At 59.4% G+C, this 57,671-nt stretch carries 49 protein-coding genes and 1 riboswitch (2 of these 50 cut by a window edge); of the genes, 23 read left to right on the plus strand and 26 right to left on the minus strand.

Annotated features, from left to right (window positions below; genetic code table 11):
* The 3 genes from ispH to ABLU50_RS07280 all read left to right on the plus strand — a co-directional run.
* Window positions 1–26: the 3' end of a 4-hydroxy-3-methylbut-2-enyl diphosphate reductase gene (ispH, locus tag ABLU50_RS07270; protein ID WP_002887979.1), read on the plus strand. Its footprint begins 925 nt before the window's first position; the window shows 26 of its 951 coding nt (coding positions 926–951); its start codon lies off the left edge, out of view; the stop codon is at window positions 24–26.
* 67 nt (window positions 27–93) lie between these two features.
* Complete coding sequence (gene rihC, locus ABLU50_RS07275; protein WP_004204242.1) at window positions 94–1,008, plus strand: ribonucleoside hydrolase RihC; 915 nt, start codon at window positions 94–96, stop codon at window positions 1,006–1,008.
* Between the two features lie 29 nt (window positions 1,009–1,037).
* A complete protein-coding gene (locus tag ABLU50_RS07280) occupies window positions 1,038–1,403 on the plus strand; it encodes a DUF805 domain-containing protein (RefSeq protein ID WP_087833125.1) in 366 nt (121 codons plus the stop codon).
* Here ABLU50_RS07280 and ABLU50_RS07285 read toward each other — a convergent pair.
* A complete protein-coding gene (locus tag ABLU50_RS07285) occupies window positions 1,351–2,280 on the minus strand; it encodes a LysR family transcriptional regulator (RefSeq protein ID WP_087833124.1) in 930 nt (309 codons plus the stop codon). The two genes, ABLU50_RS07280 and ABLU50_RS07285, sit on opposite strands and share 53 nt — an antisense overlap.
* A gap of 92 nt (window positions 2,281–2,372) precedes the next feature.
* On the opposite strand from ABLU50_RS07285, the gene ABLU50_RS07290 reads away from it, so the two are divergent.
* Window positions 2,373–3,002: a hypothetical protein gene (locus tag ABLU50_RS07290; protein ID WP_087833123.1), complete on the plus strand. Its 630-nt coding sequence runs from the start codon at window positions 2,373–2,375 to the stop codon at window positions 3,000–3,002.
* Between the two features lie 5 nt (window positions 3,003–3,007).
* On the opposite strand, the gene ABLU50_RS07295 is transcribed toward ABLU50_RS07290, so the two are convergent.
* The 6 genes from ABLU50_RS07295 to citS form a co-directional block, all read right to left on the minus strand.
* Entirely contained in the window at window positions 3,008–3,712 is a 705-nt protein-coding gene (locus tag ABLU50_RS07295; protein WP_080847995.1) for a response regulator, read from the minus strand.
* The gene (locus ABLU50_RS07300; protein ID WP_048322953.1) at window positions 3,705–5,333 is read right to left on the minus strand and encodes a sensor histidine kinase; all 1,629 of its coding nucleotides are present in this window, start codon (window positions 5,331–5,333) and stop codon (window positions 3,705–3,707) included. The genes ABLU50_RS07295 and ABLU50_RS07300 overlap by 8 nt, the downstream gene beginning before the upstream one ends.
* Window positions 5,334–5,498: 165 nt before the next feature.
* Window positions 5,499–6,800, minus strand: coding sequence for an oxaloacetate decarboxylase subunit beta (locus ABLU50_RS07305; RefSeq protein ID WP_004204249.1), 1,302 nt, complete (start codon window positions 6,798–6,800; stop codon window positions 5,499–5,501).
* Window positions 6,801–6,815: 15 nt separating this feature from the next.
* The gene (gene oadA, locus ABLU50_RS07310) at window positions 6,816–8,585 is read right to left on the minus strand and encodes a sodium-extruding oxaloacetate decarboxylase subunit alpha (protein WP_087833122.1); all 1,770 of its coding nucleotides are present in this window, start codon (window positions 8,583–8,585) and stop codon (window positions 6,816–6,818) included.
* 15 nt (window positions 8,586–8,600) lie between these two features.
* Window positions 8,601–8,849 carry an oxaloacetate decarboxylase subunit gamma gene (locus ABLU50_RS07315; RefSeq protein ID WP_004204254.1) on the minus strand — a complete coding sequence of 83 codons (249 nt, stop codon included), beginning with the start codon at window positions 8,847–8,849 and terminating at the stop codon, window positions 8,601–8,603.
* A gap of 157 nt (window positions 8,850–9,006) precedes the next feature.
* Window positions 9,007–10,347, minus strand: coding sequence for a citrate/sodium symporter CitS (gene citS, locus ABLU50_RS07320; RefSeq protein WP_004204255.1), 1,341 nt, complete (start codon window positions 10,345–10,347; stop codon window positions 9,007–9,009).
* A 256-nt stretch (window positions 10,348–10,603) separates the two neighbouring features.
* Here citS and citC point away from each other — a divergent pair, with 256 nt between their 5' ends.
* The 12 genes from citC (at window position 10,604) to folA (ending at window position 24,761) form a co-directional block, all read left to right on the plus strand.
* A complete protein-coding gene (gene citC / locus ABLU50_RS07325) occupies window positions 10,604–11,632 on the plus strand; it encodes a [citrate (pro-3S)-lyase] ligase (protein ID WP_062914361.1) in 1,029 nt (342 codons plus the stop codon).
* Window positions 11,633–11,662: 30 nt separating this feature from the next.
* The gene (gene citD, locus ABLU50_RS07330) at window positions 11,663–11,956 is read left to right on the plus strand and encodes a citrate lyase acyl carrier protein (protein WP_032426016.1); all 294 of its coding nucleotides are present in this window, start codon (window positions 11,663–11,665) and stop codon (window positions 11,954–11,956) included.
* Window positions 11,953–12,822, plus strand: coding sequence for a citrate (pro-3S)-lyase subunit beta (citE, locus tag ABLU50_RS07335; RefSeq protein WP_032455538.1), 870 nt, complete (start codon window positions 11,953–11,955; stop codon window positions 12,820–12,822). The genes citD and citE overlap by 4 nt, the downstream gene beginning before the upstream one ends.
* 10 nt (window positions 12,823–12,832) lie before the next feature.
* Window positions 12,833–14,359, plus strand: coding sequence for a citrate lyase subunit alpha (citF, locus tag ABLU50_RS07340; RefSeq protein ID WP_087833121.1), 1,527 nt, complete (start codon window positions 12,833–12,835; stop codon window positions 14,357–14,359).
* Window positions 14,360–14,377: 18 nt separating this feature from the next.
* Window positions 14,378–15,286: a triphosphoribosyl-dephospho-CoA synthase CitG gene (gene citG / locus ABLU50_RS07345; RefSeq protein WP_004204264.1), complete on the plus strand. Its 909-nt coding sequence runs from the start codon at window positions 14,378–14,380 to the stop codon at window positions 15,284–15,286.
* Between the two features lie 226 nt (window positions 15,287–15,512).
* A complete protein-coding gene (gene dapB, locus ABLU50_RS07350; RefSeq protein ID WP_087833120.1) occupies window positions 15,513–16,334 on the plus strand; it encodes a 4-hydroxy-tetrahydrodipicolinate reductase in 822 nt (273 codons plus the stop codon).
* A gap of 457 nt (window positions 16,335–16,791) precedes the next feature.
* A complete protein-coding gene (gene carA / locus ABLU50_RS07355; protein WP_004204266.1) occupies window positions 16,792–17,940 on the plus strand; it encodes a glutamine-hydrolyzing carbamoyl-phosphate synthase small subunit in 1,149 nt (382 codons plus the stop codon).
* 17 nt (window positions 17,941–17,957) lie between these two features.
* A complete protein-coding gene (gene carB, locus ABLU50_RS07360) occupies window positions 17,958–21,182 on the plus strand; it encodes a carbamoyl-phosphate synthase large subunit (RefSeq protein WP_004204267.1) in 3,225 nt (1,074 codons plus the stop codon).
* A 169-nt stretch (window positions 21,183–21,351) separates the two neighbouring features.
* The gene (locus ABLU50_RS07365) at window positions 21,352–21,585 is read left to right on the plus strand and encodes a YgdI/YgdR family lipoprotein (RefSeq protein WP_002888059.1); all 234 of its coding nucleotides are present in this window, start codon (window positions 21,352–21,354) and stop codon (window positions 21,583–21,585) included.
* A 131-nt stretch (window positions 21,586–21,716) separates the two neighbouring features.
* Window positions 21,717–22,250 carry a glutathione-regulated potassium-efflux system oxidoreductase KefF gene (kefF, locus tag ABLU50_RS07370; RefSeq protein WP_004204269.1) on the plus strand — a complete coding sequence of 178 codons (534 nt, stop codon included), beginning with the start codon at window positions 21,717–21,719 and terminating at the stop codon, window positions 22,248–22,250.
* On the plus strand, window positions 22,243–24,108 hold the full coding sequence (kefC, locus tag ABLU50_RS07375; RefSeq protein ID WP_004204270.1) for a glutathione-regulated potassium-efflux system protein KefC: 1,866 nt from the start codon (window positions 22,243–22,245) through the stop codon (window positions 24,106–24,108). Before kefF ends, kefC begins: the two co-directional genes overlap by 8 nt.
* A gap of 173 nt (window positions 24,109–24,281) precedes the next feature.
* A complete protein-coding gene (folA, locus tag ABLU50_RS07380; protein WP_004204271.1) occupies window positions 24,282–24,761 on the plus strand; it encodes a type 3 dihydrofolate reductase in 480 nt (159 codons plus the stop codon).
* Between the two features lie 278 nt (window positions 24,762–25,039).
* Here folA and apaH read toward each other — a convergent pair whose 3' ends face one another.
* The 6 genes from apaH to lptD are packed head-to-tail and all read right to left on the minus strand — an operon-like array spanning window position 25,040 to window position 31,775.
* A complete protein-coding gene (gene apaH / locus ABLU50_RS07385; protein ID WP_348864651.1) occupies window positions 25,040–25,888 on the minus strand; it encodes a bis(5'-nucleosyl)-tetraphosphatase (symmetrical) ApaH in 849 nt (282 codons plus the stop codon).
* Between the two features lie 4 nt (window positions 25,889–25,892).
* Window positions 25,893–26,270 carry a Co2+/Mg2+ efflux protein ApaG gene (apaG, locus tag ABLU50_RS07390; RefSeq protein WP_004204274.1) on the minus strand — a complete coding sequence of 126 codons (378 nt, stop codon included), beginning with the start codon at window positions 26,268–26,270 and terminating at the stop codon, window positions 25,893–25,895.
* 2 nt (window positions 26,271–26,272) lie between these two features.
* Window positions 26,273–27,094, minus strand: a complete 822-nt coding sequence (gene rsmA, locus ABLU50_RS07395) for a 16S rRNA (adenine(1518)-N(6)/adenine(1519)-N(6))-dimethyltransferase RsmA (protein WP_004204275.1) — start codon at window positions 27,092–27,094, stop codon at window positions 26,273–26,275.
* Entirely contained in the window at window positions 27,091–28,080 is a 990-nt protein-coding gene (gene pdxA / locus ABLU50_RS07400; protein WP_065802780.1) for a 4-hydroxythreonine-4-phosphate dehydrogenase PdxA, read from the minus strand. Before pdxA ends, rsmA begins: the two co-directional genes overlap by 4 nt.
* Window positions 28,081–28,085: 5 nt before the next feature.
* Window positions 28,086–29,372 carry a peptidylprolyl isomerase SurA gene (gene surA, locus ABLU50_RS07405; RefSeq protein WP_004204278.1) on the minus strand — a complete coding sequence of 429 codons (1,287 nt, stop codon included), beginning with the start codon at window positions 29,370–29,372 and terminating at the stop codon, window positions 28,086–28,088.
* 54 nt (window positions 29,373–29,426) lie between these two features.
* A complete protein-coding gene (gene lptD / locus ABLU50_RS07410; RefSeq protein ID WP_032455544.1) occupies window positions 29,427–31,775 on the minus strand; it encodes an LPS assembly protein LptD in 2,349 nt (782 codons plus the stop codon).
* Between the two features lie 243 nt (window positions 31,776–32,018).
* Between lptD and djlA the strand changes: the two genes are divergently transcribed.
* Window positions 32,019–32,846 carry a co-chaperone DjlA gene (gene djlA, locus ABLU50_RS07415; protein WP_087833119.1) on the plus strand — a complete coding sequence of 276 codons (828 nt, stop codon included), beginning with the start codon at window positions 32,019–32,021 and terminating at the stop codon, window positions 32,844–32,846.
* A 30-nt stretch (window positions 32,847–32,876) separates the two neighbouring features.
* Here djlA and ABLU50_RS07420 read toward each other — a convergent pair whose 3' ends face one another.
* Together ABLU50_RS07420 and ABLU50_RS07425 are read right to left on the minus strand one after the other, a co-directional pair.
* Window positions 32,877–33,575: a response regulator gene (locus ABLU50_RS07420; protein WP_004204282.1), complete on the minus strand. Its 699-nt coding sequence runs from the start codon at window positions 33,573–33,575 to the stop codon at window positions 32,877–32,879.
* Window positions 33,565–35,190, minus strand: coding sequence for a sensor histidine kinase (locus ABLU50_RS07425; RefSeq protein ID WP_017901206.1), 1,626 nt, complete (start codon window positions 35,188–35,190; stop codon window positions 33,565–33,567). The genes ABLU50_RS07420 and ABLU50_RS07425 overlap by 11 nt, the downstream gene beginning before the upstream one ends.
* A gap of 323 nt (window positions 35,191–35,513) precedes the next feature.
* Between ABLU50_RS07425 and ABLU50_RS07430 the strand changes: the two genes are divergently transcribed.
* Window positions 35,514–36,878: a 2-hydroxycarboxylate transporter family protein gene (locus ABLU50_RS07430; protein WP_087833118.1), complete on the plus strand. Its 1,365-nt coding sequence runs from the start codon at window positions 35,514–35,516 to the stop codon at window positions 36,876–36,878.
* Between the two features lie 179 nt (window positions 36,879–37,057).
* Complete coding sequence (gene citX / locus ABLU50_RS07435; protein WP_004204286.1) at window positions 37,058–37,597, plus strand: citrate lyase holo-[acyl-carrier protein] synthase; 540 nt, start codon at window positions 37,058–37,060, stop codon at window positions 37,595–37,597.
* A gap of 42 nt (window positions 37,598–37,639) precedes the next feature.
* Here the strand turns inward: citX and rluA are convergent, their stop codons facing one another.
* From rluA to araB, 6 genes are all read right to left on the minus strand, one after another.
* On the minus strand, window positions 37,640–38,299 hold the full coding sequence (rluA, locus tag ABLU50_RS07440; protein ID WP_080838587.1) for a bifunctional tRNA pseudouridine(32) synthase/23S rRNA pseudouridine(746) synthase RluA: 660 nt from the start codon (window positions 38,297–38,299) through the stop codon (window positions 37,640–37,642).
* A gap of 11 nt (window positions 38,300–38,310) precedes the next feature.
* Window positions 38,311–41,217: an RNA polymerase-associated protein RapA gene (gene rapA / locus ABLU50_RS07445; RefSeq protein WP_087833117.1), complete on the minus strand. Its 2,907-nt coding sequence runs from the start codon at window positions 41,215–41,217 to the stop codon at window positions 38,311–38,313.
* 187 nt (window positions 41,218–41,404) lie between these two features.
* Window positions 41,405–43,762, minus strand: a complete 2,358-nt coding sequence (gene polB, locus ABLU50_RS07450; protein WP_053810770.1) for a DNA polymerase II — start codon at window positions 43,760–43,762, stop codon at window positions 41,405–41,407.
* Window positions 43,763–43,938: 176 nt separating this feature from the next.
* Entirely contained in the window at window positions 43,939–44,634 is a 696-nt protein-coding gene (gene araD, locus ABLU50_RS07455) for an L-ribulose-5-phosphate 4-epimerase (protein WP_087833116.1), read from the minus strand.
* A 137-nt stretch (window positions 44,635–44,771) separates the two neighbouring features.
* Window positions 44,772–46,274: an L-arabinose isomerase gene (gene araA, locus ABLU50_RS07460; RefSeq protein WP_004204297.1), complete on the minus strand. Its 1,503-nt coding sequence runs from the start codon at window positions 46,272–46,274 to the stop codon at window positions 44,772–44,774.
* Between the two features lie 10 nt (window positions 46,275–46,284).
* The gene (gene araB / locus ABLU50_RS07465) at window positions 46,285–47,994 is read right to left on the minus strand and encodes a ribulokinase (protein ID WP_087833115.1); all 1,710 of its coding nucleotides are present in this window, start codon (window positions 47,992–47,994) and stop codon (window positions 46,285–46,287) included.
* 337 nt (window positions 47,995–48,331) lie between these two features.
* Between araB and araC the strand changes: the two genes are divergently transcribed.
* Both araC and ABLU50_RS07475 read left to right on the plus strand, forming a co-directional pair.
* Entirely contained in the window at window positions 48,332–49,177 is an 846-nt protein-coding gene (araC, locus tag ABLU50_RS07470; protein ID WP_004204301.1) for an arabinose operon transcriptional regulator AraC, read from the plus strand.
* A 128-nt stretch (window positions 49,178–49,305) separates the two neighbouring features.
* Window positions 49,306–50,073: a DedA family protein gene (locus tag ABLU50_RS07475; RefSeq protein ID WP_087833114.1), complete on the plus strand. Its 768-nt coding sequence runs from the start codon at window positions 49,306–49,308 to the stop codon at window positions 50,071–50,073.
* Here ABLU50_RS07475 and thiQ read toward each other — a convergent pair.
* From thiQ to sgrR, 4 genes are all read right to left on the minus strand, one after another.
* A complete protein-coding gene (thiQ, locus tag ABLU50_RS07480; RefSeq protein ID WP_004204303.1) occupies window positions 50,060–50,761 on the minus strand; it encodes a thiamine ABC transporter ATP-binding protein ThiQ in 702 nt (233 codons plus the stop codon). The genes ABLU50_RS07475 and thiQ overlap by 14 nt on opposite strands.
* Window positions 50,745–52,355, minus strand: a complete 1,611-nt coding sequence (gene thiP, locus ABLU50_RS07485; RefSeq protein ID WP_004204304.1) for a thiamine/thiamine pyrophosphate ABC transporter permease ThiP — start codon at window positions 52,353–52,355, stop codon at window positions 50,745–50,747. Before thiP ends, thiQ begins: the two co-directional genes overlap by 17 nt.
* On the minus strand, window positions 52,331–53,314 hold the full coding sequence (gene thiB, locus ABLU50_RS07490) for a thiamine ABC transporter substrate binding subunit (RefSeq protein WP_087833113.1): 984 nt from the start codon (window positions 53,312–53,314) through the stop codon (window positions 52,331–52,333). Before thiB ends, thiP begins: the two co-directional genes overlap by 25 nt.
* A 32-nt stretch (window positions 53,315–53,346) precedes the next feature.
* Window positions 53,347–53,566, minus strand: a riboswitch (TPP riboswitch).
* A 37-nt stretch (window positions 53,567–53,603) separates the two neighbouring features.
* Window positions 53,604–55,259, minus strand: a complete 1,656-nt coding sequence (gene sgrR / locus ABLU50_RS07495; RefSeq protein ID WP_049116636.1) for an HTH-type transcriptional regulator SgrR — start codon at window positions 55,257–55,259, stop codon at window positions 53,604–53,606.
* An 87-nt stretch (window positions 55,260–55,346) separates the two neighbouring features.
* On the opposite strand from sgrR, the gene sgrT reads away from it, so the two are divergent.
* Window positions 55,347–55,499 (plus strand): glucose uptake inhibitor SgrT, encoded by a 153-nt coding sequence (gene sgrT / locus ABLU50_RS07500; protein ID WP_004204309.1) that lies wholly within the window; start codon window positions 55,347–55,349, stop codon window positions 55,497–55,499.
* Between the two features lie 286 nt (window positions 55,500–55,785).
* Window positions 55,786–56,970 carry a sugar efflux transporter gene (locus ABLU50_RS07505; RefSeq protein WP_023319717.1) on the plus strand — a complete coding sequence of 395 codons (1,185 nt, stop codon included), beginning with the start codon at window positions 55,786–55,788 and terminating at the stop codon, window positions 56,968–56,970.
* Window positions 56,971–57,014: 44 nt separating this feature from the next.
* Here the strand turns inward: ABLU50_RS07505 and ABLU50_RS07510 are convergent, their stop codons facing one another.
* A protein-coding gene (locus ABLU50_RS07510) for an MFS transporter (RefSeq protein WP_004204313.1) crosses the window boundary here: on the minus strand, window positions 57,015–57,671 show its 3' portion. Its footprint extends 654 nt past the window's final position; only the last 657 of its 1,311 coding nucleotides appear in the window; its start codon lies off the right edge, out of view — the gene reads right to left on this strand; it ends in the stop codon at window positions 57,015–57,017.

The following is a 57,671-nucleotide window of genomic DNA, read 5'->3' on the forward strand; positions in this document are numbered from 1 at the left end:
GTGTGGATGTCCGTGAAGTAGAGTAAGTTCTTTCCGCCTGCAATATGAGAAGATGCCAGACTTAACGTCTGGCATTTTTTTTAGGGAGAAACCATGCGCTTACCGATCATTCTTGATACTGACCCGGGCATCGACGACGCTGCCGCCATTGCTGCGGCGCTGTTCGCTCCCGAGCTGGATCTGCAGCTGATGACCACCGTGGCAGGTAATGTCTCGGTGGAGAAGACGACCCGTAACGCGCTGCAGCTGCTGCACTTCTGGCATGCCGATGTGCCGCTGGCGCAGGGCGCTTCGATGCCGCTGGTGCGTCCTCTGCGAGATGCTGCCTCGGTGCATGGCGAATCCGGTATGGAAGGGTATGACTTTGTTGAGCACCAACGTCAACCGCTGGCGAAGCCGGCCTTCCAGGCGATCCGCGATGCATTGATGCACGCTGCCGAGCCGATCACTCTGGTGGCGATTGGCCCGCTGACTAATATTGCGCTGCTGCTGACCCAGTATCCGGAATGCGTATTCAACATTCGCCGGCTGGTGATCATGGGCGGCTCGGCGGGTCGCGGCAATTTTACGCCGAATGCCGAATTCAATATTGCCATCGACCCGGAAGCCGCCGCGAAAGTCTTCCACAGCGGGCTGGAGATTGTGATGTGCGGGCTGGACGTCACCAATCGGGCGCTGCTGACGGCAGATTATCTCGCGACCCTGCCGACGCTGAACCAGACCGGTAAAATGCTCCATGCGCTGTTTAGCCACTATCGCAGCGGCAGCATGAGCAGTGGTCTGCGAATGCACGATCTCTGCGCTATCGCATGGCTGGCCCGCCCGGAACTGTTCACTCTGCAGCCATGTTTTGTGGCGGTGGAGACGCAGGGCACCTGGACCGCCGGCACCACGGTGGTGGATATTGAAGGACGACTGGGTCAGCCGGCGAATGCCCAGGTGGCGCTGGATATCGACGTGGAAGGGTTTCAGCGCTGGGCGGCGGAGGTGATTGCCCTGGCGCCGTAATACCCACCCAATCTTCAAGGAGAGAAGCAATGACCTATGGACAGGCGTATTTGAGCGGCTGGAAAGAGACCTTTAATTTTAGCGGCCGGGCCAGCCGACAGCAGTTCTGGACGTTTTTTCTTATCAATCTACTGCTCGCCAGCGCGCCGCTGGCCGTCTGGTGCCTGGCGACCCGCGTAGACCCTCGCTACGGCATCCTCAGCTTTGTGGTCATACCATTTGCGGCGCTGTGGCTGCTGTTGATGGCGATCCCCCTGTTGGCAGTTGGCTGCCGGCGGATGCATGACATCGGCCGCTCCGGGATCTGGTTCGTGCTGGGGGTTATCATTCCGTGGTTTGCGGTTATTTCGCTGGCTCTGTGCTGCCTGCGTTCAGCGCAGGCACCGTCTCGCTGAGATAATCAATCATCGCCCGCATTCTGGCGGGCATATGCTTATCTCCCGCCCACAGCAGCCACAGATCGCCGGAGTAGCTGCTGATAAATTCCCACTCGGGCAGCACCTGCACAATGTCGCCATTCGCCAGCGCCTCGCGGGCGGTGAACAGCGGCAGGCTGCCGATCCCCAGATGCTGCTTAACCGCGTCGAGGCGCACGGCGGTATGGTTGGCGGCGTACCGCCCGTATGTTTGCACCGTTTCGATTTTCCCTTCCCGACGGAACTTCCAGCGCGCGTCGGCGGGCGTTTCGCCAAGGCTGATGCAGCTGTGCACCCGCAGTTCCTGCGGCGTGTGCGGCATACCGTGGCGCTGTAAATAGGTCTCAGTGGCGCAGATAACGTGCGTGACCGGCATCAGCGGTTTGCCATGCAGGCCGGGCGAGGGGGTATCGGTGATGCGTAGCGCCAGATCGATACCGTCATCGATAAAATCCAGAGGGCGATCTTCCAGCCGCAGGCAGACGTCAACCTGCGGGTAACGGTGAAAAAACGCCATCATCAGCGGATGGATCACAAAGCGGCCGATGGCTTTCGGTACGCTGAGCGTCAGCTTTCCCTGGGCGACCGTTTGGCGACTGCCGGCGGAATCCATCGCCTGTCGCGCCGCTTCCAGCATCTGCTGGGCATGCTGGTAAACCGTTTCCCCGGCATCGCTCAGACGCAGCTTGCGAGTGGTACGCTGCAGCAGTTTGCAGCCCATCTCTCGCTCCAGCCGCGACACGCTACGGCTAACCGCGGAAGGGGTAATGCCGCTCTGGCGGGCGACGGCGGAGAAGCTGCCCTGGTCGACGATCTGTACGAAGAGGGCAAGGTCGGGCAGGAGGTTCAGATTCATTTGTGCTCCTGGTGCAAGAGTGCATTGGCGAATGATGGGATTATCGCTGTCGGTATTAATAATATACTGGGCGAACAGAGAGGAGAATCACTATGACTGAACGGGTTTATTACACCAGCGATGCTACCGACGGGCGCGCCCAGATCATCGCCTGCACTGCAGAAGCGGATGGCCGTTACGCCATCGAACTGGATCGGACGCTGTTTCACCCGCAAGGGGGCGGTCAACCGGCGGATTGCGGCTGGATTGCCGGACAGGCCGTTGAGACGGTGGTTGTGCGCGGCGACAGGGTGCTGCATATTCTGTCGCAACAGCTTCCCCTCGGTGAAGTGGAAATGAAAATTGATGCCTCCGCGAGACAGCTGCATGCTCATCTGCATTCTGCCGGCCACCTGCTTGGCATGGCGGGCGAACAGCTTGGCTGGCAACCGGTGAAAGCGCACCACTGGCCCGGCGAAGGGCGGATAACCTTTGCCAGCAGGAATAGCGCCGCGCTGCCGGACGCCAGTGCGCTACTGGCGCTAGTAAAGGCATGGCAGGCGCAGGATTTACCGCGTCAGGTGACGTTCGCTGACGGCATGCGCAAAGTGGGATTCGGCGAGCTGCCCGCCTATCCCTGCGGTGGCACCCACGTCGCCCGTCTGGCGGAGCTGGGCGACATTGTCATTAGTCAGATTAAGATGAAGAAGGGGCAGCTGGTGATCAGCTATTCCCTGACGTAAACGTTTCAGATCTGCTCAGGGTAGGTCTGTTTGCCGCGATAAATACGCTCCGGTCGGCCAACCTTGCCGTAGCTGATTTCCGCTTCCAGAAAGTCGTTCTTCACTCCCTGTTCCAGATAACGGCGAGCGGTGGTTTTGCTGCTGCCAAGGATACGCGCCAGCGAGTCGGCGGTATGTACCACCGCCGGGTCGGCAAACAGCTGGAGTACGCGCTGAAAGGTGCTTTCATCGATCCCGCGTAGCGGTGCGCTGGCCGGTTCCGTCTGTTCCCGAGCCTGAATATTAAACAGCGCATCCACGTGGATCTGGCTGGCCTGTTCGCTGGAACGCAGCGAGCTGCGATAGCGGGCGAAGCGCTCCAGGGTGTGCTGCAGTCGCTGATAGTGCACCGGCTTAATTAGATAATCGAACACCCCCAGCCGCAGCGCTTCGCTGATGGTATCCATATGATTATCAGCGGTAATAAAGATGATCCGCCCCTTGTAATGGGTACTGACCGCATGGCGGATCAGATCGATACCTTTGCCATCAGGTAAGAAATTATCCAACAGGATCAGCTGCGGTTGATACAGTCTGAGTTGTTTCCTGGCGCTCTCGAGTTTATCCGCAATGCCAATGACGTCGAACTGGGGAAACTGTTTGATGTTATCCACCAGGATCTCCGCCAGCATAGGTTCGTCTTCAACGATAAGAGTGGTGATGCTATCCATGATGTTCATCTCGGGTCAGGGGAATATAAAGAGTAAAGATGGTGCCAAAGGGAAGGTTATTTTCGACGACGATGCTACCGCCTGCCTGTTCCACGTAGCTGCGAACCAGCCAGAGTCCGATGCCATGATCTTTGCTGACGCTGCTGGTGACGCCGCGCTCGAAGATCCGATCGCGCAGCGTCTCGTCAATGCCGCATCCCTGATCGGCGACCTCGATAATCACCTCGTGGCCGTCGCTGTTGATCAGGCACTCTATCTGCTTTGAGCCCTGCGGCTGTTGCAGGCTGGCATTGTAGGCGTTATCAAGCAGATTCCCCACGATCGAGATCCATTCGTTGTGAGAAAGGGCGGTGGGTAATCTGTCGACGAAGCAGGCCGGATCGAAAACCAGTTCCAGACCGAGCTCTTTGGCGCGGTAATACTTGCCGATCAACAGCCCGGCCAGATGGTTATCCTGGAAATTCCGCGCGATAAAATCGATCACTTTCTGGTGGCTTTCCGACTGCTGTTGGATCAGATCCAGCGCATGATCGTAGCGTTTAAGAAACAGCAGGCCGGCGATGGTGGAGATCAGATTGCGATGCTCATGCTGCACGGCGCGCAGGTTATCGGCATACTGTTGCACCTGACTGAGCTGTAGGCTGAGGGTGTTGATATCGTCTTTACTACGAAAGCTGATCACCCAGCCCTGTGGCTCATTATTTAAGATCACCGCCATCCGGCTGGCGATCACTTTGATATGATTGAAGGTGACGATCTCGTCTTTTTTATTGGTCTGCGGCGCATCGTAGAAGAAAGCCTCCTGAGAAATAACGCTGCTGATCCCTTTACCGATAAGCGTTGGTTCCGGTTGGCTCAGGTTGAGCAGCCGGCGGGCAGTCTGATTAATCGCGGTGATCTTGTAACGGGAGTCGATGGCGATGAGCCCTTCGAACACGGATTCAAACAACACGCTTTGCTGGATCAACAGCTGCGACAGCTGTTGAGGTTCCATATTCAGCATCTGCTTTTTGATATGCAACGAGAAGCGGCGGGCGCAGTAGAGCAGAAGCAGTAACATGATCGCCATCGGGATCAGCAGCGAGCTTATCTGCAGGCTGAGCCAGTTCTCTAACTGTTCAATGGTATAGCCTACCGACACAATGCCAATCACCTTGCCGGTCTCGTCCTGAATCGGTGATTTACCGCGCAGCGAGGAGCCCAGCGAGCCTTTGCGCACTGACACGTAGCTTTTCGCGTTTAACAATGCTTCATCGCTATCGCCGCCCTCCATCGATTTGCCGATTTCATCAGGATTAACATGATAGAGGCGCTGGCCGTTGGCATCACCGACGGTGATATAGGTGGCGTCGGAGAACGAACGCATGGGGTCGATAAGCGCTTTGATTCTGGCGAGATCGCGTTTCTGAACCGCTTCGACCAGCTCCGGCATCGCCGAAATCTGCATTGCCTGAATCAGCGCCCGCTGCCCGACCTGGTAATGCAGACGCTCTTCGGTAATGTCGGTCAGATACCATGACATCGCCAGCATAACGATCGTCGAGGTGAATAAGATCAGCAGGAAGATGCGATTCTGAAACGATCGCCTGGCAAACCAGTGGGTGATTTTTCGGGTATACATAGCGCCAATAGACATTAAATGATTAGTTTCCCCGTTTCGCGGCCCGAGAACCCGCAGATGGCGCACAGAACCGCTAATTTCAGAAAAGTGATCGATGGCAAGGGGGCGCTGTTAATCCTGACCCGGAGGCGAGGTAACGGCCACGCCTCCGGAGAGGATGCCGGCCTACATCGCCAGCACGTACTTGAGCATCACCCCGGCGGCGATCGCCGAGCCGATCACCCCAGCCACGTTCGGGCCCATGGCGTGCATCAGCAGGAAGTTCTGCCCGTCCGCTTCCAGACCCACCTTGTTCGACACCCGCGCCGCCATCGGCACCGCCGACACCCCGGCTGAACCGATCAGCGGGTTGATCGGGTTCTTACTGAACCTGTTCAGCAGCTTCGCCATCAGCACCCCGGCCGCGGTGCCCACGCAGAAGGCGATCACCCCCAGCAGCAGGATCCCCAGGGTCTGCGGCTGCAGGAACTTGTCCGCCACCAGCTTGGCTCCCACCGACAGCCCGAGGAAGATGGTCACGATGTTGATTAGCGCGTTCTGCACCGTGTCGCTCAGCCGCTCCACCACCCCGCTCTCGCGCATCAGGTTGCCGAAGCAGAACATCCCCAGCAGCGGCGCGGCGTCCGGCAGCAGGAGCGCCACCAGCAGCAACAGCACCGCCGGGAAGAGGATCTTCTCCCGCTTACTCACCGTACGCAGCTGCACCATGCGGATCTTCCGCTCCTTATTCGTGGTCAGCGCCTTCATGATCGGCGGCTGGATCAGCGGCACCAGCGCCATGTAGGAGTAGGCCGCCACCGCGATGGCCCCCAGCAGCTCCGGCGCCAGCTTGCCCGACAGGTAGATAGCCGTCGGGCCGTCGGCGCCGCCGATGATGCCGATGGCCGCCGCCTGCGGCAGGGTGAAGCTGATGATGCCGAAGTAGTTCAGCGTCAGCGCCCCGAGCACGGTGGCGAAGATACCGAACTGCGCCGCCGCCCCCAGCAGCAGGGTGCGCGGGTTGGCCAGCAGCGGGCCGAAATCGGTCATCGCCCCGACGCCCATGAAAATTACCAGCGGCGCGATGCCCGAGCCAATCGCCACCTTATAGAAGATGGCCAGCACCCCGGCGGAGTAGCCCATGTCCACCGCCAGGCTCTCCATCTGCCCCTGCACCGACGGCAGGGCCAGGGCCAGCGCGTCCTTAATGGCGTGGACGTCCGGCGCGCAGTGGAGCTTCGCGGCAATCACCGCCAGCTGCGCCGGGTCGTGGTGGGCCAGCAGGCTCTCCAGGGCGGTGAGCGCCAGGCCGGCCTCCGGAATATTGGAGAGCAGGCCGCCGAAGCCAATCGGCAGCAGCAGTAACGGCTCGAACTTCCTGGCAATCGCCAGCCAGAGCAGCAGCAGGCTGACCAGCAGCATCACCGCCTGGCCGAACCCCAGGTGCATCAGCCCCATCCCCTGAATCAGGGCGTTCAGACTTTCCATTTCCGCTCCTCGTCCTTACGCCAGGGTCATCAGGGTGTCGCCGACCGCCACCGCGTCGCCGGACTTCACCGCGATACCGCGCACGGTGCCGGCCTGCGCGGCGCGGATTTCGGTCTCCATCTTCATGGCTTCCAGAATCAGCAGCACCTCGCCTTCGGCCACCGCCTGGCCTTCCGCGGCCAGCACCTTCCAGATATTGCCCGCCAGCGGGGCGGTCACCGGGGTGCCGGCGCCGGCCGGGGCCGGGGCGGCAGCAGGCGTAGCGGCCACCGGCGCGGCGCTGAGCTGGCTGACGTCGCCGCCGTCGCTGACCTTCACCACAAAGGCTTTACCTTCCACTTCCACGGTGTAGACGCCGGAGGCGGCAGGTTTCTCTGTCTTCGCGGCAGGTCTGGCTTCTTCCGCCTGCGGCAGCGGTTCAAAGGCCGCCGGGTTATGGCGGTTCTCAAGGAACTTCAGGCCGATTTGCGGGAACAGCGCCACGGTCAGCACGTCGTCGATGGCGTTTTCGGCAAGCGTGATGCCTTTCTCCTGCGCCTGGCGTCTGACATCCGCTTCCAGCTGCGCCAGCTCCGGCTTCAGCAGGTCCGCCGGGCGGCAGGTGATGGCGTCGGTGCCGTCGAGCACCCGCGCCTGCAGGGCGGCGTTCACCGGCGCCGGGGTGCGGCCGTATTCACCTTTCAGAATGCCGGCGGTCTCCTTCGCGATGGTTTTGTAGCGCTCGCCGGTGAGGACGTTGAGCACCGCCTGGGTGCCGACAATCTGCGAGGTCGGGGTGACCAGCGGGATGAAGCCGAGGTCCTCGCGCACGCGGGGGATTTCCGCCAGCACCTGGTCGAGCCTGTCCGCGGCGTTCTGCTGCTTCAGCTGGCTTTCGAGGTTGGTGAGCATCCCGCCCGGCACCTGGGCCACCAGGATACGGCTGTCGGTGCCCTTCAGCTGGCCCTCGAAGGCGTGGTACTTCTTACGCACCTCGCGGAAGCAGGCCGCGATGCTCTCCAGCTTGTGGATATTCAGGCCGGTGTCGTACGGCGTGCCGGCGAGGGTGGCCACCAGCGCCTCGGTGGCCGGGTGGCCGTAGGTGGCGCTCATGGACGAAATCGCCGTATCCACGCCGTCGACCCCGGCTTCAATGGCCTTCAGCAGGGCCATCTCCGCCATGCCGGTGGTGGCGTGGCAGTGCAGGTGCAGGGTGACATCAAAGCGTTTTTTGATTTCGCTGACCAGCTCAAAGGCGGCATGCGGCGTCAGAATGCCGGACATGTCCTTGATGGCGATGGAGTCGACGCCGGTCTCCAGCAGCTGTTCGGTGAGGTCGAGCCAGGTCTGCAGGGTGTGCGCCGGGCTGGTGGTATACGAAAGCGTGCCCTGGGCGTGGGCGCCGTGGCTGCGGACCGCCTGCAGGGCGGCCTGCATGTTGCGCGGGTCGTTCATGGCGTCGAAGACACGGAAGACGTCCATGCCGTTTTTGACGGCGCGCTCCACGAAGCGTGCCACCACGTCATCGGCGTAGTGGCGGTAGCCGAGCAGGTTCTGGCCGCGGAGCAGCATCTGCAGCGGGGTTTTCGGCATCGCTTTTTTTAGCTCGCGCAGGCGGACCCACGGGTCCTCGCCGAGAAAGCGGATGCAGGCATCAAAGGTGGCCCCGCCCCAGCACTCGAGGGAGCGGTAGCCGACGTCGTCAAGCTGAGCGGCGACGGGGAGCATATCGTCGAGGCGCAGGCGGGTGGCGAACAGGGACTGGTGGGCGTCGCGCAGGACGACATCGGTAATGGCAACGGTCATGAATTCCTCCGTGAATTAAGGGTGCAAACGGCGATGGTGGTGAATGGCGGCGACAATCGCCGGCTTTAAGCGGGCGAAGTCGTCGGCGGGCGCGACGGCGGCCGGTGCCGGTTTTGACGCCGGAAGCGGCTCGGGAAACAGACGGTTAACGGCGAGGGACATCCCTTGGATGGCGAAGATGAGCAGCAGCAGGAACACCAGCACAAAGCCCATGCCGAGAAACATCAGGGTGAAGCCTTCGCCTAGCAGCGCAGCATCAGTCATGTATACCTCTCAAAATAGGGGCACGATGGCGCGCTGCCTGGCGACGTTTCTGGCATTCCCGGCTAAGGAGCAGGGTGGATTTCCCTCTGCCGCTCCCGGCATTGGACCCTGGCGATGCTATTCGTCGTCCGTTGAACGGCGCCATCGTGCAAATGGGTTAAATCATCATGCCGAACACGATGCTGGCGATGACCAGCACAATACCGCCACCCAAGCGGGAGGAGATTTGCGCATAAGAGATAAGGTTCATACGGTTACAGGCAGAGAGCACTTCCAGGTCACCGGAACCGCCGCGGTTGGCCATACACAGACCCGCGGTGATCGCTGATTCAATCGGGAAGAAGCCAATCATCCAGCCCCCCAGGGCCGCGCCAACCACCGCGCCAACGACGATAACCGCGGCGATGACGACGTTAGCGAAGGTAATAGCGTTGATGATTTCCTGCAGGTCGGTGTAGCAGACGCCGACGCCGACCATCAGCACCCACAACAGCTGTTTGGAGAAGAAGTCCGACAGGCGTTTGGCGCCAGCTTTGATTTCGGGTGTGCAGAGGCCAGAGGCGTTCAGCGCCGCGACGATCAGCACCATCCAGGCAAAATAGTGAATCGATACACCGCCAATGCTGGGCAGGATTTTCTTCGCCATCACGTAGGCCAGCAGGAAGCAGGTGGTGGCCAGCACCATGCCGACGGCGGTTTCGCGATGGGTGATCTGGCCCGCTTTTTCGTCTTCTTCGACTTTAAACGAGGCTTTGCGCACCAGTTCGCCTTCGCCGCTCAGCCAGGTGTGTTTTTTACCGATGATATCGAGTACGGCGGCAAAGACGATGGCAAAGATATTGGCGATGGTCAGAATAGCGATAGCGGTTGAATAGTACTCTTCGCGAGACCGACCGGTAACGGAGTGATAAATTTCCGACAGCGGTACCGCGCCCGCGCCGTTGCCGCCGCCCATGATCGGCAGGACGTACAGCATCATAATGCGATCCATCGGGATGCCGAACACCAGGCCGATGACGATACCGAAAATCGACGCGCCGACAATGCCCATCAGGATGGTCGGGATGTAGCCGAGCAGCGATTTCAGCAGCAGACGACGGTTAACCGACAGGATCGCGCCGGTAATTAATACGGCGATGAATAAGTTAAGGAAGTTACTCTCATCCATGACGTTACTGATGGCATCGATCTCTTTCTGCGTGAAAATACCGGCATAAACGAAATATGCTGCCACCAGAAAGATCATCACTGGCGCACCACCGATATATTTGTTGAATATCGGCAGGCGTTTACCTATTTCGCCAAACAGGGCGCCGATAATAAACATAATGGCAAAGCCTCCAACCAGGTCGGTGGGTAACGCATTAAAGAAGTGGGAAAGTAATAGCGTAATTAACGCAAACGCATAAAGGGGTAACGGCATGCCGAAGATTTTAAATCCCAGCAGGTCGCTCACGCCTTTTTTCTCCGTCGCCGGAGCCTGGCTCATGTTAGTCATAAACGTTATCCTGTTTATCAATGAAGTAATAAGACCGGCGCATAGTAATAAATAGACTCAGTGTTAAGGTGTGATAACCTTCACTGAATACTCGTGTTTTTAATTAATTTAATTATTTTTATTATGCTGAATGAATTAACAACATAAAAACCATAAAGCCAATTAAGCGACGAGAAAAACTGTGATTTAAATACAAGAATCGATAGCCGAACGCTGGCGAAATACAGGTCGTTTTGGAATAACGAAGCGCTAAAAAATGACTCTGATATTAAAACGCGTTCAGCTACGGAAGGATAAATCGCGGCGAGAGGCGATTGACCTCTTTCTCCGTCAGCATCAGCTCTCATTAGAGGCTGATTGCGAAATGGCCATTATCGCCGAGTACCGGCGGCGGCTGGTCGGCTGCGGCGCCATCGCCGGCAACGTGCTGAAGTGCATCGCTATCGACCCCTCGCTGCAGGGGGAGGGGCTGAGCCTTAAGCTACTGACAGAATTACTCACCCTGGCTTACGAACTGGGGCGCAGCGAACTGTTTTTATTCACTAAGCCCTGTAACGCCGCGCTCTTTGCCGGCGCCGGCTTCTGGCCAATTGCCCAGGCCGGCAATCTCGCCGTGTTACTGGAAAATAGCCGCGAACGGCTGACCCGCTACTGCCGCCAGCTGGCGATGTACCGTCAGCCGGGACGCAAAATCGGCGCTATCGTGATGAACGCCAACCCGTTCACGCTCGGCCACCGCTGGCTGGTGGAGCAGGCGGCCCGTCAATGCGACTGGCTACACCTGTTTGTGGTGAAAGAGGATGCCTCCCGTTTCACGTATCAGGATCGCTACACGCTAATCGAAAAAGGGATTGCCGGCATCGACAAAGTGACGCTGCATCCCGGTTCGGCATACCTCATCTCGCGGGCCACCTTCCCCGGCTACTTCCTCAAAGAACAGGGGGTGGTGGATGACTGCCACAACCAGATCGATCTCCAGCTGTTCCGCGAACATTTAGCCCCGGCGCTGAAGATAACCCATCGTTTTGTCGGCACCGAGCCGCTGTGTTCGCTGACCCGCCATTACAACCAGCGTATGAAAGCGTTGCTGGCAGCGCCGGGCGACGCACCGCCTGTTGAGGTCGTTGAGCTGGCGCGGATCGAAAAAAACGGCGGGCCGATATCGGCTTCAAGGGTGCGCGAACTGTACCGGCAGCGCAACTGGCAGGCGGTGGCGGCGCTGGTGCCGCCGGGAACCCTCTCTTTTCTGATGCAACTGGCGGAAAGCGAACATCAAACCGCCTGATTTTTACGCCATAACAAAGGATTTGCCTCTATGGAAATGAAGATTGACGCCCTGGCCGGCACGCTGGAGTCCAGCGATGTGATGGTCAGGATTGGGCCGGCGACGCAGCCGGGCATTCAACTGGAGATCGACAGCATTGTGAAGCAGCAGTTTGGCGATGCGATTGAGCGAGTGGTCAGAGAAACCCTGACGCAGCTCGGTGTTAGCCAGGCCAACGTGGTGGTGGATGATAAAGGGGCGCTGGAGTGCGTTCTGCGCGCCCGAGTTCAGGCTGCGGCCCTGCGTGCGGCGCAACAGTCTCAATTGCAATGGAGCCAGCTATGAAACCACGTCGCAGTATGCTGTTTATCCCCGGCGCCAATGCCGCCATGTTAAGTACTTCATTCGTCTACGGCGCCGATGCGGTGATGTTCGACCTTGAAGATGCCGTTTCGCTGCGCGAGAAAGATACCGCTCGTCTGCTGGTGTATCAGGCGCTGCAGCACCCGCTGTATCAGGATATCGAAACGGTGGTGCGCATTAACCCACTAAATACCCCGTTTGGACTGGCCGATCTGGAAGCCGTGGTTCGTGCGGGCGTGGATATGGTGCGCCTGCCGAAAACCGACAGCAAAGAAGATATCCATGAGCTGGAAGCTCACGTTGAGCGTATTGAGCGTGCGTGCGGCCGCGAAGTGGGCAGCACCAGGCTCATGGCGGCCATCGAGTCGGCGTTGGGGGTGGTAAACGCGGTCGAGATCGCCCGCGCCAGCCCGCGTCTGTCGGCCATCGCGCTGGCGGCTTTCGATTACGTGATGGATATGGGCACCTCCCGCGGCGACGGCACTGAGCTGTTCTATGCCCGCTGCGCCGTGCTACATGCTGCGCGGGTTGCCGGCATCGCCGCCTATGACGTGGTGTGGTCGGATATTAATAATGAAGAGGGATTTCTTGCGGAAGCGAATCTGGCGAAGAACCTCGGCTTCAACGGGAAATCACTGGTCAACCCGCGCCAGATCGAACTGCTGCACCAGGTCTATGCCCCGACGCGAAAAGAGGTCGACCATGCGCTGGAGGTGATTGCCGCGGCGGAAGAGGCAGAGTCGCGCGGTCTGGGCGTGGTGTCGCTGAACGGTAAGATGATCGATGGACCGATTATCGACCACGCGCGCAAAGTGGTGGCGCTTTCGGCTTCCGGTATTCGTGATTAAGGGGAATAAGATGAAAGAGACAGTAGCAATGCTTAATCAGCAGTACGTGATGCCGGAAGGATTGACCCCTTACAACGGCGTGACGGCGAAAAGTCCGTGGCTTGCTAGTGAGACGGAAAAGCGTCAGCGTAAAATCTGCGACTCGCTGGAAACGGCAATCCGTCGCTCCGGCCTGCAAAACGGCATGACCATCTCGTTCCACCACGCGTTTCGCGGCGGTGACAAAGTGGTCAATATGGTGGTGGCGAAGCTAGCGGAGATGGGATTTCGCGATCTGACCCTGGCGTCCAGTTCGCTGATCGACGCCCACTGGCCGCTGATTGAGCATATTAAAAACGGCGTGATCCGTCAGATCTACACCTCCGGTCTGCGCGGCAAGCTTGGCGAGGAGATCTCCGCCGGCCTGATGGAAAATCCGGTGCAGATCCACTCTCACGGTGGTCGCGTACAGCTGATCCAAAGCGGTGAGCTGTCCATTGACGTGGCGTTCCTCGGCGTTCCCTGCTGCGATGAGTTTGGCAACGCCAACGGCTTTAGCGGTAAGTCGCGCTGCGGCTCGCTGGGCTACGCGCGCGTTGATGCGGAACATGCCAAATGCGTCGTGCTGTTGACCGAAGAGTGGGTGGATTACCCTAACTACCCGGCCAGTATCGCCCAGGATCAGGTGGATCTGATCGTTCAGGTGGACGAAGTGGGCGATCCGCAAAAAATCACCGCGGGCGCCATTCGTTTGACCAGCAACCCGCGCGAGCTGCTGATCGCCCGCCAGGCGGCGAAAGTGGTTGAACATTCCGGTTACTTTAAAGATGGTTTCTCGCTGCAGACCGGCACCGGCGGCGCCTCGCTGGCGGTGAGCCGCTTCCTGGAAGACAAAATGCGCCGCAACGGCATTACCGCCAGTTTCGGCCTTGGCGGCATCACCGGGACGATGGTCGACCTGCATGAGAAAGGGCTGATTAAAACGCTGCTCGACACCCAATCGTTCGATGGCGATGCGGCGCGCTCGCTGGCGCAGAACCCGAACCACGTCGAAATCTCTACTAATCAGTATGCCAGCCCGGGTTCCAAAGGGGCCTCCTGCGAGCGCTTAAACGTAGTGATGCTCAGCGCGCTGGAAATTGACACCGACTTTAACGTCAACGTGATGACCGGCTCCAACGGCGTGCTGCGCGGCGCGTCAGGCGGACATAGCGATACCGCCGCCGGCGCGGATCTGACCATCATTACCGCACCGTTAGTTCGCGGCCGCATTCCCTGCGTCGTGGAAAAAGTGCTGACCCGCGTGACGCCGGGAGCCAGCGTGGATGTGCTGGTCACCGACCATGGCATTGCGATAAACCCGGCGCGCCAGGACCTGATCGACAATTTACACAACGCCGGTATTCCGCTGATGACCATTGAGGAACTGCAGCAGCGCGCGGAGCTGCTGACGGGCAAACCGAAAGCGATCGAATTTACCGATCGGGTGGTGGCGGTAGTCCGCTATCGCGACGGTTCGGTCATCGATGTGATCCATCAGGTGAAAAACAGCGACTAAGCGCAGAGGGGAAAGGCTATGAGCGACGTGTTAATTCAACCTCCGCGTGTGCTACGCGGGAAACCACTGAGCGCCGAAGAGGTGGTCAGCGCGGTAGAGCGCGCGCTGTTGACCGAAGTTCGCCTGACCCCAAAGCCCGGGCTGGTGGATATTCGTAACGCTGGCGCGCACCGGGATATGGATCTGGCCTCGTTTGAGGCCAGTACCGCGGTGGTGGCGCCGTGGATGGAGAAGTTTTTTATCATGGGCCACGATACCGCGGCGGTCGCGCCGGAGCAGGTATTGATGATGCTGCGTCCGGTGGGAATGGCCTGCGAGAACGATATGCTGGAGGTCACCGGCGGGGTGAATACCCATCGAGGGGCGATCTTCGCTTTTGGCCTGCTCAGCGCGGCGGCGGGCAGGTTGGTCTCGAAAGGCGAGCCGGTAGAGCAGCACCGACTTTGCGACCAGGTGGCGCGCTTCTGTCGCGGCATGGTTATGCAGGAATTGTCCTCCGCCAGCGGGGAACGGCTGAGCAAAGGCGAGATTCATTTTCTGCGCTACGGTTTCTCCGGCGCCCGCGGCGAGGCGGAGAGCGGATTCCTGACCGTGCGTACCCAGGCGTTACCGGTCTTTAACCGCATGATGGAGGAGACTGGCGACAGCAATCTGGCGCTGCTGCAAACCCTGCTGCATCTGATGGCATGGAATGATGACACCAATCTGGTGTCTCGCGGCGGGCTGGCCGGGCTGAACTATGTCCAGCAGGAGGCGCAGCGGCTGCTGTGGCAGGGCGGCGTACTGGCTGACGGTGGCCTGGAGGCGCTGCGCCAGTTTGATGACGATCTGATTGCCCGCCATCTCAGCCCCGGCGGTAGCGCCGATCTGCTGGCGGTGACCTGGTTTTTATCCGCGTTTCCCGCCGGCGCGCTTTTCCCGCTGTAACCCTCTGCAACATGGCCTTCGCCCGCACCGGCGGGCGGGGCATCATCATTCGCCATCCTGGTTATCACTGCGTAAACGAGGAATTGCGGCACAATCGTATAGTTTTTACTGATATCGTCCGCCGTTTGTCATAAATTTCTAATTATCGGCGTTTTTGAGTAGCGGCCCGCTGACGGGCTGGTTACTCTGAAAACAATTTACGTAATGTTAACAAAAGAGAATAGCTATGCATGATGCACAAATCCGCGTGGCCATCGCCGGCGCGGGCGGCCGGATGGGACGCCAGTTAATTCAGGCTGCGCTGCAGATGGATGGAGTGGCGCTGGGCGCGGCGCTGGAGCGCGAAGGGTCCAGCCTGGTGGGCAGCGACGCCGGCGAGCTGGCGGGTGCCGGCAAAGCGGGCGTCACGGTGCAAAGCAGCCTGACGGCGGTAAAAGATGATTTCGACGTGTTGATCGATTTTACCCGCCCGGAAGGCACGCTGAACCATCTGGCGTTTTGCCGCGACCACGGCAAAGGGATGGTCATCGGCACCACCGGTTTTGACGACGCCGGCAAGCAGGCGATTCGCGACGCCGCGCAGGAGATTGCCATTGTCTTCGCCGCTAACTTTAGCGTCGGCGTCAATGTCCTGTTAAAGCTGCTGGAGAAGGCGGCGAAGGTGATGGGCGACTACACCGACATCGAAATTATCGAAGCGCACCATCGGCATAAAGTGGATGCGCCGTCAGGCACCGCGCTGGCGATGGGCGAAGCGATCGCCGGAGCATTGAACAAAGATCTCAAGGACTGCGCGGTCTACAGCCGTGAAGGCCACACTGGCGAACGCGTCCCGGGCACCATTGGCTTCGCCACCGTCCGCGCGGGGGATATCGTCGGGGAGCATACGGCGATGTTTGCTGATATTGGCGAACGTATCGAGATCACCCATAAAGCCTCCAGTCGAATGACCTTTGCTAATGGCGCAGTTCGCTCTGCATTGTGGCTGAAAGGCAAGAAAATCGGACTCTTTGATATGCGTGACGTGCTTGATCTGAATAGTTTATAACGATTATTACCCATCGTGATGTGGTTATTGCTATCAATAAGTTATTGATGCAAGGGGCAATATTTTGTTGCCCTTTTTTATTTTTGGCCGCTTTAGGTTGTTATTTTTCTGAATTGGCTATAAGTTAGGGTATTGTTCGGTTTTCAAGTGAATGAAATGTAAATTTTGACCATCTGGTCCACTTTTTTGCCGTCCAGCGCCAGATTTTACACTCTTCGCCGTCCGCAAGCGTTTTCTCAGCCAGGTTTGTTGATCTTTTTGGCGTAAAAATCACGTGTTATGCGCCAGTGGCGTAAAATGACATTAAAAATCTCCGCTTTAAGTTGACTTTTATCCGACATCTCTCCAGAATGCCGCCGTTTGCCAAAAATCTGCGGGCAACAGATTTGCATTGATTCAGATCGTGTTTATGAATTAATATGCAAATAAAGTGAGTGGATATTCTCTGGAGGATGTTTTGATTAAGTCAGCGCTATTGGTTCTGGAAGACGGAACCCAGTTTCACGGTCGGGCCATCGGGGCAACCGGCACGGCGGTTGGGGAAGTCGTTTTCAATACTTCAATGACCGGTTATCAAGAAATCCTCACTGATCCTTCCTATTCCCGCCAAATCGTCACTCTTACTTATCCTCATATTGGTAATGTCGGCACCAACGCCGCCGATGAAGAATCTTCTCAGGTACATGCTCAGGGTCTGGTTATTCGCGACCTGCCGCTGATTGCCAGCAACTTCCGCAGTACCGAAGACCTCTCTTCCTATCTGAAGCGCCATAACATCGTGGCGATTGCCGATATCGATACCCGCAAGCTGACGCGTCTGCTGCGTGAGAAAGGGGCGCAGAATGGCTGCATCATCGCGGGCGACAGCCCGGATGCCCAGCTGGCGCTGGAAAAAGCGAAAGCGTTCCCGGGCCTGAACGGCATGGACCTGGCGAAGGAAGTGACCACCGCAGAAACCTACAGCTGGACGCAAGGTAGCTGGACCCTGGCGGGCGACCTGCCGGAAGCGAAAGCGGAAAGCGAGCTGCCGTTCCACGTCGTGGCGTATGACTTCGGCGCGAAACGCAACATCCTGCGCATGCTGGTTGACCGCGGCTGCCGCCTGACGGTGGTGCCGGCGAAGACGTCGGCGGCGGATGTGCTGGCGCTGAATCCGGACGGTATTTTCCTCTCCAACGGCCCAGGCGACCCGGCGCCGTGTGATTACGCTATCGAGGCGATTGAAAAATTCCTCGAGACCGATATTCCGGTGTTCGGCATCTGTCTCGGCCATCAGCTGCTGGCGCTGGCGAGCGGCGCCAGGACCATTAAGATGAAGTTCGGCCACCACGGCGGCAACCACCCGGTGAAAGATATTGATAATAACGTGGTGATGATCACCGCCCAGAACCACGGCTTCGCCGTGGATGAGGCGACGCTGCCGGCCAACCTGCGCGTGACCCACAAGTCGCTGTTCGACGGCACCCTGCAGGGGATCCATCGCACCGACAAGCCGGCGTTCAGCTTCCAGGGGCACCCTGAAGCGAGCCCGGGGCCGCACGATGCCGCGCCGCTGTTCGACCACTTTATCGAGTTAATTGAGCAATACCGTCAGTCCGCGAAATAATCAGGAGTATAAGAGCCATGCCAAAACGTACAGACATAAAAAGTATCCTGATTCTGGGCGCGGGCCCGATTGTTATCGGCCAGGCGTGCGAGTTTGACTACTCCGGCGCCCAGGCCTGTAAAGCCCTGCGCGAAGAGGGCTACCGCGTTATCCTGGTGAACTCTAACCCGGCGACCATCATGACCGACCCGGAAATGGCCGATGCCACCTACATCGAGCCGATTCACTGGGAAGTGGTGCGCAAAATCATCGAAAAAGAGCGCCCGGACGCGGTGCTGCCGACCATGGGCGGCCAGACGGCGCTGAACTGCGCGCTGGAGCTGGAGCGTCAGGGAGTGCTGGCTGAATTCGGCGTGACCATGATTGGCGCCACCGCCGATGCGATTGACAAGGCCGAAGACCGTCGCCGATTCGATATCGCGATGAAAAAAATCGGTCTCGACACCGCGCGTTCAGGTATCGCCCATACGATGGAAGAGGCGCTGGCGGTAGCGGCTGACGTCGGCTATCCGTGCATCATCCGTCCGTCGTTCACCATGGGTGGCACCGGCGGCGGCATCGCCTATAACCGCGAAGAGTTTGAAGAGATTTGTACCCGCGGCCTGGATCTCTCTCCTACCAACGAGCTGCTGATTGATGAATCGCTGATCGGCTGGAAAGAGTATGAGATGGAAGTGGTGCGCGATAAGAACGACAACTGCATCATCGTCTGCTCTATCGAAAACTTCGACGCCATGGGGATCCACACCGGTGACTCCATCACCGTTGCGCCGGCGCAGACCCTGACCGACAAAGAATACCAAATCATGCGTAACGCCTCGATGGCGGTGCTGCGTGAAATCGGCGTCGAAACCGGCGGCTCTAACGTTCAGTTCGCGGTCAACCCGAAAAACGGTCGCCTGATCGTTATTGAAATGAACCCGCGCGTTTCCCGCTCCTCGGCGCTGGCCTCCAAAGCCACCGGTTTCCCGATTGCCAAAGTGGCAGCCAAGCTGGCAGTAGGTTACACCCTCGACGAGCTGATGAACGACATCACCGGCGGCCGTACCCCGGCTTCCTTCGAGCCGTCCATCGACTACGTGGTCACTAAAATCCCACGCTTTAACTTCGAAAAATTCGCCGGCGCCAATGACCGTCTGACCACCCAGATGAAGTCCGTCGGCGAAGTGATGGCGATTGGCCGTACCCAGCAGGAATCCTTGCAGAAAGCGCTGCGCGGTCTGGAAGTGGGCGCCACCGGCTTCGATCCGAAAGTGAGCCTCGACGATCCGGAAGCGCTGACCAAAATCCGCCGCGAGCTGAAAGACGCCGGCGCTGAGCGTATCTGGTACATCGCCGACGCGTTCCGCGCGGGCCTCTCGGTTGACGGCGTCTTCAACCTGACCAACATCGACCGCTGGTTCCTGGTGCAGATTGAAGAGCTGGTCCGTCTGGAAGAGAAAGTGGCGGAAGTGGGCATCAACGGCCTCGACGCTGACTTCCTGCGCACCCTGAAACGTAAAGGCTTTGCCGATGCGCGTCTGGCGAAGCTGGCGGGCGTGCGGGAAGCGGAAATCCGTAAACTGCGCGACCAGTATGACCTGCACCCGGTCTACAAGCGCGTGGACACCTGCGCCGCGGAATTCGCCACCGATACCGCCTACATGTACTCCACCTATGAAGAAGAGTGCGAGTCCAACCCGTCCGTTGACCGCGATAAAATCATGGTCCTCGGCGGCGGCCCGAACCGTATCGGTCAGGGTATCGAATTTGACTACTGCTGCGTACACGCCTCGCTGGCGCTGCGCGAAGACGGTTACGAGACCATCATGGTCAACTGTAACCCGGAAACCGTCTCTACCGACTACGACACTTCCGACCGTCTGTACTTCGAGCCGGTCACCCTGGAAGACGTGCTGGAAATCGTGCGCATCGAGAAGCCAAAAGGCGTTATCGTGCAGTACGGCGGGCAGACTCCGCTGAAGCTGGCGCGCGCCCTGGAAGCCGCAGGCGTACCGGTTATTGGTACCAGCCCGGACGCTATCGACCGGGCGGAAGACCGTGAGCGCTTCCAGCACGCGGTTGACCGTCTGAAGCTGAAGCAGCCGGCGAACGCCACCGTTACCGCCATTGAGCAGGCGGTAGAGAAAGCGAAAGAGATTGGCTACCCGCTGGTGGTGCGTCCGTCTTACGTGCTCGGCGGTCGGGCGATGGAGATCGTCTATGACGAGCAGGATCTGCGCCGCTACTTCCAGACTGCGGTCAGCGTCTCCAACGACGCGCCAGTGCTGCTGGACCGCTTCCTCGACGACGCGATTGAAGTGGATGTCGATGCCATCTGCGATGGCGAAATGGTGCTGATTGGCGGCATCATGGAGCATATCGAACAGGCAGGCGTCCACTCCGGCGACTCCGCCTGTTCCCTGCCAGCCTATACCCTGAGCAAAGAGATTCAGGATGTGATGCGCGAGCAGGTGCAGAAGCTGGCCTTCGAGCTGCAGGTTCGCGGTCTGATGAACGTCCAGTTCGCGGTGAAAGATAACGAAGTCTATCTGATTGAAGTCAACCCGCGTGCGGCGCGCACCGTGCCGTTCGTCTCCAAAGCCACCGGCGTACCGCTGGCGAAAGTGGCGGCGCGCGTGATGGCCGGTAAGACGCTGGCGCAGCAGGGCGTGACCAAAGAGATCATCCCGCCGTACTACTCGGTGAAAGAGGTGGTCCTGCCGTTCAACAAATTCCCGGGCGTTGACCCGCTGTTAGGGCCAGAAATGCGTTCCACCGGGGAAGTGATGGGCGTTGGCCGTACCTTTGCCGAAGCGTTCGCCAAAGCGCAGCTGGGCAGCAACTCGACCATGAAGAAACAGGGTCGCGCGCTGCTCTCCGTCCGCGAAGGCGACAAAGAGCGAGTGGTCGACCTGGCAGCGAAGCTGCTGAAGTTTGGCTTCGAGCTGGATGCGACTCACGGCACGGCGATTGTGCTGGGCGAAGCGGGCATCAACCCGCGTCTGGTGAACAAGGTGCATGAAGGTCGTCCGCACATTCAGGACCGCATCAAGAATGGCGAATATACCTACATCATCAACACCACCGCAGGTCGTCAGGCGATTGAAGACTCCAAGCTGATTCGCCGCAGCGCGCTGCAGTACAAGGTGCACTATGACACCACCCTGAACGGCGGCTTTGCCACCGCGATGGCGCTGAACGCTGACGCCACCGACAAGGTGATTTCGGTTCAGGAAATGCACGCGCAAATCACCAAATAAGCGCTCCGGCCTGGCCGGATAGCAACACACCTGGGCTGACGACTTCGTCAGCCCATTTTTTTTGGCCGCGGCCATCTTCAGAGAGTTCTGCTTTTAACCCCCTGTCGGGTCAGGCTAACTATAGTTAGCACCATAACGATACCTATTGATGAAAAGACAGGAGGATACAATGCGGAACAATATTCTGGTGGCATCCGCACTGGCAGCGACGGCAATCATGTTCGTGGCCGGCTGCTCATCGAATCAGTCGATCAAAACCACCGACGGCAAGACCATTGTCACCAGCGGTAAACCGCAGGTGGATGATGATACCGGTCTGGTCTCTTACAAAAATGCCGAAACCGGACGCGTGGAGCAGATTAACCGCGATCAGGTGAAATCTATGGATGAGCTGGATAATTAAGGCCTGACGTTTGCCATTCAGGCGCGCGTTGTGTCCACCACCGCGACATAAATCACAGTTATCATTGTAAGCGGTTCATTTAACTGTCTACACTCTTGCTGATTACGACAAGAGCTAACGCAGGCCAATCAATGATTCTGATAATTTATGCGCATCCTTATCCGCAGCATTCGCATGCGAATAAGCGAATGCTTGAACAAGCAGGGACGCTTGAAGGCGTAGAGATACGCTCCCTCTATCAACTCTATCCCGACTTTAATATCGATGTCGCCGCCGAGCAGGCGGCGCTCGCCCGTGCCGATCTGGTTATCTGGCAGCACCCGATGCAGTGGTATAGCGTGCCGCCGCTGCTGAAGCTGTGGATGGACAAAGTGCTGTCGCACGGCTGGGCCTATGGCCATAACGGTATTGCGCTGCGCGGTAAATCGCTGATGTGGGCGGTGACCACCGGCGGCGGTGAAAGCCACTTTGATATCGGTTCGTTTCCCGGTTTCCCGGTGCTGGCGCAGCCGCTGCAGGCCACGGCGCTCTACTGCGGGATGAAATGGCTGCCGCCGTTCGCCATGCACTGCACCTTTATCTGCGATGACGAAACGCTGCAGGCGCAGGCCCGCCATTATCGTCAACGCTTAATCGACTGGCAGGAGGCACATCAAAATGGATAGCCATACGCTGATACAGGCGCTGATTTACCTGGGCGCCGCGGCGCTGATTGTGCCCATCGCCGTCCGCCTTGGGCTTGGGTCGGTGCTGGGCTATCTCATCGCCGGCTGTATTATTGGGCCGTGGGGGCTGCGGCTGGTGACCGACGCCGAGGCGATTCTGCACTTTGCCGAGATTGGCGTGGTGCTGATGCTGTTCGTCATTGGTCTGGAGCTGGATCCGCAGCGTCTGTGGAAGCTGCGCGCTTCGGTGTTTGGCGGCGGTGCGCTGCAGATGGTGGCCTGTGGGGTATTGATCGGCCTCTTCTGCATGCTGCTGGGGTTGCGTTGGCAGGTGGCCGAGCTGATCGGTATGACCCTGGCGCTCTCATCAACCGCGATCGCCATGCAGGCGATGAATGAGCGGAATCTGACGGTATCGCAGATGGGGCGCAGCGCCTTCGCGGTGCTGCTGTTCCAGGATATCGCGGCGATCCCGCTGGTGGCGATGATCCCGCTGCTGGCGGCCAGCGGCGGCGCCACTTCGCTGATGGCTTTTGCCCTTTCCGCGCTGAAGGTGGCCGCGGCGCTGGCGCTGGTGGTGGTGCTGGGGCGCTATCTGACCCGTCCGCTGCTGCGCTTTGTCGCCCGTTCCGGTCTGCGCGAAGTATTCAGCGCCGTGGCCCTGTTCCTGGTCTTCGGCTTTGGACTGTTGCTGGAGGAGGTGGGGCTGTCGATGGCGATGGGGGCGTTTCTCGCCGGGGTGTTGCTGGCCAGCTCCGAGTATCGCCATGCGCTGGAAAGCGATATTGAGCCGTTTAAAGGCCTGCTGCTGGGGCTGTTTTTTATCGGCGTCGGGATGTCGATTGATTTCGGCACCCTGGTCACCCATCCGCTGCGTATCGTGATTTTGCTGGTGGGTTTCCTGGCGATAAAAATGCTGATGCTGTGGCTTATCGCCAGGCCGCTTGGCGTGCCGCGCGCTCAGCGCCGCTGGTTTGCGGTGCTGCTGGGACAGGGGAGTGAGTTCGCGTTTGTGGTCTTTGGCGCCGCGCGGATGGCGGAGGTGCTGGACGGCGAATGGGCAAAGGCGCTGACCCTGGCGGTGGCGCTGTCGATGGCGGCAACCCCCATTCTGCTGGTGCTGTTGACCCGTCTGGAGAAATCGTCCAGCGGCCAGGCGCGGGATGCGGACGAGATTGATGAAGAGCAGCCGCGGGTGATTGTCGCCGGCTTTGGCCGCTTCGGGCAGATCGCCGGGCGACTACTGCTCTCCAGCGGGGTGAAGATGGTGATCCTCGATCACGACCCGGACCATGTCGATACTCTGCGCAAATTTGATATGAAGGTCTTCTACGGCGACGCCACCCGGGTCGATCTGCTGGAGTCGGCCGGCGCCGAAAAGGCGGAGGTACTGATCAATGCCATTGACGATCCGCACGTCAGCCTGGAGCTGGTGGCGAGGGTAAAAGAGCATTTTCCGCATCTGCAGATTATCTCCCGCGCCCGCGATGTCGATCACTATATCCAGCTGCGTCAGGCTGGCGTTGATGCCCCGGAGCGTGAAACCTTCGAGGCGGCGCTGAAATCCGGCCGAATGACGCTGGAGGCGCTGGGGCTCGGCGCGTATGAAGCGCGCGAGCGGGCCGATCTGTTCCGTCGTTTCAACCTGCAGATGGTCGAAGAGATGGTGGCGATGGCGGAAAACGACGCGGCGTCGCGGGTGGCGGTCTTCAAGCGGACCAGCGATATGCTGACCGGCATCATCAACGAAGATCGTCATCATCTGTCGCTGGTGCAGCGTCACGGTTGGCAGGGGACGGAAGAGGGCAGGCACACCGGCGATATCGCCGATGAGCCGGAAAATAAGCCCTCCGCCTGACGCTAATCAGTAACATTCTGTTTTCGTTTGGATCCTGTTCTGGCGGCCCACGGTGTGAACGTGGGCTTGCCAGCAAATCAGAAAATTTTCTTATTCTTTACCCTCCGGCCAGTCGACGAAGTTGTACGCTTTCCGTATAGTGGCGACAATTTTTTGTACTCAGGAATGAATGAATGATCAGTCTGATTGCGGCGTTAGCGGTAGATCGCGTCATTGGTATGGAAAACGCCATGCCATGGAACCTGCCTGCCGATCTCGCCTGGTTCAAACGCAACACATTAAATAAGCCGGTAGTGATGGGGCGTCTGACCTGGGAATCCATTGGGCGCCCGTTGCCGGGGCGTAAAAATATCGTGATCAGCAGCAAGCCAGGCAGCGACGATCGCGTGCAGTGGGTCTCCTCCGTTGACGAAGCGATTGCCGCCTGCGGCGATGTGGAAGAGATCATGGTGATCGGCGGCGGTCGGGTGTATGAGCAGTTCCTGCCAAAGGCGCAGAAGCTCTATCTGACCCATATCGATGCGGAAGTGGAAGGCGATACCCATTTCCCGGATTACGATCCGGACCAGTGGGAATCGGTGTTCAGCGAGTTTCATGACGCCGACGCGCAGAACTCCCACAGCTACTGCTTTGAGATCCTCGAACGCCGTTAAGCGGGAAGGATAGCAATGAAAAAACCCCGGTCGCGTCTGGCGTGACCGGGGTTTTCTTTGGCGTGAATTCAGCGCGGATGACGCTGCCACTACTTTTCTGCGCCATGTTACCCGTCGCGGGATGCGTCTTTCCAGAGTGCTGCCCGGCTGACAAATGGCACGTAAACGTAGGTCGGGTAAGGCGTTAGCCGCCACCCGACACAAAAGCGGCTCCGCGTCCGCAGTTCTTGCCCGGCGGCGCTGCGCTTGCGCGGGTCCGGGGGAGTGCGCCTGTTTCTTCAGGACGCGACGGCTTCGCCTTCGTCGAGGCTTTTCTGCCGGTTCGACGGCTGGGTAAAGTACTGCTTATCCTCCCAGCGCAGGCAGGTGAGTTCACCGCCCCAGCAGCAGCCGGTATCCAGCGCGTAAATGCCCTCCGGCGTACCGCGTCCCTCCAGCGACGCCCAGTGGCCAAAGGCAATGCTGTAGGCACTGCTGACCGGACCAGGAATGGCAAACCACGGCTTCAGCGGCGCCGGGGCGTCCTCGGGCGCTTCTTTCGAGTACATATCCAGCTGGCCGTTCGGGAAGCAGTAGCGCATGCGGGTAAAAGCGTTAGAGATAAAGCGCAGGCGCGCCAGGCCGCTCAGCTCGTTGCTCCAGTGATTCGGCATGTCGCCGTACATGGCATCAAGGAAGAAAGGGTAGGAGTCGCTGGAGAGCACCGCTTCAACATCGCGCGCGCAGTGCTGGGCGGTCTCCAGATCCCACTGCGGAGTGATGCCGGCATGGGCCATCACCAGCTTTTTCTCTTCGTCCACCTGGAGCAGCGGCTGACGACGCAGCCAGTTAAGCAGCTCATCGGCATCCGGCGCTTCCAGCAGTGATTTCAGACGATCCTTCGGCTTGTTGCGGCTGATGCCGGCGAAGACCGCCAGCAAGTGTAAATCGTGATTGCCCAGCACCAGTCGCACGCTGTCGCCCAGAGATTTGACATAGCGCAGAACCTCCAGCGACCCCGGGCCACGGGCTACCAGATCGCCGGTCAGCCACAGCGTATCGCTCCGCGGGTCGAATTCAACCTGCGCTAATAATGCGATCAGTTCATCGTAGCAACCGTGAACGTCGCCAATAAGGTATGTTGACATTGTTTTAATGAATGAGCGTTGGAACTGCGAGACGGAAAACAGGGATCTCGATACGGAACGGCGCGCCGTCGATATCGATCATCTCATAATGACCCTGCATGGTTCCCAGCGGCGTTTCAATGACCGCGCCGCTGGTATATTGATATTCACCGCCGGCGGGAATATGCGGTTGCTCGCCGACCACCCCTTCACCCTGAACTTCAGTCTCACGACCGTGGCCGTTAGTGATGAGCCAGTAGCGGCCAAGCAGCTGAACCTGACTCCGCCCCAGATTGCGAATGGTGACGGTATAAGCGAAGACGTAGCGCTCTTCTTCCGGAGAAGATTGCGATTCGATATAGACGCTTTGCACCTGGACGCAAACACGAGGCGAATTAATCATGGTTAGCTCTCCTTCGATGGCAGATTGTCAGACAGCCAGTTGGCCATCTGGCAGTACTGCGCCACGGAAATATTTTCTGCACGCATGGCCGGATCGATGCCCAGCTCGGTCAGCACTTCCACGCTGAACAGGTTGCCGAGACTGTTGCGGATGGTCTTGCGGCGCTGGTTGAACGCTTCGGTGGTGATGCGGCTCAGCACCCGGATCTCTTTGACCGGATACGGCATCGTGCTGTGCGGCACCAGGCGGACCACCGCGGAATCGACCTTAGGCGGCGGGGTGAACGCGCTCGGCGGCACTTCGAGTACCGGGATCACCTGGCAATAATATTGCGCCATCACGCTTAACCGACCATACGCCTTACTGTTCGGTCCGGCAACCAGACGATTCACCACTTCCTTCTGCAACATAAAGTGCATATCGGCAATGGCATCAGTATAGCTGAACAGATGGAACATCAGCGGGGTCGAAATATTGTACGGCAGGTTGCCGAAGACGCGCAGCGGCTGACCCATTTTCTCCGCCAGTTCGCCGAAGTTCATGGTCATCGCATCCTGCTGATAGATGGTCAGCTTCGGCCCGAGGAACGGATGCGTCTGCAGGCGTGCCGCCAGATCGCGGTCCAGCTCAATGACGGTCAACTGGTCAAGGCGTTCGCCGACCGGCTCGGTCAGCGCGGCGAGACCGGGGCCGATTTCAACCATCGCCTGGCCTTTCTGCGGATTAATCGCCGAGACGATGCTGTCGATCACAAACTGATCGTTGAGGAAGTTCTGCCCGAAGCGTTTACGGGCTAAATGGCCCTGATGGACTCGATTATTCATTGGGTATTAACAATCATTTTGATGGCGAGATTAAGCGCCGTGATAAAACTGCCGACGTCCGCTGTTCCCTGGCCCGCTAATTCCAGTGCGGTGCCGTGGTCGACGGAGGTACGAATAAAAGGTAAACCGAGCGTAATGTTCACGCCGCGGCCAAAGCCCTGGTATTTTAGCACGGGCAGGCCCTGATCGTGGTACATCGCGAGTACTGCATCGGCATGGTCAAGGTATTTGGGCTGGAAAAGGGTGTCAGCTGGCAGCGGACCGCTGAGGTTCATCCCCTTCGCGCGCATCTCTTCCAGCACCGGAATGATGGTATCTATCTCTTCCGTTCCCATATGACCGCCTTCGCCAGCATGCGGGTTAAGCCCGCAAACCAGCACGTGCGGCTGGGCAATACCAAATTTCGTGCGCAGGTCGTGATCGAGAATCGTGATGATCTCGCGCAGCAGGTCGGGCGTTATCGCCTCGCTGATGGCTTTCAACGGCAGATGGGTCGTCACCAGCGCCACCCGCAGCTCCTCGGTCGCCAGCATCATCACCACTTTGCTGGCCTGCGCGCGCTCTTCGAAGAACTCGGTATGACCGGTGAAGGCGATGCCGGCGTCGTTGATGTTGCCTTTGTGCACCGGACCGGTCACTAACGCCGCAAATTCGCCGCTCAGGCAGCCGTCGCAGGCGCGCGCCAGCGTCTCGACCACGTAGGCGCCGTTCTGTACGTTCAGCACGCCGGGCTCCGCCGGGACGCTCAGCGGGACGTTAAGCAGCGTCAGCGTACCGGCACGCTGCGGAACGGGCGGTTGCGCAGGATCGTATGGCAGGAGAGATAAAGGAAGACCGAGCCTTTGGGCTCGGTCAGTTAACAGGGCGCCGTCGGCGCAGATCACCAGCTCAACTGGCCAGTCGCGCTGGGCAAGCTGCACGACCAGGTCAGGGCCAATCCCGGCGGGTTCGCCGGGAGTGATAACAACTTTACGGGTTTCAGGCATCGATATTAGTTGCTCAGAATTTTAACATACGCACTGGCGCGCTGTTCCTGCATCCAGGTTGCCGCTTCTTCAGAGAATTTGCGGTTCATCAGCATACGGTAAGCACGATCTTTCTGCGCGGCGTCGGTTCTGTCGACCTGACGGCTATCCAGCAGTTCGATCAGGTGCCAGCCGAAGGAGGAGTGCACTGGTCCGCTGGTCTGCCCTTTGTTCAGACGCATCAGCGCATCGCGGAACGCCGGGTCGAAGATATCCGGCGTGGCCCAGCCTAAATCACCGCCCTGGTTCGCCGAGCCCGGATCTTCAGAATACGCTTTCGCCGCTTTAGCGAAGGTGGTTTTCCCGCTCTTAATGTCGGCGGCAATTTGCTCCAGCTTAGCCTGAGCCTGCGCATCGTTCATGATTGGCGATGGCTTCAGCAGAATATGACGGGCATGCACTTCAGTGACGGAGATGTTCTGGGTCCCGCCGCGCAGATCGTTCACTTTCAGAATGTGGAAGCCGACGCCGGAACGGATCGGACCGACGATATCCCCTTTCTTCGCGGTGCTTAACGCCTGGGCGAAAATGCCCGGCAGCTCCTGGATACGACCCCAGCCCATCTGGCCGCCCTTCAGCGCCTGCTGGTCGGCGGAGTAGGTGATCGCCAGTTTACCGAAGTTGGCGCCGTTGCGCGCTTGCTCAACGATAGCATTCGCTTGCTCCTGGGCCGCGGCGACTTGATCGGAGGTCGGGTTCTCCGGCAGCGGGATCAGGATGTGGCTCAGGTTGAGCTCGGTGCTGGCGTCGTTCTGGTCGCCGATCTGTTTGGCCAGCGCTTCCACTTCCTGCGGCAGCACGGTGATGCGACGACGCACTTCATTGTTACGCACTTCCGAAATCAGCATCTCTTTACGGATCTGGTTACGGTAGGTGTTGTAGTTGATGCCTTCATAGGCCAGACGGCTGCGCATCTGATCCATGGTCATGTTGTTTTGTTTAGCGATGTTGGCGATGGCCTGATCGAGCTGGTCGTCAGAGACCTTCACGCCCATCTTCTGCCCCATCTGTAACACGATCTGGTCCATGATCAGTCTTTCGAGGATTTGATGGCGCAGGGTCGCGTCATCCGGCAGCTGTTGGCCAGCCTGACCAGCATTGAGCTTAACCGATTGCATCAAACCATCGACGTCGCTTTCCAGCACGACGCCATTATTGACGACGGCCGCTACTTTATCGACCACCTGGGGGGCAGCGAAACTGGTATTCGCGATCATGGCGATACCGAGAAGCAGCGTTTTCCAGTTCTTCATACTTTTTCCATTTCGATTAACCGCAAATGCGGATGATGTTGTAAACCAGCCGCATCACAGGGAGCTCTGGTACGGTAAAATGTTCGAACGCAGCATCTGCTGGGTGCCGAGGCCGTAGTTAGAGCTCAGACCGCGCAATTCGATATTGATTCCGAAGGTGTTGTCGTATTTGCTCTCGCCGCCGTTGTTGTTGCTATCCCAGCCGTTGACTTTGCGTTCGTAGCCAAGACGGATGGCGTAGCAGCAGGAGTTATACTGGACACCCAACATCTGGTTTGCTGCTTTCCGGGTATTGGTATCGTAGTAGTAGGCACCGACCACGGACCAGCGATCGACGATCGGCCAGCTGGCGGTCATCCCCACCTGCGAGATACCCTCTTTATATTGCGCCGCGGTGGAATATGACGGCAGTGTGGCCTGAATATATTCCGGGCTGGCGTAACGATAGTTAAGCTGGACTAAGCGGTTTTCATCGCGACGGTATTCAATGGTGCCGTTACCGGTTGCGACGTTATCCAGACGCGTATCGTACTGGATCCCGCCGCGCAGACCCCAGTTATCGGCAATGCGCCAGTAGGTGTCGCCGGCCCATACCAGTGAACCCGTGGTGTCGTTGTTCTCCCAGTTGATGTTGTCATCACCGGTGCGTGACTCGGTGAAATAGTAGATTTGACCAACGGAAATGTTAAAACGTTCCACCGCGGCGGCGTCATACACGCGCGAGGTGATACCGGTAGTGACCTGATTGGCCGACGCGATGCGGTCGAGACCGCTATAGGTACGGTCGCGGAACAGGCCAGTGTAGTCCGACTGCAACAGCGTGGAGTCATAGCTGCCGATTTCACTCTGATCGCGGTACGGCACATACAGATACTGCATGCGTGGTTCCAGCGTTTGGGTGAATCCCTCCTGAAGGTCGCGCTCGAAGACCATTTTGCCGTCGACTTTAAACTGCGGCATCACACGGCTAACGGACTCTTTGTAGTCCGTGCCGTTGGCGGCGTTGTACTTATCGAGGTTGCTCTGCTGGTAGTGGGTCGCCAGCAGCTTGGCTTCGGTATTCAGACTGCCCCAGCCGTTCGACAGCGGCAGGTTGATCGTCGGCTCGAAGTGAACGCGGGTCGCTTCCGGCATGTTGTTATTCGAGTTAACAAAATGGGCGACCTGGCCGTACAGATGGGTATCGAACGGACCGACATCGTTCTGGTAGTAGTTAATGTCGAGCTGCGGCTCAGCCGAGTAGGAGTTGCTCGACTCTCGATCGAAGACCTGGAACTGCTTGGTTGAGACCGTGGCGTCGAAGTTCTGATTGACATACCCGGCGCTGAATTTCTGCGTCGCATAGCCGTCGGTACTGGAACCATACTTCGAGCTGAAATCGTTGAAGTAGTCAGGATCGCTGACCTTGGTGTAGTCAGCGTTCAGACGCCACACCTGATCGATAACTCCGGAGTGGTTCCAGTAGAACAGCCAGCGGCGGCTGTTGCTGTCGCTGGAGTGGTCATCTTCGTAGACTTTATCCGACGGCAGGTAGTCGAACTCCGTTAAGCCGCTGCCGAGCTGGGTCAGATAGCGGAATTCGTTTTCCCACATCACGCCGCCGCGCTTGTTCATATAGTGCGGGGTGATGGTAGCATCGAAGTTTGGCGCGATGTTCCAGTAGTACGGCAGGGAGAATTCCACGCCGTTTTTGGTGCTGTATTTCGCGTTCGGGATCAGGAAGCCGGAACGACGCTTATCGCCCACCGGCAGCTGCAGGTAGGGGCTGTAGAAAATCGGCACGGAGCCAAGCTTGAAGCGGGCGTTCCAGATCTCGGCGACCTGCTCTTCGCGATCGTGGATAACTTCGCTACCCACGACGCTCCAGGTGTCGGAGCCCGGCAGACAGGAGGTAAAGCTGCCGTTTTCCAGAATGGTATAGCGGTTTTCACCGCGCTGTTTCATCAGGTCAGCAGTACCGCGTCCCTGGCGTCCGACCATTTGATAATCGCCTTGCCAGACGTTGGTATCTTTAGTATTCAGATTCGACCAGGCTTTTGGTCCTTTGAGGATCACCTGGTTATCGTCGTAATGCACGTTGCCCAGCGCGTCCACCGTGCGCACCGGCTGCGCCTGGCCCGCGGCCTGCTGCTGATGCAGCTGAACTTCGTCGGCGCGGAGGCGGCTATTCCCCTGGTTGATATCGACGTTGCCGGTAAAGACGGCGTTGTCCGGGTAATTGCCCTTCGCATGATCGGCGTTAATCGTCACCGGCAGATCGCCAGGCCGCCCTTCCACGAGCGGACGATCAAAGCTTGGCACGCCAAGCATACATTGCGTTGCGAGATCGGCAGCGAGGCCTTGTTGGCTATACAAGGCGCTGGCAATCATCGTAGCCAGGAGGCTGGGAATACGTTTTTTCATACGTTGTATTTATTGTTCCATCATCTTGTGGCAGCGGCTTGCAAACGGTCAGAGCCTAACTTACTCAACTTTATCACGCTAGTGTTAATCCTGCCCGTTTCGAGCCCGAGCGTTAGGCACCCTGTTGAATGACGAGTATGATAAAGCAAATTATAGGCTATGTCCCACAATTGACCGAGGCGCGAGTGCCGGGTAACGTGCGGTCATATTCGTGCTTAACGGCGACAAACAGTTGGGGAGTCTATGCAGTATTTGGGTAAAGTGATTGGCGTGGCAGTAGCTTTGCTGATGGGCGGTGGGTTCTGGGGCGTGGTGCTCGGCTTCCTGGTCGGCCATATGTTTGACCGGGCGCGCAGCCGCCGGTTGAATCTCTTCGCCAATCAGCAGGAGCGTCAGTCGCTCTTCTTTTCCACCACCTTTGAAGTGATGGGGCATCTGACCAAATCCAAGGGCCGCGTTACCGAGGCGGATATTCACGTCGCCAATGTGCTGATGGATCGCATGAATCTGCACGGCGCTTCGCGTACCGCGGCGCAGCAGGCGTTTCGCGACGGCAAAGCCGACAATTATCCGCTGCGCGAGAAGATGCGCCAGCTGCGCAGCGTCTGCTTTGGCCGCTTCGATCTGATTCGGATGTTTCTGGAAATTCAGCTGCAGGCGGCGTTCGCTGACGGCGAACTGCACCCTAACGAACGTGAAGTGCTGTTCGTCATCGCCGATGAGCTTGGCATCTCTCGCGCCCAGTTCGATCAATTCCTGCGAATGATGCAGGGCGGCGCCCAGTTTGGCGGCGGTTCGCAACAGCAATCTTATGGTCAGCGCGGCGGCAACGCCGGCTGGCAGCAGGCGCAGCGCGGGCCAACGCTGGAGGACGCCTGCAACGTGCTGGGGGTGAAACCGACTGACGACGCGGCGACGGTGAAGCGCGCCTATCGTAAGCTGATGAACGAGCACCATCCGGACAAGCTGGTGGCGAAAGGGCTGCCGCCGGAGATGATGGAGATGGCCAAACAGAAAGCCCAGGAGATCCAGAAGGCCTGGGAGCTGATCAAAGAACAGCGCGGCTTCTGAGTTTTTCAGCCCCTCGCCCGGCGAGAGGGGTTAGCGTTTGGCCTGTGCGCGGCGATACAGCCGCCGCGGATGGCCGATTTTTCCATACAGCATCTCCACCTCCAGAAACCCGGTCTCAACGCCGTGTTCAAGATAGCGGCGGGCGGTGGTTTTGCTGAGTCCGGCGGCGCTGACCACCTCATCAACGGAAAAGCAGTGCGCTTCCCGGCCGCTAAACAGACCCTGCACCAGCGCCAGGGTCTTCTCTTCAATCCCCTTGCTGCCACTATCTACGCGATAGTTCTTCGCCTGCAGTTGATAGAGGGAATCGACGTTCTGCTGATCGACGATTTTCCACTCCCGCTGCTGATCGTAGAACTGGATAAAACGCTCCAGCGACTGACTCAGCCGCTTCCATGATACCGGCTTAAGAATATAGTCGAAGGCGCCGTTGCGGATAGCCTGGCTGCAGGTTTCCATATCGCTGGCGGCGGTGATAAAGATCACCGAGCATTGGCTGGTCGCCAGCGCCGGATCGGTCATCAGCGTCACCCCTTTGCCGTCCGGCAAATAGTTATCCAGCAGTACCAGCTGCGGCGGGGTGGCGTGGAGCAACTGGCGGGCCTGGGCGAGGGAGGCCGCCATGCCCGCCAGCCGCAGACGCGGGTGTTTCTGCACAAGCTCGGCGTGCAGGCGCGCCAGCTCGCTCTCATCTTCAATGATTAGCACATCGACCAGGTCATGATGCATCGTGGGCCTCCGGGTGCGGGCGGGCAGGTGCGTCGGCCGGGATAAACAGGGTGAAGATCGTTCCCCGCGGCGCGTTATCGGCGACTTCGATGGTACCGCCCGCCTGAGTGACATAATGTTCAATAAGATACAGACCAATGCCGTGATCGCCACGGGTTTTGGTGGTGACGCCGCGTTCAAAAATGCGCTCGCGGATATCGGGGCGGATGCCGACGCCGCGGTCGGCCACTTCGATAATCAGCTCCCGGGCGTTGAGCTGGATCAGGACTTCCACCGGCTCATGCGGAAGCTCGGCGCGCTGCGTGGCTTCGATGGCGTTATCCAGCAGGTTGCCGATGATGGAGATCAGCTCGGATTCCATCAGCGACGGCAGGGGACGGTCAATGCGGCAGGCCGGGTCGAAGCTCAGCGCCACGCCTTTTTCGCGGGCGCGGGTGGCTTTGCCGAGCAGCAGACCGCACAGCGTCGGCGAGTGGAAGTGCGAGGAGATAAAGTCCAATAGCTCCTGAGCATGTTCCGACTGGGCCTGAATATAGCGGATCGCTTCGTCATAATGGCCCATATGCAGCAGGCCGGAGAGGGTAGTCATCCGGTTGAGCTGCTCGTGGCGCATGATGCGCAGATTGTCGACATAGCGCTTCACCTGGCTCAGCTGGGCGGTGAGGGCATTGATTTCATTGCGGTCACGGAATGTGATCACCCAGCCCTGCAGGGTATTCTCCAGCATAATGCGTACCCGACTGGCGAGCACGGTCAACTGGTTGAAGCGGCACAGCTCATCGTGGGTGTCGCGCTCAAGCATGTCGCCGCTGGCGAAAAAGGGCTGCGGGGAAATCACGCTGTCAATCGACTGACCGCGCAGCTGACTGGCGGGCTGGCTGAGTCCCAGCAGGCTGCGGGCGGCATGGTTTATCACCTCAATGCGCCGCTGGCGATCGATGACGATCACCCCCTCAAAGATCGACTCCATCATCGCCTTTTGCTGTCGCACCAGCAGGCCTATCTCCCGCGGCTCGAGCGAAAAAATCTGCTTTTTGATGCTGCGGGTAAAGTACCAGGAGAAGATAAACAGGGCGATGAGCAGCAGAACGGCGGCGATAAAAATATTGATCACTTTGGTCAGGGTAATGCTGTCGAGATAGCTGGTGAGGTAGCCGACGGAGACAATGCCGATCACCCGCCCCTCGTCATCGACGATCGGCGTTTTGCTGCGCAGCGAGACCCCAAGTCCGCCTTTGCGAATGGTGGTAATGGATTTTCCCTCCAGTACCGCCTGGTTGTCGCCGCCAACCAGCCGCGTGCCGACCCACTCCGGATGGACCGAATGAAACAGATGCACCCCCTGGCGGTCGCCGATGACGATAAAGCTGGCGTCGCTATGGGCGGCGATTTGCTGCATAAACGCCTGAATCGCCTGTGGGTCATGCCGGCTGACCTGCTGACGTAAATTTGGCATCAGGGCTATCTCTTCGGCCTGAATTTTGGCCCGGGCGCTCATTTCCTGATAAAGCTGGCGGCTGGCATCAAAGTAATAATAAATACCCAGCGCGATAAAGAGGACTGAGAAAAAAGCGACCAGCGAAATAAACAGCTTATATTGAAAAGATAATTTCATAGGTCCCGGACAACGTATTCACCATACCGGCACTCTATCATTTTTCTGTCACGTGACGTAAATGTTAAAGGAAAGTTGTGATCAGTGGCGCAGGCGCGGGCTGCCGCCAGCGGTTGCGGTGGATATAAGGCGTGATGGGAAATAAAAACCATAAAAACCACGATAATAAATCAGAGATATATCACCCCTGCGCGGAACAGCGAATAGAAACCATAAAAACCATAGTGTCCATTAAAACTTCTTTTTTAATTCGGGGAGCTTCACATTAACGACGCCGCTGTCCCTTTACGCTGAAAATGAATAATAACGACAGGGCTGAATTTATGAGCACGACAGACAATGCATTCTCTGCAACCCTTGAACCGATCAATACGCCGAAAGCCACGCTCCGGCAGCGCTGGTGGCACATCATGGATAACTGGAAGATAGGGATCGTCCCGCTGCCGCTGTTTTTGCTGGCTGGGGGGCTGATTGCCCTCGACTGCCTTGGCGGTAAACTGCCGAGCGATATCGTGGTGATGGTGGCCACTCTGGCTTTCTTTGGTTTCGCCTGCGGCGAGTTTGGTAAACGCCTGCCGGTGCTGGGGAAACTCGGCGCGGCGGCGATCTGCGCCACTTTTATTCCTTCCGCGCTGGTCCATTACGGCCTGCTGCCGGACGTGGTCGTGGAATCCACCACCAAATTCTATAAATCCACCAACATCCTCTATCTCTATATCTGCTGCATTATCGTCGGCAGCATCATGAGTATGAACCGCACCACCCTGATTCAGGGCTTCCTGAAGATCTTCTTCCCAATGCTGTGCGGCGAGGTGGTCGGCATGCTGGTGGGCATCGGCGTTGGCACGCTGCTGGGCATGGAGCCGTTTCAGGTGTTCTTCTTTATCGTGCTGCCGATCATGGCCGGCGGCGTGGGGGAAGGGGCGATCCCGCTGTCGATGGGCTATGCCGCGCTGATGCATATGGAGCAGGGGGTGGCCCTGGGCCGGGTGTTGCCGATGGTGATGCTCGGCAGCCTGACGGCGATCGTTATCTCCGGCTGCCTCAACCAGCTCGGCAAGCGCTTCCCGCATCTGACCGGCGAAGGGCAACTGATGCCGAACCGCAGCCATGAAACCCGCAGCCTCGGCGAGAGTGAAGGCATGAGCGGTAAAACCGACGTCGGGACGCTGGCCTCCGGCGCGCTGCTGGCGGTACTGCTGTATATGATGGGGATGCTCGGCCACAAACTGATTGGTCTGCCGGCGCCGGTGGGCATGCTGTTTCTCGCGGTGCTGTTAAAGCTGGCTAATGTGGTGTCTCCGCGCCTGCAGGAGGGATCGCAGATGGTGTATAAATTCTTCCGCACCGCGGTCACCTACCCGATCCTCTTTGCCGTCGGTGTGGCGATCACCCCGTGGCAGGAGCTGGTGAACGCCTTCACTTTCACCAATCTGCTGGTGATCGTCAGCACCGTCTCCGCGCTGGTGGCGACCGGTTTCCTGGTCGGTAAAAAGATAGGGATGCACCCGATCGATGTGGCGATTGTCTCCTGTTGCCAGAGCGGGCAGGGCGGCACCGGCGATGTGGCGATCCTGACCGCTGGTAACCGCATGAGCCTGATGCCGTTCGCGCAGATCGCTACCCGGATTGGCGGGGCGATAAATGTCGCTCTGGGGTTGCTGTTCCTCAGCCACTATCTGGCGTGATATAACGCTACGCTCAGCGATAAAACTGCTATTTTCCGCTACAGAACGCCGAAAATATCTGCGTTCTGTATCCTAAATGCTCCGCATTTAGCGTTACAATCAGCGCGCGATCGGCTATCGCAACCATCATTATGACAGTCCAGGCGCTGTCGCATTTATCATATGTAGGAGAGGAATTAATGTCAGTGGATACTCCCGCCCAGGCGGGCGTCAGCATCGACGCATTGCTGGCGGCGAAAGAGCAGCGTGCAGCCCGCCAGGCCGACTGGTTGGCCCATTATCAGCAGCCTGTTATTTCCCTGACCCTGGTGACCCCCGGGGCGGTGAAGGACAGCATTCGATATCGCAACATGATGGGCGTAGCCCTCCAGGCCTGCGATCAGCTGCTTTGGAAGCACCGCTGGCAAACGCTGGATCGTCAGGTGCTGTGGCTGCCGACCGGGCCTGAAGCGCTGTGGTGCGTGGCGCATCCGGCCAGCGAAATCAAAGCGATGTGCAGTACGCTGGAGCAGAGCCATCCGCTGGGACGCTTGTGGGATATTGATGTGATCTGTCCGCAGAGCGGGCAGGTGGGACGCCAGTCGCTGGGCGAGTCGCAGCGCCGCTGCCTGCTGTGCGATGAGCCGGCGCACGCCTGCGCGCGTAGCCGTCGTCACGATACCGATCTCGTCGTTGCCCGCGTTGAGCAGATGATTGACGCGTGGTTTGCCCGCGATTAACGGGTTAGCATTCCCCGGCGGCAGAGCGCTGCCGGGGAGGTCCTAAAAGTCGAGCGGCGCGCGGAAGGTCATCGCGTTGCCGTAGGCGGGGTGGGTGATGGTGAGCGTCTCGGCGTGAAGCAGCAGGCGCGGGGCCATCGCCAGCGCCTCGGGCGTGGCGTAAAAGCGGTCGCCAAGGATCGGATGTCCCAGCGCCAGCATATGCACGCGCAGCTGGTGTGACCGTCCGGTAATTGGCTTCAGGCGCACGCGGGCGGTGTTATCTTCCGCGTACTCCAGCACCTCATACTTGGTCTGCGCCGCTTTGCCGGTTTCATAACACACCTTCTGCTTTGGCCGGTTCGGCCAGTCGCAAATCAGCGGTAAATCCACCAGGCCCTCCGCCGGCTGCGGATGGCCCCAGACGCGGGCGATGTACTGCTTCTTCGGCTCGCGCTCGCGGAACTGGCGCTTCAGTTCGCGCTCCGCCGCCTTATTCAGCGCCACCACAATCACGCCGCTGGTGGCCATATCAAGGCGATGCACCGATTCGGCCTGCGGGAAGTCGCGCTGAATGCGCGTCATCACGCTGTCTTTATGCTCATCAAGACGACCCGGCACGGACAACAAGCCGCTCGGCTTGTTGACCACCATGATGTGCTCATCCTGATACAGGATCACCAGCCAGGGATCCTGCGGCGGATTGTAGTTTTCCATCGCCATTTCGCGTTCCGTTACTGGTGAGTGACGACGATCAGACGCAGCGCGTCCAGACGCCATCCGGCCTGTCCCAGTGCCTCCAGCACCTGCTGGCGGTTGCTTTCAATCGCCGCCAGTTCGTCGTCACGGATGTTCGGGTTGACCGCCTTCAGCGCTTCCAGACGGGAGAGCTCCGCCGTCAGCTTATCGTCGGCTTCACTACGCGCCGCGTCGATCAGCCCCTGCGCCGCCTTGGCGATCTGCGCTTCGCCCTTCTGCAGAATGGCATGAACGTCCTGCTGCACCGCGTTGACCAGCTTGCTGCCGGTGTGGCGATTGACCGCGCTCAGCTGGCGGTTGAAGCTTTCAAACTCCACCTGGCCGGCGAGGTTGTTGCCGTTTTTATCCAGCAGCATGCGAACCGGGGTCGCCGGCAGGAAGCGGTTGAGCTGCAGCTGCTTCGGCGCCTGCGCTTCGACCACGTAGATCAGCTCCAGCAGCAGAGTGCCGACCGGCAGCGCCTTGTTCTTCAGCAGGGAAATAGTGCTGCTGCCGGTATCGCCGGAGAGGATCAGGTCGAGGCCGTTGCGGATCAGCGGGTGTTCCCAGGTGATGAACTGCGCGTCTTCACGGGACAGCGCCACGTCACGCTCGAAGGTGATGGTGCAACCGTCCTCCGGCAGGCCCGGGAAATCCGGCACCAGCATATGGTCGGAAGGGGTGAGGACGATCAGGTTTTCCCCGCGGTCGTCCTGGTTGATGCCGACGATATCGAACAGATTCATCGAGAAGGCGATCAGGCTGGTGTCGTCATCCTGCTCTTCGATGCTCTCCGCCAGGGCCTGGGCTTTCTCGCCGCCGTTGGAGTGGATCTCCAGCAGACGGTCGCGGCCCTGCTCCAGCTGCGCTTTCAGAGCGTCATGCTGCTGGCGGCAGGATTTGATCAGATCGTCAAAGCCGTCGGTGGATTCCGGCGCCGCAAGGTAGTTGATCAGCTCGTTATGGACGCTGTCGTAGACGGTCCGTCCGGTCGGGCAGGTATGTTCAAAGGCGTCGAGGCCTTCGTGATACCAGCGCACCAGCACCGACTGCGCGGTCTTTTCCAGGTACGGGACGTGAATCTGGATATCGTGCGCCTGGCCGATACGGTCGAGACGGCCGATACGCTGCTCCAGCAGATCCGGGTTAAACGGCAGATCGAACATCACCAGGTTGCTGGCGAACTGGAAGTTGCGTCCTTCGGAGCCGATCTCAGAGCACAGCAGCACCTGGGCGCCGGTGTCTTCTTCGGCAAACCACGCCGCGGCGCGGTCGCGTTCGATAATCGACATCCCTTCATGGAACACGGCGGCGCGGATACCTTCGCGCTCGCGCAGCACCTGCTCCAGCTGGAGCGCGGTGGCGGCTTTGGCGCAAATCACCAGTACCTTCTGCGAGCGATGGCTGGTCAGGTAGCCCATCAGCCACTCGACGCGCGGGTCAAAGTTCCACCAGGTGCCGGTATCGCCTTCAAATTCCTGATAGATCTGCTCCGGGTAGAGCATGTCGCGCGCGCGCTCTTCCGCGGTTTTGCGGGCGCCCATGATGCCGGATACTTTGATGGCGGTCTGGTACTGGGTCGGCAGCGGCAGGCGAATGGTGTGCAGCTCGCGTTTCGGGAAACCTTTGACGCCGTTACGGGTGTTACGGAACAGCACGCGGCTGGTGCCGTGCCGATCCATCAGCATCGATACCAGCTCCTGGCGCGCGGCCTGGGCGTCTTCGCGATCGCTGTTGGCGGCCTGCAGCAGCGGCTCGATATCCTGCTCGCCGATCAGATCGCCGAGGGTATTGAGTTCGCTATCGCTCAGCTTGTTGCCCGCCAGCAGCAGGGCGACGGCGTCGGCCACCGGACGGTAGTTCTGCTGTTCTTCGACAAACTGCGCGAAATCGTGGAAGCGGTTCGGATCCAGCAGGCGCAGGCGCGCAAAGTGGCTCTCCATCCCCAGCTGTTCCGGCGTCGCGGTCAGCAGCAGAATGCCCGGCACGCGCTCGGCCAGCTGTTCAATCGCTTGATATTCGCGGCTCGGGGCGTCTTCGCTCCACACCAGATGGTGCGCTTCATCGACCACCATCAGGTCCCACTCGGCGTCGCACAGGTGCTCCAGACGCTGCTTGCTGCGGCGCACGAAGTCTAAAGAGCAGATCACCAGCTGTTCGGTTTCGAACGGGTTGTAGGCGTCATGCTGTGCTTCGGCGTAGCGCTCGTCGTCAAACAGCGAGAAGCGCAGGTTGAATCGGCGCAGCATCTCCACCAGCCACTGGTGCTGGAGAGTTTCAGGGACCACAATCAGTACGCGCTCGGCGGCGCCGGAGAGCAGCTGCTGGTGCAGGATCATCCCGGCTTCGATGGTTTTACCTAAGCCCACTTCATCGGCCAGCAGGACGCGTGGCGCGTGACGACGGCCCACGTCGTGGGCGATGTTCAGCTGATGCGGGATCAGGCTGGTGCGTTGGCCGCGCAGGCCGCTCCACGGCATGCGGTACTGCTCGCTCTGGAACTTGCGCGCGCGGTAGCGCAGGGCAAAGCGGTCCATGCGGTCGATTTGGCCGGCGAACAGGCGGTCCTGCGGCTTGCTGAACACCAGTTTGCTGTCGAGCAGCACTTCACGCAGGGTGACGTTCGCTTCCTGGGTATCGAGGCGGGTGCCAGTGTAGGACAGCAGCCCGTTCTCTTCATGCACTTTGTCAACGTGGAGCTGCCAGCCTTCGTGGCTGGTAATGGTGTCGCCCGGGTTAAACATCACGCGAGTGATCGGGGAATCGTTGCGTGAGTACAGACGGTTTTCGCCGATGGCGGGGAAAAGGAGAGTGACCATGCGCGCATCCAGCGCTACCACCGTTCCTAATCCTAGTTCGCTCTCTGTGTCGCTAATCCAGCGTTGACCAAGTGTAAAAGGCATATATGTTCGGCTCTTTAGTTCTTTAAGTGCAGGCAATAGTTGATCATCTCCATGTACAACCGGAGATGCGTCAAAATTGGGGCCAGGAATGGAAAGGGCGCTATATTACTGGATGGCAGAACGTTCGTCACGTCCTCCTCACGGTTCATTTTCAGGCTTCTGCGCCCGCGGAATGGGTGAGAAAAAATCAAAATAGCCCCAGCTGTCCTGTCACTATTGTAGCAAAGTCGTCGTTGACGAAGGGCAGGATCCCTTCCGCTACCGGCTGCAGCTGCTTTGACAAATAGTGGTCGTAATCGAGTGGCGACTGCTGATAATCCACCGGTTCCGGACCGCCGGTGGTCCAGACGTATTTGATGGTGCCGCGTTGCTGATACTGCTGCGCCCGACCCCGCTTCAGGTTGTGCTCATCGGCAAGCCTCGCGGCGCGCACGTGCGGCGGCACGTTGCGCTGATACTCCGCCAGCGGCCGACGCAGGCGTTTGCGATAAACCAGCTGCTCATCGAGCTCGCCGTTCATCAGCCTGGCGATAGTCTCCCGCACATAATCCTGATAGGGCTGGTTGCGAAAGATGCGCAGGTACAGCTCCTGCTGAAACTGCTGGGCCAGCGGCGTCCAGTCGGTGCGCACGGTTTCCAGACCCTTGAAAACCATGCGCTGGCCGTCGCCCTCCTGAATCATTCCGGCGTAACGCTTCTTGCTGCCGGTATCGGCGCCGCGGATCGTCGGCATCAAAAAGCGGCAGAAGTGGGTTTCGTATTCCAGCTCCAGGGCGCTGGTTAGCTGGAGTTTGCCAAGCTCCTGCGCCCACCAGGCGTTGACGTCGTTCACCAGCGTCCGGCCGATCTCCGCCGCCTGCGCTTCGCTGTGCGGGCGCTTAAGCCAGACGAAGGTGGAGTCGGTATCGCCGTAGATGACGTCATAACCATTGGCTTCAATTAACGCTTTAGTCTGACGCATGATCGCGTGGCCGCGCATGGTGATCGACGAGGCGAGACGTGGGTCGAAGAAGCGGCAGGCGCTGGTGCCCAGCACGCCGTAAAAAGCGTTCATGATGATCTTCAGCGCCTGGGAGAGCGGCTTATTGTGCTGGCGCTTGGCTTCATCGCGGCCGTGCCAGATCTGGCTGACAATCCCCGGCAGGCAGTGCTTGTCTCGCGAGAAGCGGGCGCCGAGGAAGCCCTCAACGCTGTGCTGGTCATCGGGCTGCGCCAGGCCCTCCACCAGGCCGACCGGATCGATTAAAAAGGTGCGAATGATCGACGGATACAGGCTCTTGTAGTCCAGCACCAGCACCGAGTCATACAGGCCGGGGCGGGAGTCCATCACATAGCCGCCGGGGCTCGCCTGGGGCGGCACGTCGCCGAGGTTCGGCGCCACGTAGCCCAGGCGGTGCATGCGCGGAAAATAGAGGTGACTGAAGGCGGCGACCGAGCCGCCGTGGCGATCGGCGGGCAGGCCGTTGACCGTCGCCCGCTCGAGTAGAAACGGCATGATCTCCGTTTTGTGGAAGATCCGCGTCACCAGCTCGCAGTCCTGTAGGTTATAGATGGCCAGCGCCGGTTTATCTTCATGGAAGCGGCGATCGATCTCGTCCATCCGATCCCATGGGTTGTCGATGGCTTTGCCTTCGCCCAGCAGCTCGCGGGCCACCGCCTCCAGCGAAAAGGAGGAGAAATTCCAGAACGCCGATTTCAGCGCGTCGATGCCGTCAATAATCAGCCGGCCGTGGGCCTGGGCGAAGAAGACACCGTTCTTAAAACCGTGCTCGCGCCACTCCAGCTCGCTGTTGCCGCGGCCGAGCCTTAGCGGGATGCGGTAGCGTTCGGCATGCTTTTGCAGGACGCGCAGATCGAACTGCACCACGTTCCAGCCGATCAGCACGTCGGGGTCGTGATCGGCAAACCAGGCGTTGAGTTTTTCCAGCAGCAGGGGGCGACTGGCGACGTAGACCAGATCGAAATCGACGTCTGGCGGCGTTTCCGGTTCGGGGCCCAGCATGTAGACCACCCGCTGACCGCAGCCTTGCAGGCCGATGCAGTACAGCTCGCCGTGGCGGCTGGTTTCGATATCCAGCGACACCCATTTTAGCGGCGGGCGATAGTCAGGATTGGGTTTCATGCGCGCGTTAACCAGCTGCGGGCCGCGCGTTTCGCCTTCCACCCACACCGGGGCGGTAATAAAGCGCTCCATCAGGTAGCGCTCCGGCGGACGGATATCGCCCTCATAGAGGGTGACGCCGCTGTCGCGGAGCATCTTCTCCAGACGCATCAGTTGACGATGGGCGCGGCAGTAGAGGCCGACAACCGGCTGGCGATGGAAATCTTTCAGGGCCAGCGGGGCGAAGCGGAAGCCTTTCTCACCCTGCAGCAGTCGCTCAGCCTGCGCCCGCTGCGCTTCGGGGATAAAAGCGACGGACTCCTGCGGCGGCAGCGTGACCTGCAGCGGGCCGTCGTCGGTGGCCAGCCAGAAGGAAAGCTCGGTGCCTTGCGGAGTGTCCCGCCAGTGACGGGTGAGTAGAAAACCTGCTCGTGGCTGGGTCACGGGTGCTCTCGATGATAAAAAACCAGGCCTGATTATAGCCTGGTTTCTCAATGAATGCTGGGATTTTATACAGGTATTCGGCGCTGAGGTGGCCCCCGGATTTCGGCTTGCGCCTTATCCGGTCTGCCAGACGGTGCAGAGCCGTAGCCCTGCTAAACGCAGCGCGAGCAGGGTGATTATTGGCCGTAGTAGGCTTTGGCTCCATGCTTACGCAGATAGTGTTTATCCAGCAGCGTCTGCTGCATATCCGGCAGCTGCGGCGCCAGCTGGCGGCAGAAGATGCCCATATAGGCGATCTCTTCCAGCACGATGGCGTTATGCACCGCGTCTTCGGCGTTTTTACCCCACGCGAACGGGCCGTGGGAATGAACCAGCACGCCGGGCATCTGCGCCGGGTCGATCTCGCGCTGGCGGAAGGTTTCGACAATCACCTTGCCGGTTTCCCATTCGTATTCGCCGTTGATCTCCGCATCGGTCATCAGCCGGGTGCAGGGCACCGGACCATAGAAATAGTCGGCGTGGGTGGTGCCGGTCGCCGGAATAGCTTGCCCGGCCTGCGCCCAGATGGTGGCGTGGCGCGAATGGGTATGCACAATGCCGCCCAGCGTCGGGAAGGCCTGATACAGCAGGCGATGGGTCGGGGTATCCGACGAGGGTTTCTTCTTACCCTCCACCACTTCGCCGCTCTCCAGACTGACCACCACCATATCGTCGGCGGTCATCACGAGGTAATCCACGCCGGAGGGTTTGATAACCAGAACGCCCTGGTCGCGGTCGACGGCGCTGACGTTGCCCCAGGTTAAGGTCACCAGATTATGCTGCGGCAGCGCTAAGTTGGCTTCCAGCACCTGGCGTTTAAGATCTTCTAACATAGTGTGCTCCGAATAGCAGGCGAGTCGGGTATCCCTCACCCCGACCCTCTCCTGGCGGGAGAGGGAGAAAGGCGGCATCGCGCCAGGCCGGTACCCTCTCCCCGGCGGGGAGAGGGGGAGGGTGAGGGGGCGACCTCTTAGCGTTTTGAACCGTAATAGACTTCATTCCAGCGCAGCGCGTCTTTGAAGGCCGGCAGACGGGTGTCGTTGTCGATGACCGTCAGCTCGATATCATTCAGCTCGGCGAACTGGCGCATATCGTCGAGGTTCAGCGCATGGCTGAAGACGGTATGGTGCGCGCCGCCGGCGATGATCCAGGCTTCCGAAGCGGTACGCAGATCCGGCTGCGCTTTCCACAGGGCGTTGGCCACCGGCAGCTTCGGCAGGTCATGCGGGGTCGGGACGGTTTCGATGGTATTGACCAGAAGACGGAAGCGGTCTCCCAGGTCGATCAGGCTGGCGACAATCGCCGGGCCGGTCTGAGTATTGAAGATCAGGCGCGCCGGATCCGCTTTGCCGCCGATGCCCAGCGGCTGGACGTCGAGGATCGGTTTCTCGGCGGTGGCGATCGTCGGGCACACTTCCAGCATGTGCGAGCCGAGCACCAGATCGTTGCCGTTGTCGAAGTGGTAGGTGTAATCCTCCATAAAGGAGGTGCCGCCCTGCAGACCAGTTGACATCACCTTCATGATGCGAAGCAGAGCGGCGGTTTTCCAGTCGCCCTCGCCGGCAAAGCCGTAGCCCTGCTGCATCAGGCGCTGTACGGCGAGCCCCGGGAGCTGTTTCAGGCCGTGGAGATCTTCAAAGGTGGTGGTAAAGGCGTGGAAACCGCCCTGTTCGAGGAAGCGTTTCATCCCCAGCTCAATGCGCGCGGCGTCCAGCACGTTCTGACGCTTGTCGCCGTGAACCTGCGCCGCCGGGGTCAGACGATAGCTGCTCTCGTATTCATCGACCAGGGCGCTGATATCGCCGTCGCTGACGCTGTTGACCACTTGCACCAGATCGCCGACCGCCCAGGTGTTCACCGAGAAGCCAAACTTGATCTGCGCCGCGACTTTATCGCCGTCGGTCACCGCCACTTCGCGCATGTTATCGCCGAAACGGCACACTTTAAGATGACGGGTATCCTGTCTGGAGACCGCCTGGCGCATCCAGCCGCCGATGCGCTGGTGGGCCTCTTTATCCTGCCAGTGGCCGGTCACCACGCTGTGCTGCTGGCGCATACGGGCGCCGATGAAGCCGAACTCGCGGCCGCCGTGCGCGGTCTGGTTCAGGTTCATAAAGTCCATATCGATGCTGTCCCAGGGCAGCGCGGCATTGTACTGCGTATGGAACTGTAGCAGCGGCTTGTTGAGAATGGTCAGGCCGTTGATCCACATTTTTGCCGGCGAGAAAGTGTGCAGCCAGACCACTAACCCGGCACATTTGTCATCGTAGTTAGCGTCGCGGCAGATGTGGGTGATCTCGTCCGGGGTGGTGCCCAGCGGCTTAAGGACCAGTTTGCACGGCAGTTTGGCTTCCGCATTCAGGCTGTTCACCACATGTTCGGCATGCTTCGTCACCTGGCGCAGGGCTTCCGGGCCGTACAGATGTTGGCTGCCAATAACGAACCATATTTCATAGTTATCAAAAATCGTCATTTTCGTATCCTTAATGGGTGAGCGCTGCCTGAGATTGCGGGGCTTTTTCCGCCTTTGCAGCCGAAGGGAGATAGTGTTGTTCGGCGCTGACCGACCACTGTTGGTAGCGCTGATAGAGTTGTTCGAAACGCTGTGCCTGCGCCGGGCGCGGCTGCAGGGTGGTTTCCACCTGGCTTGCCATCCGCTGCTGGGCGGCTGGAATATCCTCATAGACGCCGGCGGCGACGGCGGCGAAGATAGCCGCCCCCAGCGCGCAGCACTGATCGGAGGCGACAATTTGCAGCGGACGGTTCAGCACGTCGCAGCAGGCCTGCATGATGACCTGGTTTTTCCGCGCGATACCGCCGAGCGCCATGACGTTGTTAACCGGGATCCCCTGCTCGGTGAAGCACTCCATAATGGCGCGGGCGCCGAAGGCGGTGGCGGCGATCAGACCGCCGAACAGCGCCGGCGCGTCGGTGGCCAGGTTAAGGTCGGTGATCACCCCTTTCAGGCGCTGGTTGGCATTCGGCGTGCGACGGCCGTTGAACCAGTCAAGCACCACCGGCAGATGCTCCAGCGATGGATTGTTGGCCCAGGCTTCGGTGAGCGCCGGCAGTAACTGTTTTTGGCTGGCTTTGATTTGCTCCCGCAACGCTGGCTGCTGCTGGGCTAGCTGCTCCAGCGGCCAGCCGAGAATGCGACCAAACCAGGCGTAAATATCGCCGAAGGCGGACTGGCCTGCCTCCATACCGATAAAGTGCGGGACCACGCTGCCGTCGACCTGGCCGCAGATGCCTTTGACCGTGCGGTCGCCGACGCTCTCTTTATCGGCAATCAGAATGTCGCAGGTGGAGGTGCCGATGACTTTCACCAGCGCGTTAGGCTGCGCGCCGGCGCCCACGGCGCCCATATGGCAGTCGAAGGCGCCGCCGGAGATGGCCACGGTCTGCGACAGGCCCAGGCGCTGGGCCCACTCTGCGCTCAGCGTGCCGACCGGCACATCGGCCGTCCAGGTATCGGTGAACAGCGGCCAGGCCAGATGCTGGTTAATGATGGGATCAAGCTCATCGAAGAAGCTGGCCGGCGGCAGACCGCCCCAGCTCTCATGCCACAGGGATTTATGCCCGGCGCTGCAGCGGCCGCGGCGCAGATCCTGCGGACGGGTGGTGCCGGAGAGCAGGGCGGGCACCCAGTCGCAAAGCTCCACCCACGAGGCGGCTGCCTGGGCGACGGCGTTATCTTCCCGGGTGACGTGGAGGATTTTGGCCCAGAACCATTCGCTGGAGTAGATCCCGCCAATATAGCGCGAGTAATCTTCTTTGCCCGGCTGGTGGCACAGGCGGGTGATCGCCTCGGCTTCCTCGACCGCGGTGTGATCCTTCCACAGGACAAACATGGCGTTAGGGTTGTCAGCGAATTCTTCGCGCAGCGCCAGCACGTTGCCCTCGGCATCAACGGGAGCCGGGGTTGAGCCGGTGCTGTCGACGCCAATGCCCACGACGTCGGCGCGCTGTTCGGCGCTCAGGGAGGCAAGTACGCTTTTCAGCGCCGCTTCCATGGACTCGATGTAATCTCGCGGGTGGTGGCGGAACCGGTTGTTAGCGCCATCGCAATACTGTCCTTCCCGCCAGCGCGGATACCACTCCACGCTTGCCGCCAGTTCTGCGCCGGAGGCGCATTCCACCGCCAGGGCGCGGACTGAGTCACTACCAAAGTCGAGGCCAATCGCAATTGCCATCTTGTTACTCCATGCAGAAATCATTCATGCAGCAACAGTAGATATCCCCGGCAAAATCCGTCAGGCCGGATTCGCTAATCTTATGGATTATTTTGCTGTCACCTCGCAAAGTGTGACGCCGTGCAAATATTCGATGTGGACTTTCCTGCCGTATTTATAGACACTTTTGTTACCCGGCATATCACGGTGGAATGCACGCCGCTGGCGCTTTTTTCGCTTGCTGTGCGGCTTTTTAGCGAAATTCCCACTGCCGTCGCAGTCGTGACAGGGCCGAGAGCGATAAAATGATGAATATGGACAATTGGTGTCACTAATACCTTCGGGGAGAACCACGCGTATGGCCGAAACGCAAAACGATCCGCTGCTGCCGGGCTACTCTTTTAACGCTCATCTGGTCACCGGTCTGACGCCGATTGAGGCGCAGGGATACCTGGATTTTTTTATCGACCGCCCGCTGGGTATGAAAGGCTATATCCTCAACCTGACGATCCGCGGCGAGGGGGTGATCAACAACCACGGCGAGCAGTTTGTCTGCCGGCCGGGCGATATGCTGCTGTTCCCGCCGGGGGAGATCCATCACTACGGCCGCCATCCCGACGCCAGCGAGTGGTATCACCAGTGGGTCTACTTCCGCCCGCGCGCCTACTGGCACGAGTGGCTCAACTGGCCGACCATCTTCGCCCAGACCGGCTTTTTCCGTCCGGACGAGCAGTGGCAGGCGCGCTTTGGCGAGCTGTTCGGCCAGATAGTCGATGCCGGACAGGGGGCGGGGCGCTATTCCGAACTGCTGGCGATTAATCTGCTGGAACAGCTCCTGCTGCGGCGGATGGAGGCGATCAACGAATCGCTGCATCCGCCGCTGGATAACCGGGTGCGCGACGCCTGCCAGTACATCAGCGACCATCTGGCGGACAGCCATTTTGATATCGCCAGCGTCGCCCAGCACGTCTGCCTGTCGCCCTCGCGTCTGTCGCACCTGTTCCGCCAGCAGTTAGGGATCAGCGTGCTCGGCTGGCGTGAAGACCAGCGCATCAGCCAGGCCAAACTGTTGCTGAGCACCACGCGGATGCCGATCGCCACCGTCGGGCGCAACGTCGGCTTTGAAGATCAGCTCTATTTTTCCCGCGTGTTCAAAAAATGCACCGGCGCCAGCCCGAGCGAATTCCGCGCGGGATGTGAATAAAAAGTAAAGAAAGTGAAATGATGACCCGCTTAAATGTCACAGCCAGTAAACTATTAAGACAATTGTTGGCTTGACGACGGCGCGATGGCTTCGGAGAATCCGGGCTTCGTTTTTTAACCGGGTACATTATGCAAGCATTGCTCGAACACTTTATTACCCAATCCACGGTCTACTCGTTGTTAGCCGTGATGCTAGTGGCCTTTCTCGAGTCGCTGGCGCTGGTGGGGCTTATTTTACCCGGAACGGTGATGATGGCCGGCCTTGGGGCGCTGATTGGCGGCGGTGAGGTTAATTTCTGGCAGGCGTGGCTGGCGGGGATCGTGGGCTGTCTGCTGGGAGACTGGATCTCATTCTGGCTCGGCTGGCGCTTTAAAAAGCCGCTGCACCGCTGGTCGTTCATGAAGAAAAACCGCGCCCTGCTGGAAAAAACCGAGCATGCGCTGCACCAGCACAGCATGCTCACCATCCTGATTGGCCGCTTTGTCGGGCCGACACGTCCGCTGGTGCCGATGGTCGCCGGGATGCTCGACCTGCCGGTGGCCAAATTCGTGCTCCCGAATATTATCGGCTGTCTGCTCTGGCCGCCGCTCTATTTCCTGCCGGGGATTCTCGCCGGCGCGGCGATTGATATTCCGGCCGATGAAAACAGCGCCAGCTTTCAATGGCTGCTGCTGGGGGCGGCGCTGCTGGCCTGGCTGGCGGGGTGGCTGTGCTGGCGGCTGTGGCGGAGCGCGAAAACGTCTGGCGATCGGCTGTCCCGCTGGCTGCCGCGCGGGCGTCTGCTGTGGCTGGCGCCGTGTATGGTCGCGCTGGCGGCAACGGCGTTAACATTTGTCTTCCGCCATCCGCTGATGCCGGTCTATCTGGCGATCCTGCACAAGGTTATCGCGCGCTGATCCCCATCAGATGCGAGGCGCTGCTGCGGCCGCTTAACAGCTCGGCGGTAGCGCCATCCCAGACAATGCGCCCTTCGGCGACCACAATCGAGCGCGGCGCGATGCGCGCGGCATCTTCCACGCTGTGCGAAACCATCAGCAGGGTGAGCTGCTGCTGTTCACAGACATCCGCCACCAGCGCCAGCATCTCCTGACGCAGCGCCGGGTCGAGCGCCGAGAAGGGTTCATCCAGCAGCAGCACCGGCTGCTGGCGCACCAGACAGCGGGCCAGCGCCGCGCGCTGCCGTTGACCGCCGGAGAGCGCTCCCGGCAGGCGGTCAAGCAGGGCATCAATTCCCATCTGGACGGCAATCGCCGTGACTTTCTGCTGCTGTTCGCGGCTCAGTTTCAGGCCAGGGTGGATCCCGAGGCTGATATTCTGCCGAATGGTCAGATGGTTAAACAGGTTATTCTCCTGGAACAGCATCGAGACCGGACGCTGCGCCGGCGGCGTCGCGTGATGCGTCTCGCCGTTAATCTGCAGGCTGCCGCTGGCGGGCGGCAGAAAACCGGCGATCAGATTCAGCAGGGTGCTCTTTCCGGCGCCGCTGGGGCCGAGCACAGCGATGCGCTCGCCGCGCGCGACGTCGAGAGTAAAGCGCATCGGCAGATGCTGGTACAGCCAGGTCACATCATTGAGTTTTAGCATCACGCCCCGGAAGTTTTTCAATCAGCGTAAATAGTAAGAAACAGAGCAGCAGCAGAAGCAGAGCGGTGACGGCGCCGTCCTGGCTGCGGTAGGCGCCTATCTGCTGGTAGAGATAGAAAGGCAGGGTGCGGAACGCCTCGTTGCCGAACAGCGCCACCACGCCGAAGTCGCCAATCGACAGCACGCAGGCGAAGGCTAACGCCTGGGCTAGGGGGCGCCGGAGCGCGCGAAGTTCGATGACCCGCAGTCGCGTCAGGCCTTCGATCCCCAGCGACTGGCACAGCATATTGTAGCGGACGGCAATGTCGCGCATCGGGTTTTCCAGCACTTTAAGCGCGTAGGGGATCGCCATCAGAGCGTTGGTAAAGATGACGATGCCGTCGGCGGACTCCGGCAGGCCGATGCTGTTATTGAGCAGCAGAAAGAAGCCGGTAGCCAGCACGATGCCCGGCATGGCAAGGATCAGCATGCCGCTCAGCTCCATCGCCTGCCCGGCCAGCGGCCGCTGACGGGCGCGCAGCTCGCGACTGCTCCATAGCAGCATCATTGTCAGGGTCACGCTCAACAGCCCGGCGGCGATGGCGATGCGCAGGGAAGTCGTTAATGCCTGCCAGAGGGCGGGCTGCGCCAGCACGTCCAGCATATTGCGGTTGACCCCGTCGACGATGACCGCCAGCAGCGGCGGCAGCAGCAGCAGCAGGGCGGCGCCGATCAGCAACCCATCGCTCAGCCGGCTATGCAGGCGATCGTCAGGGTCACGCCAGCCGCGGACATGGCTGACGCCGATGGCCACCGCTTTACTGAGGCGCTGGCTGAGCAGCACCAGCCCGAGGCAGCAGAGCATCTGAATCAACGCCAGCATTGCCGCTCGCGCCGGATCGTAGTCAAAGCTCAGCGCCTGGTAGATAGCCAGCTCAATCGTGGTGGCCTTCGGGCCGCCGCCCAGCGACAGCACGGTGGCGAAGCTGGCAAAGCAGAGCATAAAAATCAGCGCGGCGACGGCAGGAATGTGCCGGCGCATCCATGGCCATTCGACGAGGCGGAAGAAGGCATAGCCGCGCATGCCAAGCTGGGCGGCAATTTGCCGCTGCTCGCCGGGAATGTTCTCCAGCGCCTGCAGCAGCAGGCGGGTGGCCATCGGCATATTGAAAAAGACGTGCGCCAACAGGATGCCCTGCAGGCCGTAAGGTGAGAAATCCCACTGCCAGCCAAAAGTGTGAAACAGCGAGGCCAGCCAGCCCTGGCGGCCATAGACGCTGAGGATGCCGAACACCGCCACCAGCACCGGCAGGATCAGGGTCATCGCGCACAGACGCAGCAGCAACGTGCGGCCGGGGAAGCGACGCCGATAAAGCGCGCGGGCGAGAAAGATAGCCGGCCCCACCGAGAGCAGCGCTGACAGCGACGCCTGCCAGAAGGAGAAGCGCACCACATGCCAGAGGTAGCTATCGCTGAAGACCGTCCGCCAGCCCGCGCCGGGCGCGCTGAACCACAGCGCCAGAAACGCCGCCAGCGCGACGGCGCAGAGCAGCGTAGCGGCGAACAGGCCCGGCAGCAGCCCGCTCAGGTTTAGCGGCTGACGGCGCGTTGCCATGCGCTAATCCAGGTCTGACGCTCGCTGGCGACCTGCTGCGGGGTAAACGTCAGCGTGGTCTGCGGTTTTACCAGGCTTGCAAAACCGGCCGGCAGCGCGACCTGGGTCACCGGATACATCCAGTTGCCGGTGGGGATGGCGTTCTGGAAGCCAGGCGAGACCATGAATTTGAGGAATTTTTCCGCCAGTTCCGGCTGCTTGCTGGCGGCGGTGCGGGCGGCAACTTCGACCTGCAGATAGTGGCCTTCGGCGAAGTTCGCCGCCGCATAGTTGTCTTTCTTCTCTTCAATCATGTGGTAGGCCGGCGAGGTGGTGTAGCTCAAGACCAGGTCGCTTTCCCCTTTCAGGAACAGACCGTAGGCTTCGCTCCAGCCCTTGGTGACGGTAACGGTTTTCGCCGCCAGCTTCTGCCAGGCCTCGGGCGCTTTATCGCCATAGACCTTTTGCATCCACAGCAGCAGCCCCAGCCCCGGGGTACTGGTGCGCGGATCTTCATAGATGACCCGCCATTTTTGCGGGCTCTCGACCAGCTCTTTCAGGCTCTTCGGCGGGTTGGCCAGTTTGTTTTTGTCATAGACGAAGGCGAAATAGCCGTAGTCGTAGGGGACAAAGGTGTCGTTATCCCAGCCGCCCGGCACGCTGACCGCGCTGGCGGGAACCTGGCTTTTAGCGAACAGCTGACTCTGTGCCGCGGCTTCCAGCAGGTTGTTATCCAGGCCCAGCACGACGTCAGCCTTGCTGTTCTTGCCTTCCATGCGCAGACGATTGAGCAGCGAAACGCCATCTTCCAGCGCGACGTACTTCAGCTCGCAGCCGCAGTCCGCTTCAAACGCTTTTTTGACCGCCGGGCCGGGGCCCCAGTCGGCAGAGAAGGAGTCATAGGTATAGACGGTGAGGACAGGCTTAGCCAGAGCGGGCATGGCGACCAGCGCCAGCAGCGGGAGTAATTTTTTCAGCACTTTGCACCTCAGAAAAAAGGGGTGGCAAAGGATTTTGAGTGAGCCTCAAATCCCTTCGCCGGCGTTATCCGGATCAGGTTCGACGGGTATTTTCTCAGCCCATACGCTTCATCCTTCAAGCCGCATCTGCGTTAGCTTCGCGCGTTCACCCCAGTCACATAGTTATCTATGCTCCAGGGGATTCACCCGCTTGCTGCCTTGATGCAACTTGAATGATATTGCGTATGTTTATTAGCACCCCGTTGAGAACGGCCTTAGTGTAATGATTTTGTCAGATGACGGAAAGCGCTTACGGCTCCGGCGGCGCAAACCATGCGGATTTAAAATCGAACCAGCCGAGGGTGTTCATCCGCACGCCGCGCATACTGCGCTGGCCCTGAATCATCAGCCAGTGATGGATCAGCGGCACGATATGCTGGCTGGCCAGCAGGCGCTGACTCCAGGTGGCCGGATTAAACTCTCCCGCGCGCCAGCGGCTGGCGTCTTCCTGCCAGTCGATGGGGATGCAGCGCTGAATCAGCGGGACTTCGTACAGATAGGCGAATAGCGAGAATTCGATTGGCAAGGTGAAGTTAACGCTGTTGAGCCAGATATCGCTGACTACCTCGCCGCGATGCCAGGCATCGTACTCCAGCTCCTGGATCTCCAGCTTCACCTGATGCGCGGCCAGCAGGTCGCGCATGATCCCGCCGATCACCCGGTGTTCGACGTGATCGCGGTAATAGGTGAGGGTGACCGTCTCCAGCCCCGCCGGCTTGTCGCTGGCGTGATTGCTGGCGTGATGCCAGCGCGGCAGCAGGCCGTAGGCGGGAAACCAGTTGCCCTGGTAGTGTTCGCCCGCATGGTAGAGCAGGTTGGCGGGCTGAAACAGATAGCTTAGCCAGCGGCGCACCGCGTCGTTGGCCCCCAGCGGGCTTCGCGAGTCAAACAGCAGGTAGTAGCACCCCTCTTCCAGACGACTCTCCACCGCCTTTTCGCTTTCGGTATTGCCCTGCAGCGTCAGGCCGCCGTTGGGCTCTTCGCTAATTTCCGGTAGCACCCAGACGTTCACCTCATCGATCAGCGCCCGGTAGCCAAAATAGTCCTCAAAGGCGTGGATCTTGAGCTGGTTCTGATTGTTACGCACCACGGCATACGGGCCGGTGCCGACCGGCATCGAAGAAAAGTGGTTCATGGTCTGCCACTCCTGCGGCAGCACCATCGCTGGCACCTGGCCCAGCAGCCAGGGCAGCCAGCGGTCGGGCTGGCGCAGATGAATATCCAGGGTCCAGGCGGTGGGCGACTCGATGCGTTCGATATGCGAATAGAGCGGCAGGGCATTGCTGCGCTGCAGAGAAGCGATCACATCGCTCATCTCCAGCTCACGGCCATGGTGAAAATGGATGCCTGGCCGGAGGAAAAAGCGCCAGTGGGTGGGCGTCAACTGCTGCCAGTGGTGGGCAATATCAGCTTCCAGTTCCCCATTTTCCTCATTTACCCGCGTCAGCGCGCTGAATATTTGCCGGGCGATATGGGTTTCCGAACGTCGCAGCGCGCTGCCGGGCAGTAAATTCTTCATCGGCCGGTAGTAGAGCACGCGCAGGATGTGCCGCCCCTGGCGGAAGCTGCGCCCGAGATGCGAGACCAGCATCTGACGGACGGCGGCTTTATCGCCGACCAGCTGCACCAGCTGATCGATGCGATCCTGTTCAAGCAGATCTTCGGCACGCTGCTGCTGCAGGGCGAGGCCGGTATAGAGAAAGGTCAGCCGCGAGCGTTTTCCGCGGCCAGCCTCCGCCTCCCAGGTCAGCCAGCCGCGGGACTCCATCATATTGAGCAAGGTGCGCATGTGGCGGCGCGAGCAGCTCAGCATTTCCGCCAGCTCGTTGAGGGTGGTCTCCTGCGACTTGCCGTCGCAGCACTGCCATAGACGGATGAACTGTTGTTGCAGACGGCCGGAAGACATAAAAGGGGAACTCCTGCGCAAAACTCAGCAATTTATTACTCCCCATATTAAGCCAATAATGAATCCCGATGAAGCGAGGAGGTGAATATGATGAGGTCTACCGCAAAATCGTTCTACCAGCGCTACTTTTCTGCGACGCAGGAAGCGTCCTGGCTGGCCCGCCTGATGGCAGGACGACAGCAGGAAATCCTGGGCGAACTGATGCAGTGGGGAGTGACGTCAAAGACCTCTGATCATTGACTTGCAGACATCATGTGTGACTGAGTATTGGTGTTATACTCGTCGTTTTTCAAGCTGCAGGTGCGCGCGCTTGCCCGGGTCTATCGCTGTCGATGCTCCCAGAGCCTATGTTCTGGCCGCGTGAATCGCCCCTACGGGACTCACCCTTTCGGAGCCAGCGTAAGCGCTGCGCAAAACGGTTAACCGTTTGTCCTGCAACGTGAAATCCACAGAGTATAGAATCACCCGCCAGCAGAAAGCCTCTGCTGGCTTTTTTCGTTTACTTCGCGTGTGTTAAGGACATTTCATGCTGTGGTTGATGACGATGGGACGACGGCTAAACGGCGTCTATGCCGCCTTTATGCTGGTTGCTTTTATGATGGGCGTGGCGGGCGCATTGCAGGCGCCGACGTTGAGTTTGTTTCTCAGCCGCGAAGTGGGGGCGCAGCCGTTCTGGGTGGGCCTGTTCTACACCGTGAATGCGATAGCCGGGATCCTGGTGAGTCTGGCGCTGGCCAAGCGCTCCGATAGCCGCGGCGACCGGCGGCGGTTAATTATGTTCTGCTGTCTGATGGCGGTAGGCAATGCGCTGCTGTTTGCCTTCAACCGGCACTATCTGACGCTGATCACCTGTGGGGTGATGCTGGCATCCATCGCTAACGCCGCCATGCCGCAGCTCTTTGCCCTGGCGCGGGAATATGCCGACAGCTCGGCGCGGGAAGTGGTGATGTTCAGCTCGGTCATGCGTGCCCAGCTGTCTCTGGCGTGGGTGATTGGCCCGCCGCTGGCCTTTATGCTGGCGCTCAACTATGGCTTTACCACCATGTTCTCTATTGCGGCGGGCATCTTTGCGATCAGCCTGGCGCTGATTGCGGTCAAACTGCCCTCGGTTCCGCGCGTGGAACAGCCCTCGGAAGAGGCGGAGGCGCTGGCGCAGGCCGGCGGCTGGCAGGACAAGAATGTGCGGATGCTGTTTATCGCCTCCACCCTGATGTGGACCTGCAACACCATGTATATCATTGATATGCCGCTGTGGATCAGCAGCGATCTCGGGCTTCCCGACAGTCTGGCCGGGATCCTGATGGGCACCGCCGCCGGCCTGGAGATTCCGGCGATGATCCTCGCCGGCTACTACGTGAAGCGCTTTGGTAAACGTAAAATGATGGTAGCGGCGGTGGCGGCCGGTGTGCTGTTTTATCTGGGGCTGATCCTGTTTCATGGCCGAACGGCGCTGCTGGCCCTGCAGCTGTTCAACGCCATTTTTATCGGCATAATCGCCGGGATCGGCATGCTGTGGTTCCAGGATTTAATGCCGGGACGCGCGGGGGCGGCGACCACCCTGTTTACCAACAGTATTTCCACTGGCGTGATCCTCGCCGGCGTGATGCAGGGGGCGCTGTCGCAGAGCTATGGCCACGCCAGCGTCTACTGGACGATCGCCGCGATTTCGCTGGTGACGCTGTTTTTAACCAGCAAGGTGAAAGATATCTGACCGTCCTCTTCGCCCCGGCGTGCAATTCGCCGGGGCCGCCGTCTTTACTTCAGTTCGATTCGCTTGATGTCGCCGATGATAAAAATGTAGGCAATCACACCGATCAGCGCCGTCAGGCCGACGTAGATCAGTGCGTAAAAGAAGTTACCCGTTGCGGAGATAATCACGCCAATTATCAGTGGGGCTATAATCGACGCCATATTAGCGCAGAAATTAAATATCCCGCCGGTCAGGCCTGCCATATTTTCCGGGGCAATGTCAGAAATTAACGTCCAGCCCAGACCAACCATTCCCTGACCAAAAAATGCCACTGACATAATAATAATAACGGTGCTGTTGGCGCTCACCCAGTTCGCCGCAATAATACAGCTGGAGAGTAATAATCCGGAAATTATTGGTAACTTCCGACTGATATTGACGGAGCCGGTTCGCTTCAGCAGTCGGTCCGAGATCCAGCCGCCGAAGAGGATGCCGATGGCGGCGGCGAGAAACGGCCAGGTGGCGAAGAAGCCAACGTGCAGCCAGGGAAGATGGCGCTCGTTGGCCAGATAGCTGGGAAACCACGTCAGGAAAAACACCAGCGTGGTGTTGCCCGCAAACTGACCCAGACTGGCGCCGAGGATCTGGCGACAGCCCAGCAGGCGCCTGGCGTCACGCCAGTTAAATGGAACGTTCTGGATTTTATTGTTAATACCGTTTGC

Source organism: Klebsiella sp. GG_Kp173 (assembly GCF_040062415.1).
Lineage (GTDB): Bacteria > Pseudomonadota > Gammaproteobacteria > Enterobacterales > Enterobacteriaceae > Klebsiella > Klebsiella quasipneumoniae.

What these genes read in the sequence shown, in the direction of transcription:
- rihC (WP_004204242.1), top strand. Translation starts at nt 94, where the DNA reads ATGCGCTTACCGATCATTCTTGATACTGACCCGGGCATCGACGACGCT.
- ABLU50_RS07280 (WP_087833125.1), top strand. Translation starts at nt 1,038, where the DNA reads ATGACCTATGGACAGGCGTATTTGAGCGGCTGGAAAGAGACCTTTAAT.
- ABLU50_RS07285 (WP_087833124.1), bottom strand. Translation starts at nt 2,280, where the DNA reads ATGAATCTGAACCTCCTGCCCGACCTTGCCCTCTTCGTACAGATCGTC.
- ABLU50_RS07290 (WP_087833123.1), top strand. Translation starts at nt 2,373, where the DNA reads ATGACTGAACGGGTTTATTACACCAGCGATGCTACCGACGGGCGCGCC.
- ABLU50_RS07295 (WP_080847995.1), bottom strand. Translation starts at nt 3,712, where the DNA reads ATGGATAGCATCACCACTCTTATCGTTGAAGACGAACCTATGCTGGCG.
- ABLU50_RS07300 (WP_048322953.1), bottom strand. Translation starts at nt 5,333, where the DNA reads ATGTATACCCGAAAAATCACCCACTGGTTTGCCAGGCGATCGTTTCAG.
- ABLU50_RS07305 (WP_004204249.1), bottom strand. Translation starts at nt 6,800, where the DNA reads ATGGAAAGTCTGAACGCCCTGATTCAGGGGATGGGGCTGATGCACCTG.
- oadA (WP_087833122.1), bottom strand. Translation starts at nt 8,585, where the DNA reads ATGACCGTTGCCATTACCGATGTCGTCCTGCGCGACGCCCACCAGTCC.
- ABLU50_RS07315 (WP_004204254.1), bottom strand. Translation starts at nt 8,849, where the DNA reads ATGACTGATGCTGCGCTGCTAGGCGAAGGCTTCACCCTGATGTTTCTC.
- citS (WP_004204255.1), bottom strand. Translation starts at nt 10,347, where the DNA reads ATGACTAACATGAGCCAGGCTCCGGCGACGGAGAAAAAAGGCGTGAGC.
- citC (WP_062914361.1), top strand. Translation starts at nt 10,604, where the DNA reads ATGACTCTGATATTAAAACGCGTTCAGCTACGGAAGGATAAATCGCGG.
- citD (WP_032426016.1), top strand. Translation starts at nt 11,663, where the DNA reads ATGGAAATGAAGATTGACGCCCTGGCCGGCACGCTGGAGTCCAGCGAT.
- citE (WP_032455538.1), top strand. Translation starts at nt 11,953, where the DNA reads ATGAAACCACGTCGCAGTATGCTGTTTATCCCCGGCGCCAATGCCGCC.
- citF (WP_087833121.1), top strand. Translation starts at nt 12,833, where the DNA reads ATGAAAGAGACAGTAGCAATGCTTAATCAGCAGTACGTGATGCCGGAA.
- citG (WP_004204264.1), top strand. Translation starts at nt 14,378, where the DNA reads ATGAGCGACGTGTTAATTCAACCTCCGCGTGTGCTACGCGGGAAACCA.
- dapB (WP_087833120.1), top strand. Translation starts at nt 15,513, where the DNA reads ATGCATGATGCACAAATCCGCGTGGCCATCGCCGGCGCGGGCGGCCGG.
- carB (WP_004204267.1), top strand. Translation starts at nt 17,958, where the DNA reads ATGCCAAAACGTACAGACATAAAAAGTATCCTGATTCTGGGCGCGGGC.
- ABLU50_RS07365 (WP_002888059.1), top strand. Translation starts at nt 21,352, where the DNA reads ATGCGGAACAATATTCTGGTGGCATCCGCACTGGCAGCGACGGCAATC.
- kefF (WP_004204269.1), top strand. Translation starts at nt 21,717, where the DNA reads ATGATTCTGATAATTTATGCGCATCCTTATCCGCAGCATTCGCATGCG.
- kefC (WP_004204270.1), top strand. Translation starts at nt 22,243, where the DNA reads ATGGATAGCCATACGCTGATACAGGCGCTGATTTACCTGGGCGCCGCG.
- folA (WP_004204271.1), top strand. Translation starts at nt 24,282, where the DNA reads ATGATCAGTCTGATTGCGGCGTTAGCGGTAGATCGCGTCATTGGTATG.
- apaH (WP_348864651.1), bottom strand. Translation starts at nt 25,888, where the DNA reads ATGTCAACATACCTTATTGGCGACGTTCACGGTTGCTACGATGAACTG.
- apaG (WP_004204274.1), bottom strand. Translation starts at nt 26,270, where the DNA reads ATGATTAATTCGCCTCGTGTTTGCGTCCAGGTGCAAAGCGTCTATATC.
- rsmA (WP_004204275.1), bottom strand. Translation starts at nt 27,094, where the DNA reads ATGAATAATCGAGTCCATCAGGGCCATTTAGCCCGTAAACGCTTCGGG.
- pdxA (WP_065802780.1), bottom strand. Translation starts at nt 28,080, where the DNA reads ATGCCTGAAACCCGTAAAGTTGTTATCACTCCCGGCGAACCCGCCGGG.
- surA (WP_004204278.1), bottom strand. Translation starts at nt 29,372, where the DNA reads ATGAAGAACTGGAAAACGCTGCTTCTCGGTATCGCCATGATCGCGAAT.
- lptD (WP_032455544.1), bottom strand. Translation starts at nt 31,775, where the DNA reads ATGAAAAAACGTATTCCCAGCCTCCTGGCTACGATGATTGCCAGCGCC.
- djlA (WP_087833119.1), top strand. Translation starts at nt 32,019, where the DNA reads ATGCAGTATTTGGGTAAAGTGATTGGCGTGGCAGTAGCTTTGCTGATG.
- ABLU50_RS07420 (WP_004204282.1), bottom strand. Translation starts at nt 33,575, where the DNA reads ATGCATCATGACCTGGTCGATGTGCTAATCATTGAAGATGAGAGCGAG.
- ABLU50_RS07425 (WP_017901206.1), bottom strand. Translation starts at nt 35,190, where the DNA reads ATGAAATTATCTTTTCAATATAAGCTGTTTATTTCGCTGGTCGCTTTT.
- ABLU50_RS07430 (WP_087833118.1), top strand. Translation starts at nt 35,514, where the DNA reads ATGAGCACGACAGACAATGCATTCTCTGCAACCCTTGAACCGATCAAT.
- citX (WP_004204286.1), top strand. Translation starts at nt 37,058, where the DNA reads ATGTCAGTGGATACTCCCGCCCAGGCGGGCGTCAGCATCGACGCATTG.
- rluA (WP_080838587.1), bottom strand. Translation starts at nt 38,299, where the DNA reads ATGGCGATGGAAAACTACAATCCGCCGCAGGATCCCTGGCTGGTGATC.
- rapA (WP_087833117.1), bottom strand. Translation starts at nt 41,217, where the DNA reads ATGCCTTTTACACTTGGTCAACGCTGGATTAGCGACACAGAGAGCGAA.
- araD (WP_087833116.1), bottom strand. Translation starts at nt 44,634, where the DNA reads ATGTTAGAAGATCTTAAACGCCAGGTGCTGGAAGCCAACTTAGCGCTG.
- araA (WP_004204297.1), bottom strand. Translation starts at nt 46,274, where the DNA reads ATGACGATTTTTGATAACTATGAAATATGGTTCGTTATTGGCAGCCAA.
- araB (WP_087833115.1), bottom strand. Translation starts at nt 47,994, where the DNA reads ATGGCAATTGCGATTGGCCTCGACTTTGGTAGTGACTCAGTCCGCGCC.
- araC (WP_004204301.1), top strand. Translation starts at nt 48,332, where the DNA reads ATGGCCGAAACGCAAAACGATCCGCTGCTGCCGGGCTACTCTTTTAAC.
- ABLU50_RS07475 (WP_087833114.1), top strand. Translation starts at nt 49,306, where the DNA reads ATGCAAGCATTGCTCGAACACTTTATTACCCAATCCACGGTCTACTCG.
- thiQ (WP_004204303.1), bottom strand. Translation starts at nt 50,761, where the DNA reads ATGCTAAAACTCAATGATGTGACCTGGCTGTACCAGCATCTGCCGATG.
- thiP (WP_004204304.1), bottom strand. Translation starts at nt 52,355, where the DNA reads ATGGCAACGCGCCGTCAGCCGCTAAACCTGAGCGGGCTGCTGCCGGGC.
- sgrR (WP_049116636.1), bottom strand. Translation starts at nt 55,259, where the DNA reads ATGTCTTCCGGCCGTCTGCAACAACAGTTCATCCGTCTATGGCAGTGC.
- sgrT (WP_004204309.1), top strand. Translation starts at nt 55,347, where the DNA reads ATGATGAGGTCTACCGCAAAATCGTTCTACCAGCGCTACTTTTCTGCG.
- ABLU50_RS07505 (WP_023319717.1), top strand. Translation starts at nt 55,786, where the DNA reads ATGCTGTGGTTGATGACGATGGGACGACGGCTAAACGGCGTCTATGCC.